This window comes from Pseudorhodoferax sp. (genome assembly GCF_047601025.1).
Taxonomy (GTDB): domain Bacteria; phylum Pseudomonadota; class Gammaproteobacteria; order Burkholderiales; family Burkholderiaceae_C; genus Pseudorhodoferax.
The window spans coordinates 1732918-1785240 of record NZ_JASGJZ010000001.1 but is presented as its reverse complement, the minus strand read 5'-3'; the positions used below and the strand labels follow the sequence as shown (position 1 = coordinate 1785240).

The window sequence follows — 52323 nt, the reverse complement described above, 5'->3', positions numbered from 1 at the left end:
GCGGGCTTGCCCTCCATCCAGTAGGCCCACTCGTCGGCCTCCATCTTGGCCTTGGCCGTCTCCAGCACGGCGCTGTAGTAGCCCTGGCGGTTCAGGTAGGCGCCGGCCCAGCCGTCCAGGAACCAGTTGATGAACTCGTAGGCGCCGTCGAGCTTGCGGCCGGAGAGCGTGGCCGGCACGCCGAAGCCGGCGGCCCAGGCGCGGTAGCCTTCCTTGAGCGGCTGGAACACGCAGTCGATGCCTTTGGTGCGCACGGCCGTCACGGCCGGGCTCCACATGGACTGGATCACGACCTCGCCCGAGGCCATCAGGTTCACGGACTCGTTGAAGTCCTTCCACAGCGCGCGGAACTGGCCCGCCTTCTTGGCCTCGATCAGCGTCTTGATCGTCAGGTCGATCTCGGCGCGGGTCATGTTGCCCTTGTCGGCGTACTGGTGCAGGCCCTTGGCCTCCACGACCATGGCCGCGTCCATGATGCCGATGGAGGGGATGTTCAGGATCGCCGCCTTGCCCTTGAACTCCGGGTTCAGCAGCTCGGCCCAGGAGTTGACCGGGCGCTGGATCAGGTCGGGCCGGATGCCCAGCGTGTCGGCGTTGTAGACCGTGGGGATCAGCGTCATGTACTGCGTGGGCTCGGACGCGAACTTCTTGCTCTTCTCGCTTTCGAGGTACATGACCTTCTTGGGCGCCGTGCCTTGCTCGCCCACCTTCTTGCCGGCGATCTCGCCCTTGGTGAACAGCGGCGTGATCTTGTCGGCGTTCCTGATGCGCCGGGTGTCGATGCCCTTGAGGTTGCCGGTGGGCACGATCTTCTTCAGCGAGAAGTACTCGGTGTCGATCAGGTCGAAGCTGTTGGGCGCGGTGACGGCGCGCTTGGTGACGTCGTCGGTGGTCACCGCCACGTACTGGATCTCGATGCCGGTGTCGGCCTTGAACTTCTCGGCGATGGCCTTGTCCTGGTTCACGGCCGTGCCCAGGTAGCGCAGCACGACCTTGTCCTGCGCGTGCACGAAGGGCGCGAGGCCGCTGGCCAGGATGCCGGCCGTGCCCTTGAGCAGGGTGCGGCGTGGCAGCGCGTGGAAGGCGTGGGTGTCGGACATGGTCGATGGCTCCTGGAAGTGGGTGGGGAAGGAAAGGGGTTCAGGCCGCGCGCGCCGCCAGCGGATGCGCATGCGGCGGTGCCCAGGACAGGCGCACGTCCTCGCCGAGCCGGTAGGGGCGTTCGCCGAACACGGCTTCGGGCAGCATCACCGACACGCCGCTGGCGCCGGCCGCGTCCAGCCCCAGCAGCACGTAGGTGCCCTGGTACTCCACGTCGGTGATGCGGGCCGGCAGGCCGTCGGCCGCGGCGGCCGGCGCGATGCGCATGTGGTCGTTGCGCACGGCGATCTTGCCGGCGGGCGTGTCCAGCACGTTGTGGCCGCCCATGAAGCGGGCGATGAATTCGGTGGCCGGCCGGTTGTAGATCTCATGCGGCGAGCCGACCTGCTCGATCAGGCCGGCGTTCATCACGACCATGGTGTCGGCCAGCGCCATGGCCTCTTCCTGCGAGTGGGTGACGTGGACGAAGGTCAGGCCCAGCTCCTTCTGCCAGCGGCGCAGCTCGGCGCGCATCTGGATGCGCAGGAACGGGTCGAGCGCGGACAGCGGCTCGTCCAGCAGCAGCACGCGCGGCTGCGTGATCAGCGCGCGCGCCAGCGCCACGCGCTGCTGCTGGCCGCCGGAGAGCTCGCCGGGCTTGCGCTGCGCCAGGTGCCCCATGGCCACGCGCTCCAGCAGATCCTGCGCCCGGGCCTGGCGCTCGGCCTTGGCCACGCCCTTCATCTTCAGGCTGAAGGCCACGTTGTCCAGCGCCGTGAGGTGTGGGAACAGCGCGAAGCTCTGGAACATCATGGCCGTGCCGCGCGCGGCGGCGGGCAGGTCGGTGATGTTGCGGCCTTCCAGCAGCACGTCGCCGCTGGTCACGGTCTCGTGGCCGGCGATCATGCGCAGCGTGGTGCTCTTGCCGCAGCCGGACGGGCCGAGCAGGCAGCAATAGCTGCCGCTGGCAATGCGCAGGTCGATGCTGTCCACGGCCGGCTGCCCCTGGGCATAGCGCTTGGTCAGCGCGACGAGTTCGACGGCGATGGACCGGGCGGGGGCGTCGGCTGGACTCATGCCCCTGTACCGCAAGCGGCGTGCCAGACCTTGTACGCAAGGTCCGGCCGGCACTGCGTACAGCCAGGCACCAAGGTCGTGCGCAGGGCGGGTGTCCGCGCCGATCTGGTGCCCGGCGGGCGGCCGTGCGCGATGGCACCGGCCTTGGTTACAGATATTTCACGGCGGATTGCTGGTATGCAAGGCGGCTTCCTCTACCATTCGCTTTTCACCGGAGTACGCCCCGTGGCCCTGCAATCCCCCTTTTTCGGCAAGCGCGAGAATGAAATGCTCAACACCCGTTCCGGCACGCTGAACACCACCTCCTCCCTGACGCCTTCCTCCGCGGTTTCCAGCCCGTCCGGGGCCTCTGCCGCAAGCGTCGCCACTCCGTCTTCCTCCACCGTGCAGCCTTCTTCTTCCGCTTCCACCGCTACTGCCAGCGCCGCCGCCAAGGCGCAGGAACCCGCCGCCAAGCTGATCGTCGGGCCGAACATCAAGCTCAAGGGCGTGGAGATCACCGACTGTGACACGCTGGTCGTGGAAGGCACGGTCGAGGCCACGATGGACTCGCGCATGATGCAGATCGCCGAGCAGGGCGCGTTCAAGGGCTCGGCCGAGGTGGACCTGGCCGAGATCCGCGGCGCCTTCGACGGCGAGCTGGTGGTGCGCCAGAAGCTGGTGATCTACACGACCGGCCGGGTCAGCGGCAAGATCCGCTACGGCAAGCTGGTGGTGGAAGAAGGCGGCCAGCTCTCCGGCGAGATCGGCTTCGGCGCCGCGGCCAAGCCGGCGCAGGCCGCCGCCTGAAGCCATCCGCCTGAAGCCATCCGCCTGAAGCCATCCGCCTGAAGCCATCCGCCTAAAGCCATCCGCCTAAAGCCATCCGCCTGAAGCCATCCACCCGAGAAGCCCGAACCTTCTCTCCCGGTCCTCCCGGTTGCATCCATGGCGACGACGCCGGCCCGCGGGCCGGCGTTTTCCGTTGGGGCTTCCTGTCGGTCGGCCTCAGGCCGGCAGCGCCGGATAGTCCGTGTAGCCCTCGGCGCCGCCGCCGTAGAAGGTCGCGCGGTCCGGCGTGTTCAGCGGCGCGCGTTCGCGCAGCCGGCGCACCAGGTCGGGGTTGGCGATGAACAGGCGGCCGAAGGCGACCAGGTCCGCGCCTTCTTCCACGGCCCGATCGGCCAGCGCGCGGTCGTAGCCGTTGTTGACCATCCAGGCGCCCTTGGCGCCGGCGTTGCGCCAGGCGGCCTTCAGGCGCGTGTAGTCGAACGGCCGGTCGCCGACCTCGCGCGGGCCGCCGGTCGCGCCTTCGATCACGTGGAGGTAGGCCAGGCCCAGCGGCGCGAGTTCGGCCAGCAGCGCCTCGAACAGCGGCTGCGGGTCGGGGTCGGAGATGCCGTTGGCCGGCGCGGCCGGCGAGATGCGCAGGCCCACGCGGCCGGCGCCGATCTCGGCCGCGACCGCGCGCACGACCTCCAGCGGGAAGCGCAGCCGGTTGGCGATGCTGCCGCCGTAGTGGTCGGTGCGGTGGTTGGCGCCGAGCTTCATGAACTGGTCGAGCAGGTAGCCGTTGGCGCCGTGGATCTCCACGCCGTCGAAGCCGGCCTCCAGCGCGGCGCGCGCGGCGCGGCGGAAGTCGTCCACGATGCCGGGCAGTTCCTCGGCCGCCAGCGCGCGCGGCACCGAGGTCTCGACGAAGGCGCCCTGGCCGTTCCGGACCAGGTAGGTCTTGGTGGCGGCGGCGATCGCCGAGGGGCCCACGGGCGCCTGGTGGCCGGGCTGCAGGTCGGTGTGCGAGACGCGGCCCACGTGCCAGAGCTGGGCCACGATCCTGCCGCCGGCGGCGTGCACGGCGTCGGTCACCCGGCGCCAGCCGGCCAGCTGCTCGGGCCGGTACAGGCCGGGCACGTCGGCATAGCCCTGGCCCTGCGGGCTGATGGCGGTGCCTTCGCTGACGATCAGCCCGGCGCTGGCGCGCTGGCGGTAGTACTCCACCGCCAGCGGGCCGGGCACGCCGCCGGGCGAGCGGTTGCGCGTGAGCGGCGCCATGACGATGCGGTTGGCCAGGTGCAGGCTGCCGGCCTGCGTCGCGTCGAACAGGGAAGACATGGACTCTCCGTGGATGCTGGGAAGCGGCGCCGCCGCGCCGGGTGGACGGGCGGCGCAGGGAACGAAGGATCCAGATGGGGCCGGCGCCGCGCGTTGCAAGGACGCGCGGCGCGGGAGGGCGCGTGCCTTACTTGGCCAGGCCTTCGGCCTTGAGCGCTTCCTGCACGGCCGGGCGGGCGGCCACGCGGGCCATGAAGGCGGCCACGTTGGGATAGGCCGAGAGGTCCAGCGCCACGTGCTTGGCCCAGCTGGTCACGGTGAACAGGTAGGCGTCGGCCACGCTGAAGTGCTCGCCGGTCAGGTAGTCCTTGCCGGCCAGCTGTTCGTCCACCCACTTGTAGCGCGCCAGCAGCTGCTCGCGCACCGCCGGCTTGTAGTCTTCGGGCGTGGTCGGCTTGAACAGCGGGCTGTAGCCCTTGTGCAGCTCGGTGCCGATGAAGTTCAGCAGCGACTGCAGCCGGTAGCGCGCCAGCGTGCCGTTGGCCGGCGCCAGGTTCTTCAGCGGGGCCTGGTCGGCGATGTACTGCACGATGGCCGGGCCTTCGGTCAGGCGGGTGCCGTCGTCCAGCTCCAGCAGCGGCACGTAGCCGAGCGGGTTGATGGTGTAGTAGTCGGTGCCGTCGTCGAGCTTGTGCGTCTTGGTCGGGGCCTTGACGGGTTCGAAGGCCAGGCCCGCTTCGCGCAGCACGATGTGCGGCGACAGCGAGCAGGCGCCAGGAGAGTAGTAGAGCTTCATGGCTTGATCTGGTTGGAGGTGCAGGAAGTTGCCCGGAGCTGCGTCGCCCAGGGCCGGGCCATTGTCCTACGCGGGCCGGCGAGCGGCGCCGATGACGCGCCAAAGTCCGCATTCCTACAGTTGCTCCATCGCGGCGTGCCGCACACCACAGGAGCCGAGCATGTTGAAGTGGGCCATCATTTTTGCGCTGATCGCCCTGGTGGCCGGCGCATTGGGTTTCGGCGGCATCGCCGCCGGTGCGGCGGGCATCGCCAAGGTGCTGTTCGGCCTGTTCCTGATCCTGGCCGTGGTCTTCATCGTGCTGGCCGCGCTGGGCGTGGGCGCGGCCAAGCGGGCGCTCGACTAGGGGCGCCGCGGAGTCGGTTCCATCCGTACCGCCCAGGGGCGCGCTGGCCGCCACCGGGGCGGGAGCGGCGGCGGGTGGCAGTGGCGCATGCCATGATGGGCGTGCCCGCAACCCCCGAGGAGGAGAGAACCGACATGTCCGACCTCATGCTGATCGGCGGCCAGCCCGCCAGCGCCGAGGGCGGCGCGTACTTCGAGCGCCGCAACCCGCTGGATGGCAGCCTGGCCACGCGTGCGCCGGCGGCCACGCCCGCCGACGCCCTCCGCGCGGTGGAGGCGGCGGCCGCGGCGTTCCCGGCCTGGAGCGGCACCGGTCCGAACACGCGCCGCGCGCTGCTGCTCAAGGCCGCCGATGCGCTGGAGGCCCGCACGCCCGACTTCGTGGCGGCGCTGCCGCGCGAGACCGGCGCCACCGGCATGTGGGCCGGCTTCAACGTACACCTGGCCGCCGGCATGCTGCGCGAGGCGGCGGCGCTGACCACGCAGGTGGCCGGCGAGGTGATCCCGTCCGACGTGCCCGGCAGCTTGGCCATGGGCCTGCGCCAGCCGGCCGGCGTGGTGCTGGGCATCGCGCCGTGGAACGCGCCGGTGATCTTGGGCGTGCGCGCGATCGCGACGCCGCTGGCCTGCGGCAACACGGTGGTGTTCAAGGGCTCGGAGCTGTGCCCGCAGACGCACTGGCTGATCGCGCAGGCCTTCGTCGACGCGGGCTTTCCGCCCGGCGTGGTGAACTACGTCACCAACGCGCCGGCCCACGCATCGGCCGTGGTCGACGCCATGGTCGCCCACCCGGCCGTGCGCCGCGTGAACTTCACCGGCTCCACGCGCGTGGGTCGGCTGATCGCGCTGCAGTGCGCGCAGCACCTGAAGCCCGCGGTCCTGGAACTGGGCGGCAAGGCGCCGCTGCTGGTGCTGGACGACGCCGACCTGGACGCGGCGGTGGACGGTGCGGCCTTCGGCTGCTTCGCCAACTCGGGCCAGATCTGCATGAGCACCGAACGGCTGGTGGTCGACGCCTCGGTCGCCGACGACTTCGTCGAGAAGTTCGCGGCCAGGGCCCGCGCGCTGCCGCTGGGCGACCCGCGCGGGCCGGACCCGGTGGTGCTGGGCAGCGTGGTCGGCCTTTCCACCGTCGAGCACTGCAACGCGCTGATCGACGACGCGCTGGCCAAGGGCGCCCGGCTGCTGTGCGGCGGCAAGGCGGAGAACACGCTGATGCCGGCGACGCTGCTGGACCACGTGACGCCGGCCATGCGCATCTATGGCGAGGAGACGTTCGGCCCGGTCAAGGCCATCGTGCGCGTGCAGGGCGTGGAAGAGGCCATCGCCTGCGCCAACGACAACGCCTACGGCCTGTCGGCCGCGGTGTTCGGCCGCGACGTGGCACGTGCGTTCCAGGTCGCGCAGCGCATCGCCTCGGGCATCTGCCACGTCAACGGCCCGACCGTGCACGACGAGGCGCAGATGCCGTTCGGCGGCGTCAAGGGCAGCGGCTGGGGCCGCTTCGGCGGCAAGGCCGGCATCGCGGAGTTCACCGACCTGCGCTGGGTCACCCTGCAGATGGGGGAACGGCACTACCCGTTCTGACGCCGCCTCCGGTGGTGTGGACCAAATCCGGCAGCACCCCGAAGCTGGCGGCGCGGCAAGGGCCGGCGGGGGCCTGGGGGCTGGCGCGATGCGCTCGCTGACGTAGCGCCACGAGGTGGCCGAGGGATCGGTGATGCGCCCGCCCAGCGGGGGTCCACCAGTTGCCGCTGCTCGGCCCGGCCAGCCGCGCCGCGCCGTGCCAACGCCCTGCGTCCCGCTTTGCCCATCGGGTGAGTCTGTCCGATCCCCCTCAGCTTCGCGCCAGTCGTCCCTGCCCAGCCAATCCGGCTGCGGGTACCGCGGTTTTGAGTGAATGCTCCGATCGCGGCCACGACGGGGCGTTTTGCAGGCCGCAGCTGCGGTCCTGGCCGGGCCAGCACATGGGTTGCAGCGCCTGTGTGCCGTCCGGCGTGCCTCGGCCCACAGGGCGAGGCCCGAGGCGCATCGGCGGTGCGAGAAGCCGGTGTGGTCATCGAGCCGCGCGCGGCGTGAGCGGCTCGTTCACACCTTCTTACAGGTGGATGCCGCCCGCCGCCTCGATCCGCTGGCCGTTGACCCAGCCCATGCCGGGTGACAGCAGCGCCGCGACCACGGGGCCGATGTCGTCCGGCAGGCCGACGCGGCCCAGCGCCGTCTGCGCGGCGATGGCGGCGTTGACTCCGGCATCGTCGCGCACGGTACCGCCGCCGAAGTCGGTCTCGATCGCGCCGGGCGCGACCACGTTCACCCGGATGCCGCGCGGCCCCAGTTCCTGGGCCATGTAGCGCGACAGCACCTCGATGCCGCCTTTCATCGCGGCATAGGCGGCATAGCCCGGCATCGTGAAGCGCGCCAGGCCGGAGGACAGGTTCACGATGCGCCCGCCGTCGGCGATCAGAGGCAGCAGGGCCTGCGTCAGGAAGAACGTGCCCTTCAGGTGGATGTCGACCAGCTGGTCGAACTGCGCCTCGGTGGTCTGCGCGAACGGTGCGTGGATGCCGATGCCGGCGTTGTTGACCAGGAAGTCGATGCGCTCGCGCTGCCAGGTGGCGGCCAGCGCCTCGCGCAAGCGCTGCACGAAGGCCGGGAAGCCGCGGCTGTCGCCGACGTCCAGCGGCAGCGCCGCGGCGCGGCGGCCGAGGGCCTGGATCGCGGCGACGGCCGCGGTGGCCTGCTCGGCGTTGTGCTGGTAGGTCAGCACGACGTCCGTGCCCTGGGCGGCCAGGGCGAGCGCGGTGCTGCGGCCCAGGCCGCGGCTGCCGCCGGTGACGAGTGCGATGGGGGTGGTGGCCATGGAGGATCTCCTGAAGGGTGTGCGATGGGCGCACTTTGTTGATGCGGTCGCTGCCAATAAAGAAGTCCCGAGTGATAGATGCGTTCGCCGAAAACGAACGATCGCCCCGTGCTGCGCCCCGAGCTGCTGCTGATCTTCACGCGCGTTGCCGAGCCTGGCGAGCTTCACGCAGGCCGCCGACAGCCTGGGGTTGCCCAAGGCCAGCGTGTCCAAGTCGGTCAAGCAGCTGGAGGAGGCGCTGGGCACGCAGCTGCTGCGCCGCAATGCCCGGCGCGTGCTGCCGACGCCGGACGGCCAGGCCTGCTACGAGCGCTGCAAGGAGATGCTGGCCGCATTCGACGACCTGCAGGCCATGTTCCGCGAAGGGCAGGCCTAGCGCGGCCAGCTGCGGGTGGACATGTCGCTGGGCATGGCGCGGTGCGTGGTGCTGCCGCGGCTGCCCGAGTTCCTGGACCGGCATCCGGGGCTGGAGATCGAGCTGTCCAGCACCGACCGGCGCGTGGACCTGGTGGCCGAGGGTTTCGACTGCGTGGTGCGCACCGGCGTGCTGGAGGCGTCCGAACTGGTCGCGCGGCCCCTCGGGGCCCTGTCCCAGCACAACCTGGCCAGCCCGGCCTACCTGGCCCGGCATGGCGTGCCGCGGACGCTGGACGACCTGGCCCGGCACCGGCTGGTGCGCTACGCCACGTGGCTCGGCACGCGCAGCCCGGGCCTCGAGGTGCAGCAGGCCGCCGTCGCGGTGCGCCATGTCCCGATGGCGGGCGGTGTCACCGTCAACAACGCCGAGGCCTATGGCGCGGCCTGCCTGGCGGGGCTCGGCATCATCCAGGCGCCGGTGATCGCGCTGCGCCCGCAGCTCGAGGCCGGCGCGCTGGTCGAGGTGCTGCCGCAGTGGCGCGCGCCGGACCTGCCGGTCGCGCTGCTGTACGCGCACCGGCGCCAGGTGCCGGTGCGGCTGCGCGTGTTCATGGACTGGCTGGCCCAGGTGCTGGCGCCGTATCTGCAGTCCTGAACAGACGCCGGCGGAGCTTGCCGGGGTCGTGCCACGGCTGAGTCGGCATGGCGCGCCATCTGCAGATCCTGGACGGATGCCGGCGGGGCGGTCCCGCTGGAGGGCCAGTCGCGGTGCCCTCCCGGGCGTCAGCCGTTGGCGGCGCTGGGCGCCGTGGCCGCCTCCAGCCGCTGCAGCCAGGCCATCGCGTGTGCGCGGCTGGCGCCGCACATCTCGGCCGAGGGCCGCAGGCCGGCGCAGACGGCCGGGCGCTCCGGCCGGCCGAAGATCCGGCAGCGCAGCGCCTCGTCGAGCTGCACGCAGCGTACGCCGGCCGGCTTGCCGCGCGGCATGCCGGGAATCGGCGAGCTGATCGACGGCGCGATGCAGCAGGCGCCGCAGCCGCTGCGGCAGGCGGGAGCAGGGGGATCCAGGGCTGGCATCCGGAGGATTGGACCACGGTCCCTAGAATGTACAAATCCTTCAGAGTTGTACAAATGCAGATCCTCCCCCTGAGTGAATTCCGCGCCAACGTCTCGGCCATGCTGGACCTGGTCGCGCAAGGCGAGACCGTGCGCATCCTGCGCCATGGCAAGCCGGTGGCCGACCTGGTGCCGGCGCGGCCCGAGGCCGCGCCATTGCCGCACTGGAAACAGCGCATCACCCCGCGCAGGGTGGTGCGGCCGGACGGCAAGACGATCGCGCAGCGCATCATCGACGAGCGCGAGCAGGCGAGGTGCGGATGATGCGCGTGCTGTTCGACACCTCGGCCATCGCCAAGCGCTACCGCGACGAGCAGGGCCACGACCAGGTGCAGCAATGGCTGGAACGCGCCGACGGCGTGGTGATGGCGGCGCACGCCCGCATGGAAGTCGCCGCCAGCCTGTGCCGCGACCTGCACGACGGCGCGACCACGCAAGCCGACCTGCAGGCCGACCTGCAGGCGCTGGCCCAGGATTTCGACGGCTTCGACGTGATGCCGCTGGACAGCCGCATCGAGGCCCTGTCCACCCAGGCCATGGCGGGCGCGCGCCTGCGGGCCATGGATGCGCTGCACATCGCCACGGCGCAGGCGGCGGGCGTGGACATGTTCATCACTGCCGACAAACACCAGGCCCAGGCCGCCGAGGCCCTGGCCATTCCCACTTTTCTCGTACAGGCAGCCTGAATGAGCCCCTACACCCATCCCCAGGAATTCGACGTCATCGTCGTCGGCGGCGGCCACGCCGGTACCGAGGCGGCGCTGGCCGCCGCCCGCATGGGCTGCAGCACGCTGCTGCTGACCCACAACATCGAGACGCTAGGCCAGATGAGCTGCAACCCGTCGATCGGCGGCATCGGCAAGGGCCACCTCGTCAAGGAGGTGGACGCGCTGGGCGGTGCCATGGCGCTGGCGACCGACGAGGCCGGCATCCAGTTCCGCATCCTCAATTCCAGCAAGGGCCCGGCCGTGCGCGCCACCCGGGCCCAGGCCGACCGCATCCTGTACAAGGCCGCGATCCGCCGCATGCTGGAGAACCAGCCGAACCTGTGGCTGTTCCAGCAGGCCGTGGACGACCTGCTGGTGCAGGGCGAGCGGGTGGTGGGCGCCGTCACGCAGGTCGGCATCGCCTTCCGCGGCCGCACCGTGGTGCTGACGGCCGGCACCTTCCTGGACGGCAAGATCCACGTCGGGCTGAACAACTATGCGGCCGGCCGCGCCGGCGATCCACCGGCGCAATCGCTGAGCGCGCGGCTCAAGGAGCTGCAGCTGCCGCAGGGCCGGCTGAAGACCGGCACGCCGCCGCGGCTGGACGGGCGCAGCATCGACTTCTCCCGCTGCACCGCGCAGCCCGGCGACGGCATGCCCGGCGGCGAGCGCGCGGCCATGCCGGTGTTCAGCTTCATGGGCAGCGCCACCATGCATCCGCGCCAGGTGCCATGCTGGATCACGCACACCAATGCGCGCACGCACGAGATCATCCGCTCCGGCTTCGACCGCAGCCCGATGTTCACCGGCAAGATCGAAGGCGTGGGGCCGCGCTACTGCCCCAGCGTGGAAGACAAGATCAACCGCTTCGCCGACAAGGAGAGCCACCAGATCTTCCTGGAGCCGGAGGGGCTGACGACGCACGAGGTCTACCCGAACGGCATCTCGACCAGCCTGCCGTTCGACATCCAGCTCGCGCTGGTGCGCTCGATGCCGGGGCTGGAGAACGCCCATATCCTGCGGCCGGGCTATGCGATCGAGTACGACTACTTCGATCCCCGCGCCCTCAAGAGCAGCTTCGAGACGCGCGCGATCGGCGGCCTGTTCTTCGCCGGCCAGATCAACGGCACGACCGGCTACGAGGAAGCGGCGGCCCAGGGCCTGTTCGCGGGCGTGAACGCCGCGCTGCAGTGCCAGGATCGCGCACCCTGGGTGCCGGCGCGCGACGAGGCCTACCTGGGCGTGCTGGTGGACGACCTGATCACCAAGGGCGTCAGCGAGCCGTACCGCATGTTCACGAGCCGGGCGGAGTTCCGGCTGCAGCTGCGCGAGGACAACGCCGACATGCGGTTGACCGAAGCCGGCCGCCGGATGGGCCTGGTGGACGACGCGCGCTGGGAGGTTTTCTGCCGCAAGCGCGATGCTGTTTCACGTGAAACAGAGCGGCTGCGCTCGCTGTGGATCAACCCCCGCAACCTGCCGGCATCGGAGGCCGAGCGCGTGCTGGGCAAGGCCATCGAGCACGAATACAGCCTGGCGGAACTGCTGCGCCGGCCCGGCGTGGACCATGCCGGGCTGATGTCGCTGGACGGCGGGCGCTTCGCGCCCGAGCAGGCGCTGGGCGAGGACGTGGTCGAGCAGATCGAGATCGCCGCCAAATATGCGGGCTACATCGGCAAGCAGAAGGAGGAGGTCGAGCGCGCGGCGCACCTGGAGACGCTGAAGCTGCCGCCGGACTTCGACTACATGGCGGTGCCGGCGCTGTCGATCGAGGTGCGGCAAAAGCTGCAGAAGCACCGGCCCGAGACGCTGGGCCAGGCCTCGCGCATCTCCGGCGTGACGCCGGCCGCCGTGTCGCTGCTGCTGGTGCACCTGAAGAAGCGCGGCGGCCGGGCGGTGGCGGCGTGAAGGCGCGGCTGCTGCAGGCGGCCGGGGCGCTGGGCCTGCCGCTGTCGGACGGCGAGGCCGACGCGCTGCTGGCCTACCTGGCGCTGATCGCCAAGTGGAACCGGGTCTACAACCTCACGGCCGTGCGCGATCCCGATCAGATGCTGACGCAGCATCTGCTCGACTGCCTGGCGGCCGTGCCGCCGCTGCGGCGCGTACTGGCGGAGCGGCAGGGCGCCGCCAGTCCGCGGCTGCTGGACGTGGGCGCCGGGGCCGGGCTGCCGGGTGTCGTGTTCGCCATCCTGCATCCGCAGCTGCAGGTGGACTGCGTGGACACGGTCGCCAAGAAGGCCGCCTTCGTGCAGCAGGTGGCGGTGGAGCTGAAGCTCGCCAACCTGCGCGGGCTGCACGCCCGCGTCGAGAACCTGGCCGGCGGCTACGACGTGGTGTCCAGCCGCGCCTTCGCTGCGCTGGCCGACTTCACCGCATGGTCGCGCGCGGCGCTCGCGCCGGGCGGCGTCTGGCTCGCCATGAAGGGCAAGGAGCCGCGCGACGAGATCGCCAAACTGCCGCCCGGCGTGCAGGTGTTTCACGTGGAACATCTGCAGGTGCCGGACCTTGCGGCCGAGCGCTGTATCGTCTGGCTGCGTCCCGCCGCAGCGTAACCGCAGCCGCGTAACCGCAGCCGCGTAAACTCGCGGACTGTTTTCCGCTGCCGCCGCATACGACACACACCATGGCCCGAGTTTTTTGCATCGCCAACCAGAAGGGCGGGGTCGGCAAGACCACCACCAGCGTCAACCTCGCGGCCGGGCTGGCGCGGGCCGGGCAGCGCGTGCTGCTGGTCGACCTGGACCCGCAGGGCAACGCCACCATGGGCTCGGGCGTGGACAAGCGCGAGCTGGCGCTGTCGGTCTACGACGTGCTGCTGGAGTCCGCCACCATCGCCGAGGCGCGCGTGGCGTCCGAGAAATGCGGCTACCACGTGCTCGGCGCCAGCCGCGACCTGGCCGGCGCGGAGATCGAGATGGTCGGCGTCGAGCGCCGCGAGCGCCGGCTGCGCCAGGCGCTGGAAGCCGTGCAGGGCGAGTACGACTTCGTGCTGATCGACTGCCCGCCCTCGCTGTCACTGCTGACGCTGAACGGCCTGTGCGCCGCGCATGGCGTGGTCGTGCCGATGCAGTGCGAGTACTTCGCGCTGGAAGGGCTGAGCGACCTGGTCAACACCATCAAGCAGGTGCACGCCAACCTGAACAAGGAGCTGAAGGTCATCGGCCTGCTGCGCGTGATGTTCGACCCGCGCATCACGCTGCAGCAGCAGGTGGCCGACCAGCTGAAGTCCCATTTCGGCGACAAGGTGTTCGAGACCGTGATCCCGCGCAACGTGCGCTTGGCCGAGGCGCCCAGCTATGGCTTGCCCGGCGTGGTGTTCGATCCCTCGGCGCGCGGCAGCCAGGCCTATCTGGCGTTCGCGCGCGAGATGGTCGCCCGCAACCGATGAACGCCGTCCCGCCTGCCGAAGGCGCCCTGGTCCTGACGCTGCCGGGCTGGCAGGGCTCCGGCCCGGGCCACTGGCAGACGCTGTGGGAGGCGCGCCATGGCGACCTGCGTGTCGAACAGCACGACTGGATGCAGCCTCGGCGCGGCGACTGGCTGGCGCGGCTGGACGAGGTGCTGCTGTCCCTTCCGCCGGCGCGGCCCGTGCTGCTGGCCGCGCACAGCCTGGGCTGCATCCAGGCGGCGGCCTGGGCCGCCCACAGCCGGCTGACCGGCCGCGTGCGCGGCGCGCTGCTGGTCGCGCCCGGCGACGTCGAGCGCGAGGACCTGCGCCATGCCTTGCCGGGCTGGGCGCCCGTCGTGCGCCAGCGCCTGCCGTTCCGCGCGATCCTGGCGGCCAGCCGGGACGATCCCTATTGCAGCTTCGACAAGGCGCGCACCCTGGCCGATGCCTGGGGCGCCGACCTGCGCGACATGGGCGCGCACGGCCACCTGAACGCCGACTCTGGCCTGGGCGAATGGCCCGCCGGCCGCGCATTGCTGCACGAACTCCAAGGAAGCGACTAGACAACTATGGTCACCAAGCGCCCCAAGGGCCTGGGCCGCGGGCTGGAAGCCCTGCTGGGCCCGTCCTTCGCCGACACGCCCGCCGAGGCCCCCGCTCCCGCGGCGGCCGCCGATACCCTGCCCAGCACGCTGGCGCTGGACCAGATGGTCCCCGGCCAGTACCAGCCGCGCACCCGCATGGACGAGGGCGCGCTGTACGAGCTGGCCGAGAGCATCAAGGCCCAGGGCATCATGCAGCCCATCCTGGTCCGCAAGCTGGCCGGCGGCGAGCACGCCGGCCGCTACGAGATCATCGCCGGCGAGCGCCGCTTCCGTGCGGCGCGGCTGGCCGGCCTGGCCGAGGTGCCGGTGCTGGTGCGCGACGTGCCGGACGAATCCGCGGCGGCGATGTCGCTGATCGAGAACATCCAGCGCGAGGACCTGAACCCGCTCGAGGAAGCCCAGGGCCTGCAGCGCCTGGTGCGCGAATTCGGCCTCACGCACGAGCAGGCGGCCCAGGCCGTCGGCCGCTCGCGCAGCGCCGCCAGCAACTTGCTGCGCCTGCTGCAGCTGGCCGAGCCGGTGCAGACCATGCTGATGGCCGGCGACCTGGACATGGGCCACGCGCGTGCGCTGCTACCGCTGGACCGGGCCATGCAGATCACGGCGGCCAACCAGATCTCGGCGAAGAAGCTGTCGGTGCGCGAGGCCGAAGGCCTGGCCAAGAAGCTGTCGACCGAGTCCGCGCTGAGCGCACCCAAGCCCCGCAAGGAAAAGTCGCGCGACCTCGCGCGGGTGGAGGAGGAACTCTCCGACCTGCTGGCCGCCGACGTCGAGATCCGGGTCAAGAAGCGCGTCAAGCGCGGCGGCCGCGTGCTGGAGGCCGGCGAACTGGCCATCCAGTTCGGCTCGCTGGAAGAGCTGAACGGCCTGATCGAGAAGCTGGCGCCGGAACGGGTCCGCTGATCCGTGCGGCGCGCGGCCGCCGCGCGCAGGTCGCTGTGCGCAGCGCCGATGCTGTCGGCCATCGTCGCGCCCGTGAGCCTGGAAACGGCGCTTGGGCGATGTCGAAAACAAAGAAAAGCAAGTGCTGGCACGGGGTCGCGGCCGTTTTTCAGCAACTGCGGAGCCGTTCCAACTGGGTGGGTCGCCACAGTCGATCAGTCCAGGGTGCGGAAAGCACTTGCCGGCGTTCCGACCAGTGAACTGCCGTTTTGAGGGTGGGTTTTCCTGATCAGGGTGGCGCGGCCGCTCGGCTTCGCGGGGCGTTGCGTCGGCCTGGTGGTGGCCGGCATCGGATCGAGCATCGCGGTACCCGCGGCGCGATGCGCGTCACCGACAGCGATGGCGTCGAGGCGTCTGTTCGGCTTCTACAGCTTCTCTGGTGGTCTCGGCAAGGCCGCGTTGCCGGCGCTGGTCGCCGTGCTGCTGCTGGCCGGTCCTCGCCTGGTGGCGGTGCGGAGCCTGTGGTCGTCCTGCTGGTGCTGGCGGCCGTATCGGCGCAGTTCGGCCGCGCAGTGGTGAAAGATCAAAGCCCTCCGGCAAGAGCCTCTTGCGAGGCTCTTCGCCGGACGCTGGAGCCGCTTACTGGCCGACCTTCAGCACGCCGCCGCGGCCCAGGCCGCCCTTGACTTCCTGCGCCTTGTAGTTGCGCAGCGAGACCACCATGGAGTTGTAGGCGTCGATGAAGGCCGCGACCGTGGCCTTGCCTTCCGGTGTGCGCGAGAAGCCGCCCAGGCCGGCCGCCGCGCCACCGCCGAAGGCGCCCAGCGCGGCGCCGAAGTTCGTGGCCGTGGCATTGCCCTCGGAGATCGCGATCTGCACCGAGGAGCGGATGTCGTACATGGTCAGCGTGACCACGGACACCTTGCTTTCCATGCCCGCGGCCAGCGCGCCGACGCCGCGGCCCAGGAAGCCGCCCAGCGCGCCCGCCAGCTTGCCGGTGGAATCGTTGTCGATGATGATGGACGGCTCCATGAAGTAGTCCGCCGCCACGCGCTGGCCCTTCTGCTGGTTCGAGCCGGCGCGGAACTCGCCCGAGTTGCGCTGCTTGTCGGTGATGGAGCTCAGGCGGCTCTCGGTGCGGTTGTTGCCGATCGAGGTGATCACGAAGCAGTTGGACTGCTGCACGGCCAGGCGCAGCAGCGGCTCGATCGAGGTGACCTTGGTGGCGGCGCCGAAGCTGGCGTACCACTCCTTGCCGCGGCCGTCGTCCACGGCCAGCGTGCCCAGCGGCGCGTCGCAGCGCTCCAGCGAGGATTGCGCGCCGGCGCTGGTGCCGCCGGCGGCGGCGCCGGTCACGGCCGTCGGGCTGCCGCCCGTGGTGATCTTGCCGCCGCCGGGCGTTTCGCAGCCCGCGAGGGCCAGGACGGATGCCGCCAGGACGACCGGGCGCAGGAAGAAGGCAGAGGAATGGTTCATGGATGGGCTTTCTTCGGCAAAGGGAGGGGAAAGGGAATCGGGGAAGGAAGGTGACTCAGTAGCGGTAATGCCAGCCTTGCGGGCCCCAGTCCCAGTAGTACGGGTAGCCGCTGTACCAGAAGCCGTAGCCGGCTTCGCGCTGGCGGGTCACCCAGAGCTGGTAGTCGTCCTGGTTCTTCTTCTTGGCCGCGCTGGCTTCGGCCAGCAGCCTGGCGGCCTCCTTGTCGCCGCGGCCGGCGGCCATGGACAGCCATTTCTCGGCTTCCTGCGGGTCCGGCCCCATTTCTTCCAGCCCCGTCAGGTAGAAGCGCCCCAGCGCCATCTGGGCCTGCGGATGGCCGCGCTCGCCGGCGCTGCGCATCCACTGCAGCGCCTGGTAGCTGTTCTGCGGCACGCTGTCGCCGCGGAAGTAGCGCAGGCCCAGGTCGTAGGCTGCGCGCGGGTCCTTGCCCGCCAGGTCGGCCAGCGCGGCCATGCGGCGCGTCTGCGCGGGGTTGTCGTCGCGCGTGGCGTCGAAGGTGGCGCTGTTGCGCGGGCGGTCGGAGCAGCCGGTGTCGTCGCAGATGCGGATCATGGCCGGCCGGTCCGGCGCGGGGGGCGGGGTCTGGGCGCAGGCGGCAAGCACCAGGGCGGCCAGGGGAAGGAGCGGGCGGATCATTGGGCGGGCCTGCGTGAAAGAAGGAACGTAACTGTATGTCTTGAACTGCAAGAAATCCATGCAAGTCCAGCCAGTACGTCGCCAATTTTGACGAAGTTCCGAGTCGACCCCCCTGCGGGGAGCTACAGCGCGAAGATCTTCCCCGGGTTCATGATGTTCAGCGGGTCCAGCGCGCGCTTGATCGTGCGCATCATCTCGACGGCCCCGGCACCGGTCTCGTCGACCAGGAAGCCCATCTTGTGCAGCCCCACGCCGTGCTCGCCGGTGCAGGTGCCACCCAGGCGCAGCGCCCGCGCCACCAGCGCGTGGTTCAGTGCCTCGGCCTGGACGCGCTCCTCGGGCCGGTCCGGATCGAGCAGGTAGCCGAAGTGGAAGTTGCCGTCGCCCACGTGGCCGACCAGGAAATACGGCAGGCCGCTGGCGTCGGCCTCGGCCACCGAGTCGAGCAGGCAGTCGGCCAGCCGCGAGATCGGCACGCAGGTGTCGGTGGAGATCGCCCTGCAGCCCGGGCGCGACTGCACGGCCGCGAAATAGGCGTTGTGCCGTGCCGTCCACAGCCGCGTGCGCTCCTCCGGCGTGCTGGCCCACTCGAACGCCTGGCCGCCGTGTTCGGAGGCGATCTGCTGCACCGTCTCGGCCTGCTCCTGCACGCTGGCCGGCGAGCCGTGGAACTCCATCAGCAGCATCGGTTCCTCGCGCAGGCTCAGCTTGGCGTAGGTGTTGACCATGCGCACGGTGTTGGCGTCGATCAGCTCCACGCGCGCGATCGGCACGCCCAGCTGCACGGTCTGGATCACGCTGTGCACGGCCGCCGCGATGCTCGGGAACGAGCAGATCGCCGCCGACACCGCCTCGGGCAGCGGGTAGATGCGCAGCGTGACCTCGGTGATCACGCCCAGCGTACCCTCGCTGCCGACGAACAGGCGCGTCAGGTCGTAGCCCGCCGCCGATTTGCGCGCGCGCGTGCCGGTGCGGATGGTCTCGCCGCTGGCCGTCACCACCTCCAGCGCCAGCACGTTCTCGCGCATGGTGCCGTAGCGCACCGCGTTCGTGCCGCTGGCGCGGGTGGCCGTCATGCCGCCCAGCGAGGCGTCGGCGCCGGGATCGATCGGGAAGAACAGGCCCGAGCTCTTGAGTTCCTCGTTGAGCTGCTTGCGCGTGACGCCGGGCTGCACGGTCACCGTCAGGTCCTCGGCGTTGACGGACAGCACCTGGTTCATGCGCGAGACGTCGATGCTGATGCCGCCCTGCACGGCCAGCAGGTGGCCTTCGAGCGAGGAGCCGACGCCGAACGGGATCACCGGCACCGCGTGCGCGGCGGCCAGGCGCACGACCTCGGCCACGTCGGCGGTGCTTTCGGCGAACACCACGGCCGCCGGCGGCGGCACGGTGAAGGAGGACTCGTCGCGCCCGTGCTGCTCGCGCACCACCAGCGCCGTGGAACAGCGCTCGCCGAAGCGGGCCTTCAAGGCCTCCACCAGTGCCGCGGGCACTTCGCGCGGATGGAACTCGGGCACCAGGTGCCGGGATGCGGCGGGAGCGTTCATGGCCTTGTCTCCGGGAGGGGGTGGGTGATTCTAGGAGTGCGGGTCGGCGCGCTCCGCGTTGTCCGGGGCTTTACCGGCGCGACGAATCGCCTTGACGCCGCGCGGCGACAAACGCTGCTGCGGCAGCGCTGCCGCGACGACGACAAGGAGTCCGCAATGCAACTGATCCTCGAATTCCTGGTGGGCCAGCTGGTGGTGCTGGCCGTGCTGCTGGCTGGCTGCCGGCTCGCGCTGGGGCGCGGCGGGGCCTGACGGCGGTCCTCGCCGCGCTGGCGCGGCACGGGCTAGGATGCGCAGCTCCGCAGGAGTGAACATCCATGGCCGCCACGACCACCGACGCCTCCCGTGGCGCGATCCGCGCGATCGCGCTGGTCGAGGCCTGCAAGGGCCTCGTCGTGCTGCTGGCCGCCACCGGCGTGCTGGCGCTGGTGCACCACGACCTGAACGCGCTGGCTGCGCGGCTGGTCGCCCACTCGCACCTGAACCCGGCGTCGAAGTACCCGCACATCTTCCTGGACGCCGTGGCGCACCTGCAGCAGCCGCGGCTGCTCTGGCTGGCGCTGGGTGCGGCGGCGTACTCGGCGCTGCGCCTGCTGGAAGCCTACGGCCTGTACCGCCAGCGCGCCTGGGCCGAATGGCTGGCGGCGCTGAGCGGCGGCATCTACCTGCCGTTCGAGGTGGCCGAGCTGGCGCACCGGCCGACCGCGCTGGGCGCGCTGGTGCTGGTGGTCAACCTGGCCGTGGTGGGCGTGATGGCCTGGGCGCTGGTGCGGCGGCGTGCCGGCGCTTCCTGAACGGCTACGGTCCGGCGTTGCGATCCGCCGCGCATGCGGCTCAGAGGCTCACGCCGCGGTGGAATTCCTCGCGCGACAGCACCCGGTCGTGGTTCGCGTCGATCTCGTCGAAACGCTCGGCCACGGCCGGCAGGCGCTGGGCCTCCTCGCGGCTGAGCCGGCCGTCGCCGTCGGTGTCGGCGCGGCCGAAGGCCTCGTCGACGCGCTGCAGCGCGCCGTCGCGCACATGGTGGGCGACCGGGGCGCCGACCGGGGCCTGGGCCAGGACGTCCTGCGCCCGCGCCTGCGCCACGGCGCAGGCACTGCCCAGCGCGGCGCACAGGCACAGGGCCAGGCGGTGTTCTTCGAAGCGAGCGAGGGGGCGGGGCAGGCGCATGCCGGGGGATCCTTGGTTCTGGCGCGAATCAGCGACGCGGGATTCGACCAGACGCATGGGCGCGCCGCCAGCACTCTTGCCTCCTGTTGCCGGCCTCACAAATGGCGGCCGGTTTGTAAACGGCACAATGCCGGGCTTTGGATCGGCACGGAGGACAGGCATGGGCAAGCGACTGACGCAGATCGCCACGCGCACCGGCGACGACGGCACGACCGGCCTCGCGAACAACGCGCGCGTCGGCAAGGACAGCCTGCGCATCACCGCCATCGGCGAGGTCGACGAGCTGAACTCGCACCTGGGCCTGCTGCTGTGCGAGCCCATGCCCGACGGCGTGCGCGAGCTGCTGGTGGACGTGCAGCACCAGCTGTTCAACCTGGGCGGCGAGCTGTCCATGCCCGGCTTCGAGCTGCTCAAGACGCAGGCGGTGCTGCAGCTCGACCAGGCGCTGGCCGACCACAACGCCACGCTGCCGCGGCTGGCGGAGTTCATCCTGCCGGCCGGCACCCGCGGCGCGGCGCAGGCCCATGTCTGCCGCACCGTGGCGCGCCGGGCCGAGCGCGCGGTCGTCGCGCTCGGCCGTGCCGAGACCGTGCGCGAGGCGCCGCGCCACTACCTGAACCGGCTGTCGGACCTGCTGTTCGTGCTGGCGCGCGTGCTCAACCGCCTGGACGGCGGCGACGACGTGTACTGGAAGAGCGAGCGGATGGCGCGCGAGGGAGATGCCGGCGCGCCATGACGCGGCCGGCCGGGGCTCAGAAACTGCGGATGAACCGGTCGCGGCCATCGGCAGGGCGCGGCGGGCCGCACGCGTAGGCACCAGCCGCCCCCTGGCTGGTGCCAGGGCAAGGGCAGCAATGCCCGCGTGCCGTCCGGCGTGTCCCGGGCCGAAGGGCGAGGCGTTGGCAAGGCGCGCGGGCGCTTACCGGGGCCCGCGCGTGGGCGTGAAGGATGTGTTCACAGCCTCTCAGCGCGGTGCCAGGATCGCCATCGTGATGCGCGACACGCAGGTCGGCATGCCGGCCTCGTCGGCCATGTCGATCTGCCAGACGTGGGTGCTGCGGCCCATGTGCACCGGCCGCGCGGTGCCGGTGACCCAGCCGCCGGTCACGCCGCGCAGGTGGTTGGCGTTGATGTCCAGGCCGACGGCGCGCCAGTCCTCGGGCACGGCGTAGGCGGCGCCGCAGGAGCCCAGCGTCTCGGCCAGCACCACGCTGACGCCGCCGTGCAGCAGGCCGTATGGCTGGCGGGTGCGCCGGTCCACCGGCACCCGGCCGCGCAGGAAATCGTCGCCGACCTCCAGGAATTCGATGCCCAGGTGCTCGATGGCCGTGCCGGCGCTCAGGGTGGTCAGGATCTCGACGGAGACGGGTTTCTTCCAGATGGGCATGGCGGGCGGCGGTTCGTTGCTCGGGAGGTGGGCACTATACGGGCCAGCCCGAGGCCGATGCCGAGCCGGGGCCGGACCTATCATGCGGCTCCGCTCGACACGGAGACAGCGCGCATGGTCCCGAACTTCCTCCTGCCATCGTCCACGCCGCCGGGGCAGGCCTGAGGTGCAGGACCCGCTGTTCCCGGACGAGCCGGCGCGGTCCGCGCCGGCGCCCGTGCCCGCCGCACGGCCGCGCACCCGCAGCGTCGCGCCGGCGGCCTGGCCCGCGGAATTCGCCGCACTGGCCGCGCGGCTGCCGCCGCTGCTGCACCTGGGCACCTCGTCCTGGTCCTTCCCCGGCTGGGACGGGCTGGTCTGGGACGGCACCTACAGCGAGTCCATGCTGGCCCGGCGCGGCCTGGCGACCTATGCGCGGCACCCGCTGATGCGGGCCGTCTCGCTGGACCGGGCGTTCTACCGGCCGCTCACCGTCGCGCAGTACGCGGCCTATGCCGAGCAGGTGCCGGCGCATTTCCGCTTCGTGGTCAAGGCGCCGAGCGCCGTGGCCGACGCGCTGGTGCGGCGCGAGGACGGCCAGGGCATGCGCGCCAACGAGGGCTTTCTCGACCCGGGCCTGGCCTGGTCCGCCTTCGTCGAGCCGGCGCTGCAGGGCCTCGGGGCCACGGCTGGCGCGCTGGTGTTCCAGCTCAGTCCGCTGCCGGCCGCGATGCTGGCGCGCATGCCGCACTGGATCGCCCGCCTGGGCGCTATGCTGGCCGCGCTGCCGCCGCTGCAGGAACTGCGCGCCCGCGCGCCCGACCTGGTGCTGGCGGTGGAGGTCCGCAACGCCGAGTGGCTGGTGCCCGCCTTCGCCGACGCCCTGCGCGCCGCCGGCGCCACCTACTGCCTGGGCGGCCACGCCAAGCTGCCGCCGATCGCCGAGCAGCTGCCCGTGCTGCGCGCGCTGTGGCCGGGGCCCATGGTCTGCCGCTGGAACCTCAACCGCCTGCACGGCGCCTACGGCTACGAGGATGCCAAGGCGCTGTACCAGCCCTTCCACGAACTGGTCGATCCCGACCCCGACACCCGCGCCGTGCTGGCCCGCGTGGCCCGCGCCACCCTGGCCGCCGGCCACCACGCCTACCTCACGATCGGCAACAAGGCCGAGGGCTCCGCGCCGCGCACGGTGGAGGCGATGGCGCGGCTGCTGGCGGCGTAGTCAGCGCTGCCCGTCGTGCACCGACACCTGCTCCTTCAGCAGGCCGCCCAGCCGCGAATGCACCCGCCCGCCCGTGCCCATGACCAGCGCGAACAGGATCTCCCGGGGCCGCGGCGCGTCCTGGATGCCGATCTCGATGCTGTTGAAGTGGCTGCGCACGTAGCAGGCGTGGATGTAGTGCACCGGCACCATCAGCCGGTAGCCGGTGCCGGCCACGGCCTTGGCCGCCGGCACGATGGCCTTGGGGTTGCCCAGCACCTCGCGCATGGCCCAGCCGCCGGCCTCGTGCCAGACGGCGCCGTGCTCCATCTCGCCGTCCACGCCGACGATCGCGGCCTTGCTGTAGACCTCGACGCGGTCGCGGCCCAGCGTGTCGACCAGCTCCTTCGCCAGCAGCGTGCCCAGGCTGCGCAGCTCGGCCATGAAGGGCGTCAGGTCCGGCTCGTAGCGGCCGGCGTAGGGGTTGCGGATCACCGCGCAGGCCGCGGCCATCTTCAGCGGCACCTCCACCGGCGGGCCGCCCTCGTGGTAGGTGGTCTCGATGGTCAGGCTGCGCTTGCGGATTTCGATCAGGGACATGGCGGACTCCTGGGAGGGACGACGTGGGACGATCATCGCCGATGCGGTGCGCGGTTGACCAGCCAGATGCCGGCGGCCACCAGCGCCATCGCGCCGAGCAGGCTGGGCGTCAGCGGCTCGTGCAGCAGCCAGGCGCCGAAGGCCAGCGCGAACAGCGGCGTCAGGAACACGAAGGACGACAGCTGCGTGGCCGGGTAGCGGCCCAGCATCCACATCCAGGCCAGGTAGCTGGCGAACGCGCCGACCACCGCCTGCAGCGCCAGCGAGGTGGCCACGAACGGCGTGAAATGCCAGTCCCAGCGCTCGCCCAGCGCCAGCGACAGCAGCGGGAACACCAGCGCCGAGACGGCCAGCTGGTAGAACAGCAGCTTCTCGGGCCCGATGCGCACCAGCGCCGTGGCGCGGATCAGCACCGTCGTCAGCCCCCACATCAGCGCCGCCAGCAGCGCCAGCAGGTCGCCGCGCCAGGTGGCCAGGCCGGCGCCGAAGCCCTCGCGCAGCGCGAAGGCCACGGCCGCGAACGCGCAGGCCAGCCCGACCCACTGCGCCGGCCGCAGCCGCTCGCTCGGCACCCGCCAGGGCAGCAGCAGCGCGACCCAGAACGGCGAGGTGTACAGGAACACCGTGGCGCGCGAGGCCGTGGTGCCGGCCAGCCCCAGGTACAGCGCCACGAACTCGCCGGCGAACAGCAGCCCGGCCACCAGCCCCGCGGCCAGCGAGCCGTCGCGGCTGAACAGCGCGATGCCGCGCCAGCGGCACCAGCCCATCAGCAGCAGCGTGGCGGCGACGAAGCGCAGCGCGCCCTGCAGCACCGGCGGCATGTGCGCGATCGTGGCCTTGACCAGGACCTGCTGCGCGCCCCACAGCAGGCAGCAGATGATCAGCAGGCCCATGGCCAGCCTGTCGAGGCGGTCCTTGCGCTGGGTCGATGGCATGGTTCAGGGGTGTGTGGCGCCGCGCGGCCGGGCGGCAAAGCATGGGCCGGCGCGGCGCAGCGGGGCCGGCCGAACCCGGGAAAAGCTCACAACGGATGCTCGGTGTAGAAGCGCCCGCCGTGGAACAGCAGCGGCGAGGCGCCGGCGCGGTGCGTGCAGTGCTCGACCTCGCCGACGAAGATCACGTGGTCGCCTTCCTCGTAGCGGCTGCGGTTGAAGCACTCGAACACCGCGGCGCAGCCCTCCAGCAGCGGCGCGCCGGCCACGCCCTCGCGCCAGGCCACGCCGGCCCAGCGGTCGGGCGCCCGCGTGGCGAAGCGCTCGGCCAGCGCCTTCTGGTCGGAGGCGAGGATGCTGATCGCGTAGTGCGAGCCGGTGCTGAACGCCGCCATCGCCGAAGCCGTGCGCGCCAGGCTCCACAGCACCAGCGGCGGGCTCAGCGACACCGAGTTGAACGAATTGGCCGTCAGCCCGACCAGGCGTCCGTCGCCCTGGCGTGCCGTCACGATGGTCACCCCGGTGGCGAACATCGACAGGCTGCGGCGGAACTCGACGGTGGAAAAGGTCGGGGCGCGCGCCTGGCGCGTCGCGGCGGGGAGAGGCATGGCGGCGAATCTAACCGAATCGCATGGGCGCGGCGCGCAGCGGCGCGAGCACCCATGCGCCCGGCGTTCCTACAAGCGGTGCGCCCGCCGTCCGACACGCTGCCCGCGGGCGCTGCGCTACGGTGGAGCCGTCTTCCCGTCGCCCGGTCGTCGCCACGGCCTTCCATTCCGAGAAAGAGGCAGCCATGCCCGACAAGTCCCCCGGTTCCCGCTCCCGCGTCAACTACCTGCGCCGCCGCCCGCGCCCGGGCGCACTGGTGCGTGCGCCCGACGACCTGCCGCTGCCGCACGAGCGCGACCAGATGGAACACGGCATGACCGACGACGGCAAGGTGCCCCAGGAAGGCCGCCAGGCCCACGAGGATCTCGACCGCGGCGTGCAGGACACCAGCAAGTCCGTCGAAATGGACAGCACCTACCGGCGCCAGAAGTGAGCCGCCGCCAGCGGCGTGCGCGCCACCGCTGGCGCGCCCGGGAACGCGCCCCGGCACGGGCCGCCGGCCCGCGTCACCCCTTCTGCCGGTGGTGCCAGCCGATGAATTGCGGCGCCACGCGGGCGATCACGGGACCGTCGAAGTCCCAGGACATGCACTGGCCCATGTAGAACGGCGGCGTGAGGCGCACCGTCTCGGGCTCGCCGCGCTGCTGGCGCAGGTGCTCGCGGTAGCTGCCCATGGTCTGGAAGGCGGCCGTGGCCGCGCCGAACAGCAGCTCGCGCAGGTGCGTGCAGCCGCGCGTGCCGCCGATGGCCTCGTCCAGCGCGCGCCGCCAGCCGCGCCCCAGCGTGGCGCCGATCAGCCGGCGCACCGGCGCCTCCGCCCGCGGGCATTCCTCGAACGGCGTGCCGGGCATCGCGGCATGGATGTCGACGATCTTCATCGCGTCGTCGATGGTCACGCGCACGTGCATGTCGTGCACCGGCTCGCCCTTGGGCAGCACGCCGCGGCCGGGCATGGTCTGCTCGTAGTTCTTGGTGTCGCGCAGATGGCCTTCGATGTCCCACAGGCCGTCGTCGCGGTGGTAGCCGCGGTATTCGACGCGGCGCAGGTGCGCGTGGGTGCGTGGGGCAGGCGGTGGCAGCGGCATGGAAGGAAATTCTAGGGATCTGGCCTTGATCGCGCTCAAGCGGGCCGGGGTGTCCCCGCCGCTTCACACTTCCACCAGCAGCCCGGGGCGGAAGCCCTGCTGCTCGCCCTTGTCCGCATAGCCCAGCGGGTTGGCGACCACGTGGCAGCCGCGGTGCCGGTAGTCGCTGGGGGCGTGCAGGTGGCCGTGCAGCCAGGTATGGGCCAGCGGCAGCAGGTCGTCCAGCGCATTGCAGAAGCCGGCCGTGCCGGGCGTGAGGCCGTAGCGCGGGTCGGCGCTGTGCAGGCTGGGCGCGAAATGCGTCACCACCACCGTGTGGCCGTCGAACGGCGTCTGCAGCACCGCGCGCAGCCAGTGCTGGCAGGCCAGGCCTTCCTCGCGCATCTGCGCGGCCAGCCAGGGCTGGCCGTGGCGCGTGGTGCCGGTGCGGCGCAGGTAGTGGTCGGCCGCGCGGAAGGCCTTGTGCCGGGCCTTCAGCAGCTCGGCCGGTGCCGCCGGCCGGCTGCCCGCGGCCAGGCCGATGGCGTCGAAATCCGTCCACAGCGTGGTGCCGGCCAGCCGCAGCGCACGCCCGTCGGCGCCGGCGCCGGGCAGCGTGACGACCTCGCGGTCCAGCCAGACCAGGCCCAGCCGCTCGCAGCACGCGCGCAGCCTCGCCCGGGCGTCATCCACGTCCAGCATGTCGTACTCGTGGTTGCCGGGCACGTAGTACACCGGCACCGGCCAGTCGCGGAACAGCGGCAGGCCGAAGGCGTCGTCGGCCATGCGCGAGCCGGCCTGGTAGGAGCCCACGTCGCCGGCCAGGATGAGTGCCTCCGCGCCCGGCAGCGGCTCGGGCACGAAGTCGGTGTGCACCTCGAGGTGCAGGTCGGACAGCAGCTGGAATTTCACGGAATGCGGCGCGGATGCGGATCCATGCGATGGTTATGCGGGAACGGCATGGTCATCGGCTTGCGAAACTAGGGATAACCCTTATTCTTGGAGCACTGTCATTTCTGGAACCGCTGCCACGCGGTGTGTGTATGTCGATCGTTTCCTGGTTTGCCCATCTGTTCCAAGGGTGGGCCGCTTCCGCCGCTGCTTCTGCCGGCCAGGCCCCCCGCGAAGCCGCGTCCTCCGACGTGGCCTTCGGCCTGCTGGAGAGCGCGCACCGCTGCGCGGGCCACGACCCGTTCGAGGCCCGGCGCCTGCGCAGCGCCGCCCTGGCCTGGCTCAGCGTGGTTCGCTGAGCGGCGGCCCCAGCGGGCCGAACGCCTTCTCCGCCGCCCGCACGACCGCCTGGCGCAGCCACTGGTGGTCGCTGTGCAGATCCATGCGGCGATGCCACAGCGCCTCCACGTGCACGGCGGCGACCTGGAACGGCAGCTCGCGGTGCACCACCTGGCCGGCGATGCCGGCAGCCTCGATGAAGTGCCGCGGCAGCACCGTCAGCAGGTTGGACGTCGCCACCACGCGGCCGGCCGTGAAGAACTGGTTGACCGTCATGACCACGCGGCGCTCGCGCTTGAGCAGTGTCAGCGCCTCGTCGATGAAGCCGTAGGGCCGCCCCGAGAAGCTGACCAGCAGGTGGCGCGCCGCGCAGAACCCGTCCAGCGTCAGCGGGCCGTCCGCCAGCGGGTGGTCGCGCCGCATCGCGCAGACGTACTCGCTGTCGTACAGCCGCTGGTGCTCGAACGGCACCGCCTTGCCGACCTGGGCGCGCGCCGTCAGGTCGGCCAGCACGGCCGGGAAGAAGCCGATCGCCAGGTCCGCCGCCTCGTCGTCCAGCAGCCGGCGCGGATCGCGCGTGCTCAGCGGGATCACGCGCAGCGACACCCCTGGCGCCTCGTGCTCGAGGATGTCGAGCAGCTCCGGCATCAGCAGCGCGGCCGTCGCATCGGCCATCGCCAGCACGAAAGTGTTGTCTGCTTCCAACGGATTGAAGCTGCTCGGCGCCAGCGAGGCCTGCAGCTGGCGCAGCGCATCGCGCACGGGCGGCCACAGCGCCATCGCACGCGGCGTGGGCTCGATGCCCTGGCCGCTGCGCGTGACCAGCTCGTCGCCCAGCGCATCGCGCAGCCGCTGCATGGCGTTGCTGACGGCCGGCTGCGTCAGCGACAGGTTGCGTGCCGCCCGGGTGAGGCTGCGCTCGGCCAGCACTTCGTCGAAAACACGCAACAGGTTCAGGTCCAGCGTGCGGAAGTTCGGAGGAGCCAAGGGCGGCCTTCGCGTGAAAAAGTGGGCGAAATACTGTATTCATCACGATGCTGAATGTCCAGCATCATGAATATAAATTTGAACATACCTAGGGCAAACCCTAGTATTCACCCCAAGCGCTGCTACCGACGCAGCGAAGGAAAGGAATCCACATGACCAGCTTCGTTCACATCGACTATCCGCAACAACACCCCGGCGTGGCCCGGGCCGAGGCCGTCATCGAGGCGGCCGGCCGCATGCGCCGCGACTTCGACGGCACCCGCGGCATCGCCGCCCTGCTGCTCGGCGCCGTGGTCGCCGCCCTGCTGGTGCTGGCCGACCGCCTGGTCGAAAGCTGGGCCGGCGGGCGCCTGATGGCCGCCTGGATCGTGCTGTGGCTGGTGGCGTTCGCCGCCATCGCGCTGTTCGCCGCGCCGGCCCGCCGCCTGGCGGGCGCCGTCGTCGGCGGCCTGAACGCCTGGTCGGCCCGCGTCGCCCAGCGCCGCGCCGACGAGCGTCTGTGGGCCACCGCCCAGGTGGATGCCCGCGTGATGGCCGACCTGCGCGCCGCGATGGCCCGCAGCGAAGGCGCCATGCTGCCGAGCGCCGCCGCGGCCGCCCTGCGTGCCGCCGAGGCGCCCAACCGCCGCAGCCTGCGCCAGATCATCCTGCAATGGCACCGTGACGTGCGGAACACCCGCACCCAGGTGGCCATGCTGATGGCGGCCGAGAAGGCCTCGCGCAGCATGGCCGGCCTGAGCGCCGGTGGCGCCCTGCCGCAGCAGACGCAGACCCTGCTGCGTGCCGACCAGGCCAGCGCCGCCCTGCGCGATGCCGCCCATGCCCTGGGTGCCCGCCACGCCGGCTACTACCAGTAACCCTGGTCCATCTCCGCGGGGCGAGGCCGGCTGGCCAATCCCCGGTCGCCTGCCGGGCGCTGCGAAGGGAACGTGTTTGACACGTTCCCTTTTTGTTTGGCGGTGCTGCATGGGGCGTTGACGCGGGTTTCCCCATGGCGTGAGACGGGTTTGTGGCCGCATGCCCTTTGCGGCTGGCGTCCTCGAGCTGGCGAGGACGAGTGGCAAACCACTCTGGATGGGTGCGATCGCTGCCTTGTCGGTGCCGCGCTGCGGCGGTCGCCGAAACGAAAACGCCCAACCGAGAACGATGGTTGGGCGCTGAATGTAGTGGTGGAGAGGAGGAGGATCGAACTCCCGACCTCCGCATTGCGAACGCGGCGCTCTCCCAGCTGAGCTACCCCCCCACGCGAAGACGCGCATTCTAATACCGATGCGCACGGTGCTGCCGTGTCGGTGTCCAATCGCCACATGGATGCGAACGACACTGTGCTGCGGCGCCTGGACGCGCTGGAACTGAAGGCTTGCGAGGCCGAGGACCTGCTGGAAACGCTGAACCTCACGGTCTATCGCCAGCAGCAGCTGATCGAGGTGCTGCAGCGCCAGCTGGAGACACTGCGCCGGCAACTGCCGGATCCGGCCGCGGCTGCGCCGGCCCGCAGCCTGCGCGACGAGCTGCCGCCGCACTACTGAACGGTTCCTGGGCCCGGCCCCCGTGGCGGGCTCGGCAGCCGGGGGCGGCCCGGCGCATCCCTGGGCGGCTGGTGCGCCGCCGCCAGGCAGTCCTGGAACAGCAGCGCGGCGCGCGAGGGCTGCGGCGAGCGGCGCAGCAGGCTCACGAACTGGCAGGCGTACGAGAAGCGCTGCGGCGCCACGGCCTGCAGCAGCCCCTGGGCGACGAAGCCGGCCGCGTAGTGGTCCGGCAGGAAGCCGAGGAAGCAGCCGGACAGCACCAGCGTGGCGATGGCTTCCTGGTCGTGTCCGCTGGCGCGGCGCACCAGCTGCTGCCGGTGGCTCAGTTCCATGTTCGGCGAGTGGTAGGCCAGGCCGGCGAACGGGTACTGCCGCAGCCGCGCCCAGCTCAGGCCCGCATGGTCGGCGCCGAACAGCGGGTGGTTCCTGCCGCAGTACAGCAGCATGGTCTCGCCGAACAGGTCCGCGTAGCGCAGGCTGCGCGAGGCGCGGTGCGCCGGGATGATGCCCAGCGCGAAACGGCCGTCGATCACGCCGCGCTCGATCTCCTGGATCGAGGCCACGTGCAGGCTGGGCCGTACCTCGGGCGCCTGCGCGCAGAAGCGCGCGATGGCCTCGGCGATGCGCGCCTGCGGGTTGGTCGCGGTCTTGTCGAACACGGCCAGCTCCAGCGTGCCGCCCATGCGGCCGTGGATGTCGTCGATGCCGCTGCGGAAGGCGTCGACCGCGGCCAGCAGGCGCTGGGTTTCGTCGTAGACGCGCTGGCCCTCCTCGGTCAGCGCGAAGCCGGCGCGGCCGCGCCGGCACAGCAGCAGGCCGAGCCGCGTCTCCAGGTCCTTGACGTGGCGGCTGATCGTGGACGTGCCGATGTTCAGCTCCAGCTCGGCCGCGGTCATGCCGCCGCACTGCACCACGCTGCGGAAGACCTTCAGCAGCCGCAGGTCCATGTCGTCGAGCTGGCCGAGCACGGCGCGGCGCGCCGGACGGGGCGTTGCTTGCATTGATCGTCAAGTGAAGATGGATAGGTGAACATTGTCCAACTGAGCCGGGCACCCAACAATCGCGTTTTCCGTCCAACTTGGGAGCCCCCATGACCGTGTCGACCGCCCCCGCCGCGAACCCCGCCCTGCGCACCGACGCCGCCTGGCTGGAGGCGCACTGGATGCCCTTCACCGGCAACCGCCAGTTCAAGGCCGACCCGCGCCTGGTCGTCGAGGCCCGGGGCGCCTACTTCACCGACGCGCAGGGCCGCCAGGTGTTCGACGGCCTGTCGGGCCTGTGGTGCACCGGCCTGGGCCACGGCCGCACCGAGATCAGCGAGGCCGTGGCGCGCCAGGTGGCCAGGCTGGACTACGCGCCCGCCTTCCAGTTCGGCCATCCGCTGTCGTTCGAGCTGGCGAACAAGGTCAAGGCGTTGATGCCCCAGGGCCTGGAATACGTGTTCTTCACCGGTTCGGGCTCCGAGGCGGCCGACACCTCGCTGAAGCTGGCGCGTGCCTACTGGCGCGCCAAGGGCCGCGGCACCAAGACGCGGCTGATCGGCCGCGAGAAGGGCTACCACGGCGTCAACTTCGGCGGCATCTTGGTCGGCGGCATCGGCGGCAACCGCAAGACCTTCGGCCAGGGCGTGGAGGCCGACCACATGCCGCACACCCAGCCGGCCGCGGGCTCCTTCGTCAAGGGCATGCCGGCCGAGGGCGGCGCGGCGCTGGCCGACCGGCTGCTGGACCTGATCGCGCTGCACGACGCGTCCAACATCGCGGCGGTGATCGTCGAGCCGTTCTCGGGCTCGGCCGGCGTGGTGATCCCGCCGGTGGGCTACCTGCAGCGCCTGCGCGAGATCTGCACGCAGCACGACATCCTGCTGATCTTCGACGAGGTCATCACCGGCTTCGGACGCTGCGGCGCGATGACCGGCGCCGAGGCCTTCGGCGTCACGCCGGACATCCTGAACTTCGCCAAGCAGGTCACCAACGGCGCGCAGCCGCTCGGCGGCGTGGTCGCCACCCGGGAGATCTACGACACCTTCATGGCGGCCGGCGGGCCGGACTACCTGGTGGAGTTTCCGCACGGCTACACCTATTCGGCGCATCCGGTCGCCTGCGCGGCCGGCATCGCCGCGCTGGAGCTGCTGGTGGCCGAGGACGGCCCGGGCCGCGTGCGCGCGCTGGCGCCGCACTTCGAGGCCGCCGTGCACAGCCTCAAGGGTGCGAAGCACGTGCTGGACATCCGCAACTACGGCCTGGCCGCCGGCATCACGATCGCCCCCGTGCCCGGCGAGCCGGCGAAGCGCCCGTTCGAGATCGCCATGGCGTGCTGGAAGAAGGGCTTCTACGTGCGCTACGGCGCCGACACGATCCAGCTGGCCCCGCCCTTCATCAGCGAGAAGGCCGAGATCGACCGGCTGGTCAACGCGCTGGGCGACGCCTTGGCCGCGACGGCCTGACGGCGCGCGCGGGCGTCAGCCGCGTTCGAAGTGGAACAGCGCCGTCGCGGCGCGCACGTTCGGCAGCACGCGGACCGGTTGCCCGTCCTGCAGGCCGAAGGCGTCCAGGATCTTCAGGCCGTTCTTGCGCGCCAGGACCGCGAAGTCCCTGAACGTGCCGACGCGGATGTTCGGCGTGTCGTACCACTGGTACGGCAGCCGGCGCGTGACCGGCATGCGCCCGCGCAGCACCGACAGCCGGTTCGGCCAGTGCGCGAAGTTGGGGAACACGACGATGCCGTGGCGGCCCACGCGCGCCGTCTCGCGCAGCATGGTCTCGGCATTGCGCAGGTGCTGCAGCGTGTCGATCTGCAGCACCACGTCGAAGCTGGCGTCGTCGAACATCGCCAGGCCCTGCTCCAGGTTCAGCTGGATTACGTCAACGCCGCGCTGCACGCAGGCCAGCACATTGGCGTCGACGATCTCGATGCCGTAGCCGCTGCAGCCGCGCGTGGCCTGCAGGTGCGCCAGCAGCGCACCGTCGCCGCAGCCCAGGTCGAGCACGCGCGCGCCCTGCGGCACGAGGCGGGCGACGGCTTCCATCGTGGCCTGGTCCGGCATCAGCGGCCTCCTTCGGTGGCGATGCGCTCGAAGTAGGCACGCACCACGTTCAGGTAGCGCGGGTCGTCGAGCAGGAAGGCGTCGTGGCCGTGCGGCGCCGCGATCTCGGCGTAGCTGACCGGGCGCTTGTTCTCCAGCAGCGCCTGCACGATCTCGCGCGAACGCGCCGGCGCGAAGCGCCAGTCGGTCGTGAAGCTGACCAGCAGGAACTTCGCCTGCGCCCGGGCCAGCGCGCGCGCCAGGCTGCCGCCGTGGGCGCGGGCCGGGTCGAAGTAGTCCAGCGCGCGCGTGATCAGCAGGTAGGTGTTGGCGTCGAAGTACTCGCTGAACTTGTCGCCCTGGTGGCGCAGGTAGCTCTCGATCTGGAACTCGATGTCCTGCGTGCTGTACTTCAGGTCCATCCCTTCGCGCAGCTGGCGGCCGAACTTCTCGTTCATCACGTCGTCGCTGAGGTAGGTGATGTGGCCGATCATGCGGGCGATGCGCAGCCCGCGCCGGGGTACCACGCCGTGCGCGTAGAAGTGGCCGCCGTGGAAGTCCGGGTCGGTCACGATGGCGCGGCGCGCGACCTCGTTGAACGCGATGTTCTCGGCCGTCAGGTTCGGTGCGCTGGCGATCACCACGGCATGGCGCACGCGCTCCGGATGGCGCAGGCTCCAGCACAGCGCCTGCATGCCGCCCAGGCTGCCGCCCATCACGGCCGCGAGCTGCCGCACGCCCAGCGCATCGAGCAGCCGGGCCTGCGCGTCGACCCAGTCCTCCACCGTCACGACCGGGAAGTCCGCGCCGTAGACGCGGCCCGTGTCCGGATCGCGGTGCATCGGGCCGGTCGAGCCGAAGCACGAGCCCAGGTTGTTCACGCCGATCACGAAGAAGCGGTCCGTGTCCACCGGCTTGCCGGGACCGATCATGTTGTCCCACCAGCCTTCGGATTTCGGCTGGTCCGCGTAGATGCCGGCGACGTGGTGCGAGGCGTTCAGCGCATGGCAGATCAGGACGGCGTTGCTGCGGTCGGCATCGAGCCGGCCGTAGGTCTCGTAGGCCAGCGTGTAGCCGCGGATGGACGCGCCGCTCTGCAGCGGCAGCGGCGCGTCGAAGGACATGGACTGGGGATGCGCGATGAACGACATGGACGCTGCAATGAAAGAACCCGGCTCGCCAACGACGAAGCCGGGTCAGGCGTCCGCGTTTAGCTGCATTTCGGAACTCGGCGGTTCCGGCGCCCGCAATCTGGAACAAATCGGCGCAGGAAAGGCAGTATAGCCAGCTACGCCATCCACAGCGCCGCGATGCCCAGGGCCGCGAAGATCACGGCCGACACCAGGTGCACCGCCCGCACCGGCACGCGCCGGGTGAGCTTCTCGCCCAGCCAGACCGCCGGCGTGTTGGCCAGCATCATGCCCAGCGTGGTGCCCGCCACGACCCAGGCCAGCGCCCCCTCGAAGCGCGCGGCCAGCATCACCGTGGCGATTTGCGTCTTGTCGCCGATCTCGGCCAGGAAGAACAGCACCAGCGTCGTGCCGAACACCCCCAGCCGCGGCGCCTTCTGGGCTTCGTCGGCGTCGAGCCGGTCCGGCACCAGCATCCAGGCCGCCATCGCCAGGAACGAGATGCCGAGCAGCACGCGCAGCGTGCCCGGCCCGACCATGGACTGGATCCAGGCGCCGACCGCGCCGGCGGCCGCATGGTTGGCCAGCGTGGCGGCGAGGATGCCGGCGACGATGGGCCAGGGCTTGCGGAAGCGGGCGGCCAGCACCAGGGCCAGCAACTGGGTCTTGTCGCCCATTTCGGCGAGCGCGACGATTCCGGTGGAGAGGAGGAAAGCTTCCACGACAACGAACTCCGGCCGGGATGCACGCACCAATGACTGCGGGCAGCCTTCCCGGCACGAGAGGCTGTGCAGTCAAAGGTCTCGCTGAAATCCCTGGGCCCGCTGCCGCGGGCCGCCGGTGATCCGTCTGCGCCATGTCGGCGGTGCCAGGCGGCACCGCGCGAGCAAGTCTGTTGACGCAAACCCCTTTCGAGAAGGGTGGCTACTCCCCCAAGACGGCGGCAATTGTAGTGCCATTGGTCCGCGTCGATCGGTGTTTGTACCTAGATCGATCCGCGCATACTAGGAAGCCACAGGGATTTCCCGGACCTGCGTCAAGGGGTACGCCTTCGATTGGTGCATTTATCGAGGAATTTTTTTTGGGAATTTGCGTTTTATCCGAACCCGACCGCATATGATGGGAGGGCATGGGTCGCCCCATGTGGTTTGCGGTGTCGGCAAGTTTCGCGTCCTTGAGTTCTGCAGTTTGCGTGTTCGGGACTCCATCGCTTTTCTTTGTGTTTTTGAGGAGTCCCTTCAATGGGCAACAAACTGTATGTCGGCAATCTGCCGTACTCGCTGCGTGACGGGGATCTGGAGCAGTCGTTCAGCCAATTCGGTACCGTGACCAGCGCCAAGGTCATGATGGAGCGCGATACCGGCCGCTCCAAGGGTTTCGGTTTCGTCGAGATGAGCACCGACGCCGAGGCGCAGGCCGCCATCAACGGCATGAACGGCCAGCCGCTGGGTGGCCGTAGCTGCGTGGTCAACGAAGCCCGCCCGATGGAAGCCCGCCCGCCGCGCAGCGGTGGTGGCGGCGGCTACGGCGGCGGCGGTGGTGGTTATGGCGGCGGTGGCGGTGGCGGCTACGGTGGTGGCGGCGGCGGTTACGGCGGCCGTGGCGGTGGTGGCGGCGGCGGTGGCTACGGCGGCCGTGGTGGTGGCGGCGGCGACGGTGGCTTCCGCAGCCCCTACGGCTCCGGCCCGCGCGGTGGCGGCGGCCGCGGCAACAACAACTACTGAGAAACGGCGCCTGCCTGCCGGCAGGCCCGGATCGTGCGAAAAAGGCTCCTGCGGGAGCCTTTTTGCTGGGCTTCGCCAGCCGGCCTAGTCCTGGCCCTGGCGCGGTTTGCGGGCGCGGCCGACCAGCAGGCGGTCGAACCAGGCGTTCGGCAGCAGCCGCATCAGCTTGGCGGCCACGCCCATCTGCCAGGGGATCACCCGGTAGCTCGCACCGGCCTCGATCGCGGCCAGGGCCTTGTCGGCGAAGCGCTCGGCCGGCATCAGGAACGGCATGCCGTAGCGGTTTTTGCGCGTCAACGGCGTGTCGATGTAGCCGGGCGTGAGGGTGACGACCTTCACGCCGTCGGGCCGCAGCTCGCCGCGCAGGCTTTCGCAGTAGGCGATCACGCCGGCCTTGCTGGCGCAGTAGCCGCCGTGGCCGGGCAGCCCGCGGATGCCAGCCACGCTGGCGATGCCGACCAGCGTGCCACGGCGGCGCGCGCGCATGGGCTGCACGAAGGGATGGAAGGTGGCGGCCATGCCGACGTTGTTGGTCGCGAAGATGCGGGCGATCACGTCGATGTCCTCGCGCTCGGCCGTGTCCACGCCAATGCTGATGCCGGCGTTCGCGATCACGACGTCGGGCAGGCCCTGCCGCGCCAGGCAGGCCCGGCCGGCGGCGACGATGCTGTCGGGCTCGGCCACGTCGGCGCCGTAGACGGCCACGCGCGCGGCGTCCAGGCCGTGGGCGGCGCGCCAGGCCTCGATCTCGGCCGTGCGCCGGGCCACCAGGGCCAGGGCGTAGCCGGCCTGGTGGCAGCGCAGCGCCAGCGCCTGGCCGATGCCGCTGGACGCCCCGGTGATGAAAGCCAGCCGCGGCGGCACGGCGTCGTCGCGCTCAGCGGGCCGGCGTGCCGCCCAGGGTCCCGCGCACGCGGCCGCCGAGCTGCATCACCCGGTCCAGGTTGTCGTAGTCCATGCCGTCGGCCGTGAAGCGGTCGCCGTCGCGGATCAGGACCACCGGCTTGTCCGAGCGCACCCGCTCGACGTTGGAGTAGGCGTGCAGGAACTCGCTGCGCAGCTCCAGCCGCGGCAGCAGGCGGCCGCTGCGGTCCTTCTGGGCTTCGCGCACGACCACGGCGTTGCCGAGCAGCTGGACTTCCGAGCCGTCGGCGTTCGACAGCGCGCGGTTGGCCGTGGACACCGTCTCCAGGCCCTGTTCGCTGATCGAGCGGATGCGCGCCTTGTCGATTTCCAGCGTGTCGGTGTCGGGGTAGTGCCACATCTGCACGCCCTGGATCTCGCTGCGCAACTGGCCGGCCGCGTCGAAGTTCTTGACGGAGAAATCGCGCATGAAGTAGTCGGGCTCGCTACTGAGCTGGCGCTGCGGCGCCGGCGCCGCCAGCGTGGGCGCGTTGCGGACCAGCCAGTAGCTGCCCAGCGCCAGCAGCGCCATCAGCAGCACCGGCAGGTAGAGGGACAGTCGCTCCCAGGCATCGCGCAGGAAGTTCATGCCTGGTAGCGCGCCAGCAGGTCGGCGTAGCGGCCGCTGGCGGCGAGCAGCAGGTCGCAGAACTCGCGCGCCGCGCCGTGGCCGCCCGGCCGCTCGGTCACGTGGTGCACGGCGGCGCGCACCTCGGGGTGGGCGTTGGCCGGGGCGCAGGCCAGGGCGCAACGGTTCAGCACCGGCAGGTCGGGCCAGTCGTCGCCGATGCCGGCGGCCTGCGGCCAGTCCAGGCCCAGCTCGGCGAGCACCGCCTGGGCGGCGGGCAGCTTGTCCTCGGTGCCGAAGCGCGCATGCGTGACGCCCAGCGCCTGCAGCCGGGCGCGCAGGGCCGGCGCGTCGCGCCCGGTGACCACGGCCGGCGTGATGCCGGCGGCCTGCAGCAGCTTGATGCCGAAGCCGTCCAGCGTGTGGAAGCGCTTGACGGTCTCGGCCGCGCCGCGCGGGTCCCCGCCGGGCAGCTCGGCGATGTACAGGCCCCCGTCGGTCAGCACGCCGTCGATGTCGAAGAAGGCCACCCGCACGTCCTGGCCGCGCAGCAGCAGCTCGGGCGGGTGGCGCAGCACCGGGGCGCGGCCCATCAGATCACCTTGGCGCGCATCAGGTCGCCGATGTGGACCACGCCGGCCAGCGTGCCGTCCGCGTCGACCACCAGCACGGCCGTGATGCGGTGCTGCTCCATCAGCTCCACGGCCTCGGCGGCCAGCGCGTCGGCGCGGATGGTGCGCGGGTGCCGGTGCATGACCTCGCCGGCGCGCAGTGCGCGCAGGTCGCCGCCCTTCTCGACCAGCCGGCGCAGGTCGCCGTCGGTGAACACGCCCTGCACGTGCAGCGCCTCGTCCACGATGGCGGCGATGCCGCCCTTGGCGCTCATCTCGCGCATCATGTCGGCCAGCGGCGTGTCCACGGCCACGGTGGGCATCTCGGCGCCGGTGCGCATCACGTCGCCGACGTGCGTGAGCAGCTTGCGGCCCAGCGCACCGCCGGGATGCGAGCGCGCGAAGTCCTCGGCTTTGAAGCCGCGCAGCTCCAGCAGCGCCACGGCCAGCGCGTCGCCCAGCACCAGCTGGGCCGTGCTGCTGGCGGTGGGCGCCAGGTTCAGCGGGCAGGCTTCCTTCTCGACGCCGCTGTCCAGCACCTCGTCGGCATGGCGCGCCAGCGTGGACGCGCGCCCGCCGGTGATGGCCACCAGCGGCACGCCCTGGCGCTTGAGCAGCGGCAGGATCAGGCTCAACTCGGCGGTCTCGCCGCTGTTGGAGATCGCGATGACCAGGTCGCCACCGGCCACCATGCCCAGGTCGCCGTGGCTGGCCTCGCCCGGGTGCACGAACAGCGCCGGCGTGCCGGTGGAGGCCAGCGTGGCCGCGATCTTGCGGCCCACGTGGCCGCTCTTGCCCATGCCCATGACGACCACGCGGCCCTTGAGCGCCAGGATGCGCTCGACCGTGCGCACGAAGCTCTCGCCGATGCGGGCCTTGAGCCCTTGCACGGCGGCGGCTTCGATGTCCAGGGTGGCATGGGCCAGGCCGATGACCTGCGCGGTATCGAGCGGCCGTGCGCGGCCGGGCGGTTGCGTCATGGCGGCGATTCTATCGAGCGACCCCCAGCGGGCGGCCCGCGCGCACGCTAGCATCGGCCACCATGTCCTCGCTCGAACTGACGCTCGTCTACCTGCTGGCGGCCGTCCTGGGCGTGGTGCTGTTCCGCTCGCTGAAGCTGCCGCCGATGCTGGGCTACCTGTCGGTGGGTGTGCTGATCGGCCCGAACGCGCTGGCGCTGGCGCAGAACTCCGAGTCGGTGGGGCACCTGGCGGAGTTCGGCGTGGTGTTCCTGATGTTCGTGATCGGGCTGGAGTTCAACCTGCCCAAATTGCGTGCCATGCGCCGCCACGTGTTCGGCCTGGGCCTGAGCCAGGTGGTGCTGACGATGCTGGTGGCCACCGCCTGTTCGCTGGCGCTGACGGCGCTGGCGCCGCGCTGGTGGCACATGTCCTGGCAGACGGCGCTGGCGCTGTCGGGCGCGCTGGCCATGAGCAGCACCGCCATCGTGGTCAAGCTGATGGCCGACCGGCTGGAGCTGGAGTCCGAGCACGGCAAGCGCGTGATGGGCGTGCTGCTGTTCCAGGACCTGGCCGTGGTGCCGCTGCTGGTGCTGATCCCCGCGCTCGGCGCCTCGGCCGAGCGGCTGTTGCTGGCGCTCGGCCTGGCCGTCCTGAAGGCGACCGTGCTGATCGCCGTGCTGCTGTCCGGCGGCCAGCGCGTGATGCGCTGGTGGCTGACGCTGGTGGCGCGGCGCAAGAGCGAAGACCTGTTCGTGCTGAACCTGCTGCTGATCACGCTGGGCCTGGCCTGGCTAACCGAGCAGGCCGGCCTGTCGCTGGCGCTGGGGGCCTTCATCGCCGGCATGCTGATCTCCGAGACCGAGTACAAGCACCAGGTCGAGACCGACATCCGGCCGTTCCACGACGTGCTGCTGGGCCTGTTCTTCATCACCATCGGCATGCTGCTGGACTGGCGCATCGTGCTGGCGCGCTGGCCGCTGCTGGTGCTGCTGGTCACGCTGCCGGTGCTGTTCAAGCTGGCGCTGATCACCGTGCTGGCGCGGCTGTTCGGCGCCACGCCCGGCGTGGCGCTGCGCACCGGGCTGTACCTGGCGCAGGCCGGTGAATTCGGCTTCGTGCTGCTGGCGCTGGCCGGCAACCGCGGGCTGGTGCCGGCCGAGCTGCTGAACCCCATCCTCGCCAGCATGGTGCTGTCGATGCTGGCCACGCCCTTCCTCGTCATGTACAGCAACGCCATCGTCACGCGCTTCGTCAGCAGCGACTGGCTGCAGCAGTCGCTGCAGATGACCAGCATCGCGCGCCGCTCGATCAACGCGCACAAGCACGTGATCATCTGCGGCTACGGCCGCTGCGGCCAGAACCTAGCGCGCCTGCTGGAGCACGAGGCCATCCCCTACATGGCGCTGGACTTGGACCCCGACCGCGTGCGCCAGGCCGCCGCCGCCGGCGACTCGGTGGTGTTCGGCGACGCGGCCCGGCTGCAGGCGCTGATGGCGGCGGGCCTGGCGCGCGCCAGCGCCGTGGTGCTGACCTACCAGGAAGTGCCGAGCGTGCTGAAGGTGCTGGCGCACGTACGCGCCCACGCGCCGCAGGTCCCGGTGATCGTGCGCACCCAGGACGACCGCGACCTCGACCGCCTGCAGCGCGCCGGCGCGGCCGAGGTCGTGCCCGAGGCCATCGAGGGCTCGCTGATGCTGGCCAGCCACGCGCTGGCGCTGGTCGGCGTGCCGATGCGCCGCGTGCTGCGGCTGGCGCAGGACCAGCGCGAGGCCCGCTACCACCTGCTGCGCGGCTACTTCCACGGCGCCGACGACGACGGCCTGGACGAGTTGTCGCACGAGCGCCTGGGCACGGTGGCGCTGACGCCGACCGCCCGCGCCATCGGCCAGCCGCTGGGCCACCTGGCGCTGCACGCGCTGGGCGCGCGCGTGGTGCAGCTGCGCCGCCAGGGCGGCGCGGCCGTGGCGCTGGACGACGAGACGCTGCTGCAGGACGGCGACACCGTCGTGCTGTCGGGCCAGGCCGAGGCGCTGGCGCTGGCCGAGGCGCGGCTGCTGCGCGGCTAGGCGGGCGCCGTGGCCCGGTCCGCCAGGGCCCAGCCGCTGTTCAGGTCACCGCGTCGAACCGGCGGCGGTTGACCATGCGGTACGTCACCACGGCGCCGGCCGCCATCGCCACGGCCAGGGCCAGCGCGGGCTGCTGCTCCGACAGCGCGGCGAAGCGCCGCGGCGACAGGCCCCACAGCCGCGCCGGCTCGCTGGCCTGCACCGTGGCGCTGCGCGGCGCGCGCGCGAAGAAGCTGCCCTCGCCCACGGCCGATCCGGCGCCCAGGACGGCGAGCCGCAGCTCGCCCTGGGTGTCGCGCAGGTGCACGCCGAGGCTGCCGCGCTCGATCAGGTACAGCGTGCGGTCCGCCGCGCCCTGCTTGAACAGCACCTGGCCGTCCGCCAGCGCCAGCGGCCGCAGGTACGGCGCCAGCGACTGCCATTGCGCGGGCGACAGCTGCAGCGGCAGGCGGTCCTCGGCCGTGGCCTGCGCGATGGCGTCGATCAGGTCCTGGAGGTCGAACCCGGCGGACGGTGGCGTGTCGGTCATGGCGGTGCGTGGAGGAGCGCGGTGCGGCTACTTGCCGATGCAGAAACGGGAAAAGATGACACCCAGCAGATCGTCCGAGCCGAAGGCGCCGGTGATCTCGTTGAGCGCATTTTGGGCCAGCCGCAGCTCCTCGGCCACGAGCTCCAACGCCTGTCCGTCGGCCAGATGCTGCCTCACAGCGGCCAGATGCTCGCCGACACGCGCCAGCGCCTGCACGTGGCGCGCGCGGGCCAGGTACACGCCCTCGGGCAGCGGCTGCCAGCCCGCCAGGCGCAGCAGCGCGGCGCGCAGGGCGTCCAGCCCGGCGCCGGTCCTGGCCGACAGGTGCAGGCCCTCGGGCCGCGCGGCGTCGCCAGCCAGGTCCACCTTGTTCCAGAGGTGCAGCACCGGCACGCCGGCCGGCAGCCGCTGCGCCAGCCCGGCGGCGATTTCGGCATCGGCCTGGCGCGCGGCCGGGTCGTCCAGCCGCAGCAGGTCGTGCAGCAGCAGCACGGCGTCGGCGCGCTCGATCGCCTCCCAGGCGCGCGCGATGCCGATGCGCTCGACCGGGTCGTCGCTGTCGCGCAGGCCGGCCGTGTCCACCACGTGCAGCGGCACGCCCTCGATCTGGATGGACTGCTCCACCCGGTCGCGCGTGGTGCCGGCGATCGGCGTGACGATGGCCAGCTCGGCGCCCGCCAGCGCGTTCAGCAGCGAGGACTTGCCGGCATTCGGCTGGCCGGCGATGACCACGGTGATGCCGTCGCGCAGCAGCGCGCCCTGGCGCGTGCGCGCCAGCACGGCGGCCAGCTGGCGCTGCAGGCCGTCGAGCTGGCCCTGCGCGTCGGCCTTGCGCAGGAAGTCGATCTCCTCCTCGGGGAAGTCCAGCGTGGCTTCCACCAGCATGCGCAGGTGGACCAGGCGCTCGCGCAGCGTCTCGATTTCGTGCGAGAACTCGCCCGACAGCGAGCGGCTGGCGCTGCGCGCGGCGGCCTCGGTGCTGGCGTCGATCAGGTCGGCCACGGCCTCGGCCTGGGCCAGGTCGAGCTTGTCGTTCAGGAACGCGCGCCGGGTGAACTCCCCTGGCTCGGCCAGGCGCAGGCGCGGCAGCACGCCCGTGCCGGCGGCTTCCAGGCCGCGGGCGAGCAGCAGCTGCAGCACCACCGGGCCGCCATGGGCCTGCAGCTCCAGCACGTCCTCGCCCGTGTAGCTGTGCGGTGCCGGGAAGTACAGCGCCAGGCCGCGGTCGATGGCGCCGCCGTGCGCGTCGGGAAACGGCAGGTAGGTGGCCTCGCGCGGCCGCAGCGTGCGGCCCAGCAGGGCCTGCACGAAGGGTGCGAGGTCGCGCCCCGAGAAGCGCACGATGCCCACCGCGCCCCGGCCCGGGGCGGTGGCGATGGCGGCGATGGGGTCGTCGTGGTGGTGGCGGGTAGGCATGAAGTCGCCGAGCAGCGTGGCAGCCGGCGATTGTCAGGCCTCGCCGTAGGCCCGGCGCGCCAGCGCGGCGGCGAGGATGGCGCTGGGGTCGACCAGCGTCCAGTCCCGCGCCTGCGGCGCCTGCGGCAGCGCCAGCGGGATCTCGGTGCAGGCCATGACCAGCGGCAGGTCGCCGTGCGCGGCGCGCAGCTGCGCGCCCACGGCGGCGAAGCGCGCCTGCGCCAGCGGCAGGTCGCCGGCCTTCACGCCGTCGTAGATGCCCTGCATCAGCCACTCGCGCGCGTCGTCGCCGGGCAGCACGCAGTCGATGCCCTGCGTGGCCAGGGCCTGCGCGTACAGGCCCATGCGGTAGGTGCCCTGCGTGGCCAGCAGCCCCACGCGCATGCGGCCCTGGCGGCGCAGCGCGGCGGCGGTCTCGCGCGGCATGTGCAGCAGCTCGATCTGCGGCACGCGCTCCTGCAGCGCGGCATGCCAGGCGTGCGCGGTGTTGCAGGGGATCGCCGCCGCGCGCGCGCCCAGGTCCGCCAGCTGCTTCAGGCCACGCACCAGGGGCTCCAGCGGCTGGGGCGCGGCGGGGTCGGCCAATGCCCGGGTGCGGTCGGGCACCGGCAGCTGGGCCATCCAGTGCTCGGGATAGGCCTGGTCCGCGACCTGCCGGCCGTGGGTGCGCAGCCAGTCCTCGCAGGCGGCGACGAACAGGCGTACGAAATCGACGCCGGCGGCGGGCCCCATGCCGGCGAGGATGCCGACGGGCCGCGGGGCGGGCTGCGCGCTCATCGCAGCATGCTCGACATGGCGGACAGGCAGTTGACCATGCGCACGGCCGCCTCGACGCCGGGCGCGGTGAAGCGCAGCGCGGTGCCGCCGGTGCGCTCCAGCGTGGGCCATTGGCAGAACAGCTCGGCCAGGGCCGTGGTCTGCGCGACCAGGTCGACGCTGACCGGCCCCTCGATGCGCAGCGGGGCCACGCCCCCGGCCTGCGGCACGGCCTGGGCCACGCCTTCGCGGATGGCGGCGCAGGCACGCTCGGGCGACAGGCTGATGCCGCTGTTGGCGCCGGTGGCGCGCTTGACCTGCACGAAGCGGGTGTGCGGGAACAGCGGCTGGTGCTCGGCGATGAACATGTCGTCGCCCGAGGCGGCGACCACCGGCGCGCCGTAGGCGCCGGCCAGCGCGCCGTACAGGCCCATCTCGCCCAGCTCCTGGCCGTTCAGGCTGACGCGGGCGAACGCGAAGCTGTTGATGGTGTGCGCCAGGATGCCGCGGCCCTGGGCGCGCGAGTGGTAGCCGATCATGCAGATGCCGTCGATGCCCAGCTCCACGCCGGCCACCATGCTCAGGTAGCGCGGCTTGCCCTGGATGGCCTGGGCGCGCGCGTCGAGCAGGTCGGGCGGCATGTTGCGAAAGCCCCCGTGCGAGTCGTTCACGTAGACCTCGGTGGCGCCGCCGTCGAAGGCGCCGGCGATGGCGGCGTTGGCCTCGTCGGCCATCAGGCGGCGGGCGCGCTCGTACTCGGGGTTGCCCGGGCGCACCTGCTCGGGGTGGTAGACGCCGGCGACGCCTTCGATGTCAACGGAAACCAGGATCTTCATGTCGTCTCTGTCTGTGTCAGCCGGCTGGCCGGGCGGGTGCGGTCAGCCGTGGTGGTGGTGGATGAGCCACTCGCGCAGCGACGCGCGGCGGTGGCCGTTGCGGCCGGTCACGGGGTCGGCGTGCCACAGCGCGTGCACGATGGCCTGCTCCACGCTGTCGGCCGCGGCCTGGAACAGGCCGTCGAGCCGGGCCTCGTGCACCATCGCCACGGCGGGCATGGGTGCCTCGGGCAGGTGCGGGAGCGTGTAGGCGCTGGAGAAGGCCAGCGCGATGTCGCCGCTGCCGTGCCCGAACACCGAGCCGGTGCGCGCCAGGCCCGCCGCGGCGCGCAGCGCCAGGCGGCCCAGCTGGCGCGCATCGAGCGGCGCGTCGGTGGCCAGCACCATGATGATCGAGCCTTTTTCGGCCGCCGCCTCGGGCGCCGCCGCCAGCCGCTGGCCGATCGGCTCGCCGCCCCAGACCAGGTTGGCCTGCACGCCGTAGTTGGCCAGCACCAGCGCGCCCACGGTGTACGGCGCGCCGGCCCGCGGCGCAGTGCGGCGCGAGGCCGTGCCGATGCCGCCCTTGAGCTGGAAGCTCGACATGCCGCGCCCCGCGCCGACGGCGCCCTGCGCCACGTCCGCGCCGGCCGCGGCGCACGCCGCCTCGTAGTCCCGGGCGGTGACGGCCATGCGCTGGATGTCGTTCAGGTAGCCGTCGTTGCACTCCAGCACCAGCGGGTTCACGGTGGGCAGCGCGCGGCCGGTCTCGGGGTTGGCGCGCACGCACTGCGCGATCTGGGCCTGGGCCACGGCGGCGACCGAGAAGGTGTTGGTGAGCGCGATGGGCGTCTCCAGCTGGCCCAGCTCGGCCAGCTGCATCAGCCCCACGCTCTTGCCGAAGCCGTTGACGACGGCGGCGGCGGCGGGCACCTTGTGGCGGAACGGGTCCTGCGCGTGCGGGTGGATCACCGTGACGCCGGTCTGCACGTCGCCGTCGGCCAGCGTGGCGTGGCCGACGGCGACCCCCGCCACGTCCGTGATGGCGTCGCGCGGACCGCTGGGCAGGCGGCCGATGCGCGGAGCGTGCGGGGGGCGGCCCGGCGTGGCGTCCATCAGGTCTGTCGGTCGATCTTGGGATCGAGCGCGTCGCGCAGGCCGTCGCCCAGCAGGTTGAAGGCCAGCACCGTGAAGAAGATGGCCAGGCTCGGGAACAGCGCCACGTGCGGGGCGTTGACCATGTCGGCGCGCGCCTCGTTGAGCATGGCGCCCCACTCGGGCGTGGGCGGCTGCGCGCCCATGCCGAGGAAGGACAGGCTGGCCGCCGTGATGATGGAGGTGCCCACGCGCATCGTGAAGTACACGACGATGGACGAGATCGTGCCCGGCAGGATGTGGCGCATGATGATGGTCCAGTCGCTGGCGCCGATGCTCTGGGCCGACTCGATGTAGGTCATGCGCTTGAGCACCAGCGTGTTGCCGCGCACCAGCCGCGCGAAGGCCGGCACGCTGAACACGGCCACGGCCACGACCACGTTGGTCATGCTGCTGCCCAGGATGGCGACCACGCCCAGCGCCAGCAGGATGCCGGGAAAGGCGAACAGCACGTCCGAGATGCGCATCACGATGCGGTCCCACCAGCCCTCGTAGTAGCCGGCCAGCAGCCCCAGCGCGGTGCCGATGATGCCGCCGATCAGCACCGACAGGAAGCCCGCCGCCAGCGAGATGCGCGTGCCGATCAGGATGCGGCTGAAGATGTCGCGCCCCAGCGGGTCGACGCCGAACCAGTGCACGGCCGAAGGGCCTTCGTTGAGGCGGTCGTAGTCGAAGTAGTTCTCGGCGTCGTAGGGCGCCAGGTACGGCGCCACCACCGCCACCAGCACCAGCAGCAGCACGAAGCCGAGCGCGGCCACGGCCACGTGCTGCTTCTTGAACTTGCGCCAGAACTCGCGCCAGGGCGTGCGCACCTGCCCGGCATCGGCGGGGGCTGCGGCGACGGGGGAAGTCACGGAGCTCGTCATGCGGGCCTCACTTGTAGCGGATCGTGGGATTGATGAAGCCGTACAGCATGTCCACCACGAGGTTGATCAGGATGAACTCCAGCGAGAACAGCAGCACCAGCGTCTGGATCACGGGGTAGTCGCGCATGATCACCGCGTCGACCAGCAGGCGGCCCAGGCCGGGCCAGTTGAACACCGCCTCGACCACGATCGAGCCGCCCAGCAGGAAGCCGAACTGCAGGCCCATCATCGTGACCACCGGGATCAGCGCGTTGCGCAGGCAGTGCTTGAGCACCACCACGCGCTCGTTCAGGCCCTTGGCGCGCGCGGTGCGCACGAAGTCCTCCTGCACCACCTCGACGAACGAGGCGCGGGTGAAGCGCGCCATCACCGCCGCCACGGCCGCGCCCAGCGTGATGGACGGCAGGATGTAGTGGCGCCAGGAGTCGGCCCCCACCGTGGGCAGCCAGCCCAGGTCGACCGAGAAGATCTGCATCAGCATCATGCCCAGCGCGAACGCGGGGAAGGAGATGCCCGAGACCGCCAGCGTCATGCCCAGCCGGTCGGGCCACTTGTTGCGGTACACGGCCGAGAGGATGCCGATGCCCATGCCGAAGACGACCGACCAGGCCATGCTGGTGATGGTCAGCATCAGCGTGGGCATGAAGCGTTCGGCGATCTCGGTGGCCACCGGGCGGCGCGTGCGCATCGAGGTGCCGAAGTCGCCCTGCACCATGTGCGTGAAGAAGCGCCCGAACTGCGCGGGCAGGGGCTGGTCCAGTCCCAGTTCCTGGCGCACCTGCTGCACCGTGGCCTCGTCGGCGTCCTGGCCGGCGGCCAGGCGCGCCGGGTCGCCGGGCAGCATGTGCACGAACAGGAACACCAGCACCGCCACGATCAGCAGCGTGGGCAGGAGCCCCAGCAGTCGTTTGAGGAAGTAGTTCAGCATGGGTGCGGCGCTGCGCGCGCAGCGTGGTTCGTTGTCGACACGGGAGCGGCGCCCGCGCGCCGCGCGGGGCCGCCTCGGTTCACTTCAGCGCGATCTCGTCGATGTTGATGTTCGCGTCCGGCATCACGTAGACGCCCGACAGCCGCTTGGAGTGGGCCGAGAGGTTCTCCTCCGTCACCAGCGGAATGCGCGGCAGGTCCTTGGCGAGCTGCTCCTGCACGGTCTTGTACAGCGCGGCGCGCTCGTTGCTGTCGGTGGTGACCAGCGCCTTGGCGATGCCGTCGTCCACCACCTTGTTGCTGTAGAAGGCGTAGTTCGCCAGCTTGGGCGACCAGGCCTCTGTGGCGAACAGCGGGCGCAGTGCCCAGTCGGCCTCGCCGGTGGACGACGACCAGCCGATGTAGTACAGGCGCGCCTTCGCCGTCTTCGGGTCGGGCCAGGCGTCGACCAGCTCGGTGCGCTGCCCCGGCTCCAGCGCCTGCACCGACACCTTGATGCCCACCTGCTGCAGCTGCTGCTGCAGGAACTGGATCACCTTCTGGCTCGTGGTGTTGTTGTAGCCGCTCCACAGCACCGACTCGAAGCCGTTGGGGTAGCCCGCTTCCTTCAGCAGTTCGCGTGCCTTCTGCACGTTGTAGGGGATCGGGTCCATCTTCAGCGCGTAGCCCACGCCCTGCGGCACGAAGCCCTGCGCCGGGAAGGCGAAGCCGCTGAAGGCCACCTTGGCCAGCGCCTCCTTGTTGATGGCGTAGCCGATCGCTTCGCGCACCTTCAGGTTGTCGAAGGGCTTCTGCAGCATGTTGAACACCAGGAAGCGCTGGATGATCGACGGCGAGCTCACCACCTCCACCTTGTCGCTCTTCTTCAGCGTGGCGATCTGCTCGTACGGCAGCGTGAAGGCGAAGTCGGCCTCGCCCGTCTGCAGCATGGCGGCGCGGGTGTTGTTCTCCAGCACCGGCTTCCAGGTCACCTGGTCGATCTTGGGATAGCCCTGCTTCCAGTAGCCGGCGAACTTCTTGCCGACGATGGCCTCGGTCTGCTTCCACTCGACGAACTCGAACGGGCCGGTGCCCACGGGGTGGAAGGCGATGTCCTTGTTGCCCCACTTCTTCAGCGCGGCCGGCGAGATCATCGCCGCCGAGGCATGGGCCAGCGAGTTGATGAAGGGGCCGAACGGCTCCTTCAGCGTGATGCGCAGCGTCTGCGGGTTCACCGCCTCGACCTTGGCGATGCGGTTGAACTGCGTGGCGCGCAGCAGGCGGTTGGCCGGGTCCATCACGCGGTCCAGGTTGGCCTTGGCCGCGGCGGCGTCGAAGCCGGTGCCGTCGTGGAACTTGACGCCCTGGCGCAGCTTGAAGGTGTAGACCAGCCCGTCCTTGGACACCTCGTAGCTCTCGGCCAGCACGTTCTTGATCTTCAGGTCCTTGTCGAACTGGAACAGGCCCTCGTAGAAGCTCTTGGTCACGGCCGTGGTGATGGTCGTGTTGGTGTTGTACGGGTCCAGCGTCTCGGGCTGCTGGTAGATAGCCAGCACCGCGTTGCCGGCGGCCAGCACGGAGCCGGAGGCGGCAAGGGCGGCCAGGGCCAGCAGGGCCTGGGCGGCGCGGCGGGTGGGAGCGGTTTTCTTCATCAGGGTCTCCGGGTTGGCAAAGGGTGTCGGTGGTGCATCAGGCGGCCTGCGGCGCCACGAAGTGGTCGGGGCCCACCTGCACCATCGGCGGCACCACGGGCTCGTCGCCCACGGCGCGGATGGGGCTGGGGATCTCGCCCTCCAGCAGGCTGCGCTTCAGGTGCCGGCGCGCTGGGTCGGCGATCGGCACGGCGGCCATCAGCTTGCGGGTGTAGGGGTGCTGCGGGCTCTCGAAGATGGCGCGGCGCGGGCCGATCTCGACGATGCGGCCCAGGTACATCACCGCCACGCGGTGGCTGATGCGCTCGACCACCGCCATGTCGTGCGAGATGAACAGGAAGGCCACGCCCAGCTCGCGCTGCAGGTCCAGCATCAGGTTGACGATCTGCGCCTGGATCGACACGTCCAGCGCCGACACCGATTCGTCCGCCACCACCACCTTGGGGTTGAGCGCCAGCGCGCGGGCGATGGCGATGCGCTGGCGCTGGCCGCCGGAGAACTCGTGCGGGTAGCGCTGTGCGTGCTCGCGCGGCAGGCCTACCTTCTCCAGCAGCCAGTCCACGCGGGCCTGGGCCTGCGCCCGCGTGCCGATGTGGTGCACCAGCAGCGGCTCCATGATCGAGAAGCCCACCGTCAGGCGCGGGTCCAGCGAGGCGAACGGGTCCTGGAAGATGAACTGGATGTCGCGCCGCAGCGACTGCACCTCGCTGCGCGGCAGCTCGAGGATGTTGCGGCCGCCGAACTCGATGGCGCCGCTCTGGCTCTCCACCAAGCGCAGCAGCGAGCGCCCGGTGGTGGATTTGCCGCAGCCGGACTCGCCCACCAGCGCCAGCGTCTCGCCGGGATAGAGGTCGAAGCTGACCTGCTCCACCGCATGCACGCGGCGCGTGACCTTGTTCATCAGGCCGGAGCGCAGGTCGAAGCGCGTGACCAGGTTCTTCACCCGCAGGATGGGCTGCGCGCCGGCCGGGCGGGTGTCGACGGGCGTGGACTCGCCGGGCGCGGTGGCGCCGTCGATGCGCAGCAGCTCGAAGGGGCGCGGCAGGTCCGTGCCCTGCATGGCCCCGAGCTTGGGCACGGCCGACAGCAGCGCGCGCGTGTAGGCGTGCGCCGGCGCGGCGAACACCTGGTCCGAGGGGCCTTCCTCCACCTTGTCGCCGCGGAACATCACCAGCACGCGGTCGGCCACCTCGGCCACCACGCCCATGTCGTGGGTGATGAAGATCACGCCCATGCGCATCTCGTCCTGCAGCTGGCGGATCAGCTGCAGGATCTGCGCCTGGATGGTCACGTCCAGCGCCGTGGTGGGCTCGTCGGCGATCAGCAGCTGCGGCTTGCACGACAGCGCCATCGCAATCATCACGCGCTGGCGCATGCCGCCGGAGAGCTGGTGCGGAAAGCGGTCGAGCACGTTCTTCGCCTCGGGGATGCGCACCAGCTCCAGCATGCGCAGCGCCTCGGCGCGGGCGGCGGCGCGGTCCATGCCCTGGTGCACGCGGATCGACTCGGCGATCTGGTCACCCGCGGTGAACACCGGGTTCAGCGAGGTCATCGGCTCCTGGAAGATCATGGCCACGTCGGCGCCGCGCACGTCGCGCATCTGGCTCTGCGAGGCAGTGGCGACGTCCAGCACCTGGCCGCCGCGCCGGCGCAGCAGGGCCGAGCCGCCGGCGATCCTGCCGCCGCCGTGCTCCACCAGCCGCATCAGCGCCAGCGAAGTGACGGACTTGCCCGAGCCCGATTCGCCGACGATGGCCAGGGTCTCGCCCCGGTCCACGTGGAAGGACAGGTGGCGCACCGCCTCCACCGTGCGTTCGGACGTGGTGAAGCGGATGGTCAGGTCGTCCACCGCCAGCACGCGCTGCTCGGGCAGTGCCGACGATGGTGCGGAAGGGCTGGATGGCGTGTTCATGGGTGGAAACAAGCAAAACGGGTGCCGGTGGGCCGCCGCGGTGGTCAGCGGTAGATGAAGGTCTCGGGCGCCTGGCCCGCGCGCACCAGGCCGCGGTACATGCCCTCGGTGTTGAACGGCAGGCAGACGTTGCCGTGGCGGTCCACGGCGATCAGCCCGCCGCTGCCGCCAATGGCGGGCAGCGCGTCGTGCACCACCGCATCGGCGGCGGCGGCCAGCGGCAGGCCGCCGTAGGCCATGCGCGCGCACACGTCGTGCGCGGCCGCCACGCGGATGAAGCTCTCGCCGTGGCCGGTGCAGGAGACGGCGGCGGTGCGGCCGTCGGCGTAGGTACCCGCGCCGATCAGCGGGCTGTCGCCCACGCGCCCGGGGCGCTTGTTGGTCAGGCCGCCGGTGGAGGTGGCCGCCGCCAGGCGCCCCTGCGCGTCGAGCGCCACCGCGCCCACGGTGCCCATCTTGCGGCCCTCGTGCAGCGGCGGCGTGCCGCGGCCGGCGGCCAGCGCGGCCGCGCCGTCGTGGTCCAGCACGGCGCCGGCGGCGCTGGCCTGCGCGGCCTGCAGCTGCGCGCGGCGCGCGTCGGTGGAGAAGTAGCCCGGCTCCACCATCGCCAGCCCGGCGCCGCGCGCCAGCCGTTCGGCGCCCTCGCCGACCATCAGCACGTGCTGGCCGTGCTGCAGGACGGCGCGCGCGGCCAGCACCGGGTTGCGCACCCGGGCCACGCCCGCCACCGCGCCGGCGGCCAGCGTGGCGCCGTCCATCACGGCGGCGTCGAGCTCATGCGTGCCGTCGGCGGTGAAGACGGCGCCGTGGCCGGCGTTGAACAGCGGGCAGTCCTCCAGCGCCTGCACGGCCGCGCACACGGCGTCGAGCGCGCTGCCGCCGTGCGCCAGCACCGCCTGGCCGGCCAGCAGCACGGCGTGCAGCGCCGCGTGGTAGGCGCGCTCCTGCTCGGGGCTGATGTGGGCGCGGCTCAGCGTGCCCGCGCCGCCGTGGATGGCGATCACCGGGACGGCAGCGGTGGCGGTCGGCGTCATGGGGTGGCGGCTCCTTTTCTGGCGCTGGCGGCGTGCGCGCCGGCTGGGGATGTCCTGGCCGTGCCGTCGTGCAGCCAGGGCAGCACGGCTTCGGTCACGCGCGCGGCGTTCTGCACCGAGTTGGGGGCCTTCATGGCCACCGCGCTCGCCAGTGCCTCGATCAGGGCCAGCGCCGACGACTCGGAGCTCGCGGCGTGGCAGTTCTCGGTCGGCGCATACAGGGCGCCGTGCGCGATGGGCGCCAGTGGCGACTGCGGGCCGTCGGTCAGCGCCAGCACGCGCACGCCGCGTTCGGCGGCGCCTTGCGCCAGCAGCGCGGTGTCGCAGAGGTAGCGCGGAAAGGTGATGGCGATGAGCAGGTCGGGCGCGCCCATGCGCGGCAGCAGGCGCGCGCCGTGCGAGGCGCCCGCCACGCTGGCCAGCAGGTGCACGCTGTCGCAATGCGCCTCCAGCCCGCGCTGCAGCAGGCCGGCCAGCCAGCCGCTGGAGCCGAAGCCCACCAGGTAGATGCGCCGCGCGGCCAGGATGTCGTGCACGGCCTGCTCGCACATCGCCGGGCTCAGCGCCTCGCGCGTGGCGGCGATGTTGCGCTGGCTCTCCTCCAGCGCGGCGACGAAGGCGTCGTGCACCGTGCCGGGCCGGGCCAGGCGCGCGCGCATCTTCTCGACCGGCGCCAGCAT

59 protein-coding genes, 1 tRNA gene and 1 pseudogene (2 of these 61 cut by a window edge) are annotated in these 52323 nt (G+C 71.5%); 23 read left to right on the top strand and 38 right to left on the bottom strand.

Annotated features, from left to right (window positions below; translation table 11 throughout):
* Both QM782_RS08345 and QM782_RS08340 read right to left on the bottom strand, forming a co-directional pair.
* Window positions 1–1100: the 5' portion of an ABC transporter substrate-binding protein gene (locus QM782_RS08345; protein WP_415202451.1), read on the bottom strand. 166 nt of this gene lie to the left of the window's left edge; only the first 1100 of its 1266 coding nucleotides appear in the window; it begins with the start codon at window positions 1098–1100; its stop codon lies beyond the left edge, outside the window.
* A gap of 40 nt (window positions 1101–1140) precedes the next feature.
* Complete coding sequence (locus QM782_RS08340; RefSeq protein WP_415202450.1) at window positions 1141–2157, bottom strand: ABC transporter ATP-binding protein; 1017 nt, start codon at window positions 2155–2157, stop codon at window positions 1141–1143.
* 225 nt (window positions 2158–2382) lie between these two features.
* On the opposite strand from QM782_RS08340, the gene QM782_RS08335 reads away from it, so the two are divergent.
* Complete coding sequence (locus QM782_RS08335) at window positions 2383–2946, top strand: bactofilin family protein (RefSeq protein WP_415202449.1); 564 nt, start codon at window positions 2383–2385, stop codon at window positions 2944–2946.
* Between the two features lie 198 nt (window positions 2947–3144).
* On the opposite strand, the gene QM782_RS08330 is transcribed toward QM782_RS08335, so the two are convergent.
* The gene (locus QM782_RS08330) at window positions 3145–4248 is read right to left on the bottom strand and encodes an alkene reductase (RefSeq protein WP_415202448.1); all 1104 of its coding nucleotides are present in this window, start codon (window positions 4246–4248) and stop codon (window positions 3145–3147) included.
* Between the two features lie 127 nt (window positions 4249–4375).
* The gene (gene gstA / locus QM782_RS08325; RefSeq protein WP_415202447.1) at window positions 4376–4984 is read right to left on the bottom strand and encodes a glutathione transferase GstA; all 609 of its coding nucleotides are present in this window, start codon (window positions 4982–4984) and stop codon (window positions 4376–4378) included.
* A 160-nt stretch (window positions 4985–5144) separates the two neighbouring features.
* On the opposite strand from gstA, the gene QM782_RS08320 reads away from it, so the two are divergent.
* Window positions 5145–5330 carry a DUF1328 family protein gene (locus QM782_RS08320; protein ID WP_415202446.1) on the top strand — a complete coding sequence of 62 codons (186 nt, stop codon included), beginning with the start codon at window positions 5145–5147 and terminating at the stop codon, window positions 5328–5330.
* Between the two features lie 134 nt (window positions 5331–5464).
* Window positions 5465–6916 (top strand): aldehyde dehydrogenase, encoded by a 1452-nt coding sequence (locus QM782_RS08315; protein WP_415202445.1) that lies wholly within the window; start codon window positions 5465–5467, stop codon window positions 6914–6916.
* 511 nt (window positions 6917–7427) lie between these two features.
* Here QM782_RS08315 and QM782_RS08310 read toward each other — a convergent pair.
* Window positions 7428–8189: an SDR family NAD(P)-dependent oxidoreductase gene (locus tag QM782_RS08310; RefSeq protein ID WP_415202444.1), complete on the bottom strand. Its 762-nt coding sequence runs from the start codon at window positions 8187–8189 to the stop codon at window positions 7428–7430.
* Between the two features lie 78 nt (window positions 8190–8267).
* Here QM782_RS08310 and QM782_RS08305 point away from each other — a divergent pair.
* Window positions 8268–9201, top strand: a pseudogene (locus QM782_RS08305) (LysR family transcriptional regulator).
* Window positions 9202–9329: 128 nt separating this feature from the next.
* Here QM782_RS08305 and QM782_RS08300 read toward each other — a convergent pair.
* The gene (locus QM782_RS08300) at window positions 9330–9623 is read right to left on the bottom strand and encodes a YkgJ family cysteine cluster protein (protein WP_415202443.1); all 294 of its coding nucleotides are present in this window, start codon (window positions 9621–9623) and stop codon (window positions 9330–9332) included.
* Window positions 9624–9677: 54 nt separating this feature from the next.
* Between QM782_RS08300 and QM782_RS08295 the strand changes: the two genes are divergently transcribed.
* The 7 genes from QM782_RS08295 (at window position 9678) to QM782_RS08265 (ending at window position 15265) form a co-directional block, all read left to right on the top strand.
* Window positions 9678–9926, top strand: a complete 249-nt coding sequence (locus QM782_RS08295) for a type II toxin-antitoxin system Phd/YefM family antitoxin (protein WP_415202442.1) — start codon at window positions 9678–9680, stop codon at window positions 9924–9926.
* A 5-nt stretch (window positions 9927–9931) separates the two neighbouring features.
* Entirely contained in the window at window positions 9932–10348 is a 417-nt protein-coding gene (locus tag QM782_RS08290; RefSeq protein WP_415202441.1) for a type II toxin-antitoxin system VapC family toxin, read from the top strand.
* Window positions 10349–12277: a tRNA uridine-5-carboxymethylaminomethyl(34) synthesis enzyme MnmG gene (gene mnmG, locus QM782_RS08285; RefSeq protein WP_415202440.1), complete on the top strand. Its 1929-nt coding sequence runs from the start codon at window positions 10349–10351 to the stop codon at window positions 12275–12277. It begins immediately after the preceding gene.
* Entirely contained in the window at window positions 12274–12921 is a 648-nt protein-coding gene (gene rsmG / locus QM782_RS08280; RefSeq protein ID WP_415202439.1) for a 16S rRNA (guanine(527)-N(7))-methyltransferase RsmG, read from the top strand. The genes mnmG and rsmG overlap by 4 nt, the downstream gene beginning before the upstream one ends.
* Window positions 12922–12992: 71 nt before the next feature.
* On the top strand, window positions 12993–13757 hold the full coding sequence (locus QM782_RS08275) for a ParA family protein (protein WP_415202438.1): 765 nt from the start codon (window positions 12993–12995) through the stop codon (window positions 13755–13757).
* Window positions 13754–14320, top strand: a complete 567-nt coding sequence (locus QM782_RS08270) for an RBBP9/YdeN family alpha/beta hydrolase (RefSeq protein ID WP_415202437.1) — start codon at window positions 13754–13756, stop codon at window positions 14318–14320. The genes QM782_RS08275 and QM782_RS08270 overlap by 4 nt, the downstream gene beginning before the upstream one ends.
* A 6-nt stretch (window positions 14321–14326) precedes the next feature.
* Entirely contained in the window at window positions 14327–15265 is a 939-nt protein-coding gene (locus QM782_RS08265) for a ParB/RepB/Spo0J family partition protein (RefSeq protein WP_415202436.1), read from the top strand.
* A gap of 194 nt (window positions 15266–15459) precedes the next feature.
* Here the strand turns inward: QM782_RS08265 and QM782_RS08260 are convergent, their stop codons facing one another.
* A complete protein-coding gene (locus QM782_RS08260) occupies window positions 15460–15606 on the bottom strand; it encodes a hypothetical protein (RefSeq protein ID WP_415202435.1) in 147 nt (48 codons plus the stop codon).
* A 37-nt stretch (window positions 15607–15643) separates the two neighbouring features.
* Here QM782_RS08260 and QM782_RS08255 point away from each other — a divergent pair, with 37 nt between their 5' ends.
* Complete coding sequence (locus QM782_RS08255; RefSeq protein WP_415202434.1) at window positions 15644–15823, top strand: hypothetical protein; 180 nt, start codon at window positions 15644–15646, stop codon at window positions 15821–15823.
* 60 nt (window positions 15824–15883) lie between these two features.
* On the opposite strand, the gene QM782_RS08250 is transcribed toward QM782_RS08255, so the two are convergent.
* The 3 genes from QM782_RS08250 to QM782_RS08240 form a co-directional block, all read right to left on the bottom strand.
* Window positions 15884–16720 carry a hypothetical protein gene (locus QM782_RS08250; protein ID WP_415202433.1) on the bottom strand — a complete coding sequence of 279 codons (837 nt, stop codon included), beginning with the start codon at window positions 16718–16720 and terminating at the stop codon, window positions 15884–15886.
* Window positions 16721–16775: 55 nt separating this feature from the next.
* Window positions 16776–17378, bottom strand: a complete 603-nt coding sequence (locus tag QM782_RS08245) for a tetratricopeptide repeat protein (RefSeq protein WP_415202432.1) — start codon at window positions 17376–17378, stop codon at window positions 16776–16778.
* A 122-nt stretch (window positions 17379–17500) separates the two neighbouring features.
* Complete coding sequence (locus QM782_RS08240; protein WP_415202431.1) at window positions 17501–18925, bottom strand: FAD-binding oxidoreductase; 1425 nt, start codon at window positions 18923–18925, stop codon at window positions 17501–17503.
* A 317-nt stretch (window positions 18926–19242) separates the two neighbouring features.
* On the opposite strand from QM782_RS08240, the gene QM782_RS08235 reads away from it, so the two are divergent.
* Window positions 19243–19719: a DUF2127 domain-containing protein gene (locus tag QM782_RS08235; protein WP_415202430.1), complete on the top strand. Its 477-nt coding sequence runs from the start codon at window positions 19243–19245 to the stop codon at window positions 19717–19719.
* A 40-nt stretch (window positions 19720–19759) separates the two neighbouring features.
* Here QM782_RS08235 and QM782_RS08230 read toward each other — a convergent pair whose 3' ends face one another.
* The gene (locus QM782_RS08230) at window positions 19760–20095 is read right to left on the bottom strand and encodes a hypothetical protein (protein WP_415202429.1); all 336 of its coding nucleotides are present in this window, start codon (window positions 20093–20095) and stop codon (window positions 19760–19762) included.
* 160 nt (window positions 20096–20255) lie between these two features.
* Between QM782_RS08230 and QM782_RS08225 the strand changes: the two genes are divergently transcribed.
* Window positions 20256–20831 carry a cob(I)yrinic acid a,c-diamide adenosyltransferase gene (locus QM782_RS08225; protein WP_415202428.1) on the top strand — a complete coding sequence of 192 codons (576 nt, stop codon included), beginning with the start codon at window positions 20256–20258 and terminating at the stop codon, window positions 20829–20831.
* 228 nt (window positions 20832–21059) lie between these two features.
* On the opposite strand, the gene QM782_RS08220 is transcribed toward QM782_RS08225, so the two are convergent.
* Window positions 21060–21482, bottom strand: a complete 423-nt coding sequence (locus QM782_RS08220; RefSeq protein WP_415202427.1) for a hotdog fold thioesterase — start codon at window positions 21480–21482, stop codon at window positions 21060–21062.
* Between the two features lie 166 nt (window positions 21483–21648).
* Here QM782_RS08220 and QM782_RS08215 point away from each other — a divergent pair, with 166 nt between their 5' ends.
* Window positions 21649–22683: a DUF72 domain-containing protein gene (locus QM782_RS08215; RefSeq protein WP_415202426.1), complete on the top strand. Its 1035-nt coding sequence runs from the start codon at window positions 21649–21651 to the stop codon at window positions 22681–22683.
* On the opposite strand, the gene QM782_RS08210 is transcribed toward QM782_RS08215, so the two are convergent.
* The 3 genes from QM782_RS08210 to QM782_RS08200 form a co-directional block, all read right to left on the bottom strand.
* On the bottom strand, window positions 22684–23262 hold the full coding sequence (locus QM782_RS08210) for an amino acid synthesis family protein (RefSeq protein WP_415202425.1): 579 nt from the start codon (window positions 23260–23262) through the stop codon (window positions 22684–22686). It lies immediately after the preceding gene.
* Between the two features lie 32 nt (window positions 23263–23294).
* On the bottom strand, window positions 23295–24197 hold the full coding sequence (locus QM782_RS08205; RefSeq protein WP_415202424.1) for a DMT family transporter: 903 nt from the start codon (window positions 24195–24197) through the stop codon (window positions 23295–23297).
* An 86-nt stretch (window positions 24198–24283) separates the two neighbouring features.
* Window positions 24284–24802 (bottom strand): flavin reductase family protein, encoded by a 519-nt coding sequence (locus tag QM782_RS08200; protein ID WP_415202423.1) that lies wholly within the window; start codon window positions 24800–24802, stop codon window positions 24284–24286.
* Between the two features lie 185 nt (window positions 24803–24987).
* Between QM782_RS08200 and QM782_RS08195 the strand changes: the two genes are divergently transcribed.
* A complete protein-coding gene (locus QM782_RS08195; RefSeq protein WP_415202422.1) occupies window positions 24988–25236 on the top strand; it encodes a hypothetical protein in 249 nt (82 codons plus the stop codon).
* A gap of 73 nt (window positions 25237–25309) precedes the next feature.
* On the opposite strand, the gene QM782_RS08190 is transcribed toward QM782_RS08195, so the two are convergent.
* Both QM782_RS08190 and QM782_RS08185 read right to left on the bottom strand, forming a co-directional pair.
* Window positions 25310–25888 (bottom strand): DUF2889 domain-containing protein, encoded by a 579-nt coding sequence (locus QM782_RS08190; RefSeq protein ID WP_415202421.1) that lies wholly within the window; start codon window positions 25886–25888, stop codon window positions 25310–25312.
* A gap of 63 nt (window positions 25889–25951) precedes the next feature.
* Window positions 25952–26779: a metallophosphoesterase gene (locus QM782_RS08185; protein ID WP_415202420.1), complete on the bottom strand. Its 828-nt coding sequence runs from the start codon at window positions 26777–26779 to the stop codon at window positions 25952–25954.
* A gap of 131 nt (window positions 26780–26910) precedes the next feature.
* Between QM782_RS08185 and QM782_RS08180 the strand changes: the two genes are divergently transcribed.
* The gene (locus QM782_RS08180; protein WP_415202419.1) at window positions 26911–27117 is read left to right on the top strand and encodes a hypothetical protein; all 207 of its coding nucleotides are present in this window, start codon (window positions 26911–26913) and stop codon (window positions 27115–27117) included.
* Here QM782_RS08180 and QM782_RS08175 read toward each other — a convergent pair.
* Window positions 27101–28084 carry a LysR family transcriptional regulator gene (locus tag QM782_RS08175; protein ID WP_415202418.1) on the bottom strand — a complete coding sequence of 328 codons (984 nt, stop codon included), beginning with the start codon at window positions 28082–28084 and terminating at the stop codon, window positions 27101–27103. The genes QM782_RS08180 and QM782_RS08175 overlap by 17 nt on opposite strands.
* A 152-nt stretch (window positions 28085–28236) precedes the next feature.
* On the opposite strand from QM782_RS08175, the gene QM782_RS08170 reads away from it, so the two are divergent.
* Entirely contained in the window at window positions 28237–28941 is a 705-nt protein-coding gene (locus tag QM782_RS08170; protein ID WP_415202417.1) for a hypothetical protein, read from the top strand.
* A 310-nt stretch (window positions 28942–29251) separates the two neighbouring features.
* Here QM782_RS08170 and QM782_RS08165 read toward each other — a convergent pair.
* Window positions 29252–29327 (bottom strand) — tRNA-Ala (locus QM782_RS08165).
* Window positions 29328–29391: 64 nt separating this feature from the next.
* On the opposite strand from QM782_RS08165, the gene QM782_RS08160 reads away from it, so the two are divergent.
* Entirely contained in the window at window positions 29392–29613 is a 222-nt protein-coding gene (locus tag QM782_RS08160; RefSeq protein ID WP_415202416.1) for a SlyX family protein, read from the top strand.
* On the opposite strand, the gene QM782_RS08155 is transcribed toward QM782_RS08160, so the two are convergent.
* A complete protein-coding gene (locus QM782_RS08155) occupies window positions 29607–30614 on the bottom strand; it encodes a LysR family transcriptional regulator (protein WP_415202415.1) in 1008 nt (335 codons plus the stop codon). The two genes, QM782_RS08160 and QM782_RS08155, sit on opposite strands and share 7 nt — an antisense overlap.
* An 89-nt stretch (window positions 30615–30703) precedes the next feature.
* On the opposite strand from QM782_RS08155, the gene QM782_RS08150 reads away from it, so the two are divergent.
* The gene (locus tag QM782_RS08150) at window positions 30704–32059 is read left to right on the top strand and encodes an aspartate aminotransferase family protein (RefSeq protein ID WP_415202414.1); all 1356 of its coding nucleotides are present in this window, start codon (window positions 30704–30706) and stop codon (window positions 32057–32059) included.
* A 15-nt stretch (window positions 32060–32074) separates the two neighbouring features.
* Here QM782_RS08150 and metW read toward each other — a convergent pair whose 3' ends face one another.
* A complete protein-coding gene (gene metW / locus QM782_RS08145; protein WP_415202413.1) occupies window positions 32075–32659 on the bottom strand; it encodes a methionine biosynthesis protein MetW in 585 nt (194 codons plus the stop codon).
* Complete coding sequence (metX, locus tag QM782_RS08140; protein WP_415202412.1) at window positions 32659–33789, bottom strand: homoserine O-succinyltransferase MetX; 1131 nt, start codon at window positions 33787–33789, stop codon at window positions 32659–32661. The genes metW and metX overlap by 1 nt, the downstream gene beginning before the upstream one ends.
* Between metX and QM782_RS08135 the strand changes: the two genes are divergently transcribed.
* Entirely contained in the window at window positions 33779–33922 is a 144-nt protein-coding gene (locus QM782_RS08135) for a hypothetical protein (RefSeq protein ID WP_415202411.1), read from the top strand. The two genes, metX and QM782_RS08135, sit on opposite strands and share 11 nt — an antisense overlap.
* A gap of 4 nt (window positions 33923–33926) precedes the next feature.
* Here the strand turns inward: QM782_RS08135 and QM782_RS08130 are convergent, their stop codons facing one another.
* Window positions 33927–34490, bottom strand: a complete 564-nt coding sequence (locus QM782_RS08130; protein WP_415202410.1) for a TMEM165/GDT1 family protein — start codon at window positions 34488–34490, stop codon at window positions 33927–33929.
* Between the two features lie 519 nt (window positions 34491–35009).
* On the opposite strand from QM782_RS08130, the gene QM782_RS08125 reads away from it, so the two are divergent.
* On the top strand, window positions 35010–35492 hold the full coding sequence (locus QM782_RS08125) for an RNA recognition motif domain-containing protein (RefSeq protein WP_415202409.1): 483 nt from the start codon (window positions 35010–35012) through the stop codon (window positions 35490–35492).
* Window positions 35493–35576: 84 nt separating this feature from the next.
* Here the strand turns inward: QM782_RS08125 and QM782_RS08120 are convergent, their stop codons facing one another.
* The 4 genes from QM782_RS08120 to QM782_RS08105 are packed head-to-tail and all read right to left on the bottom strand — an operon-like array spanning window position 35577 to window position 38554.
* Entirely contained in the window at window positions 35577–36356 is a 780-nt protein-coding gene (locus QM782_RS08120; RefSeq protein ID WP_415202408.1) for an SDR family oxidoreductase, read from the bottom strand.
* A 13-nt stretch (window positions 36357–36369) separates the two neighbouring features.
* Window positions 36370–36984 (bottom strand): LPS export ABC transporter periplasmic protein LptC, encoded by a 615-nt coding sequence (lptC, locus tag QM782_RS08115; RefSeq protein ID WP_415202407.1) that lies wholly within the window; start codon window positions 36982–36984, stop codon window positions 36370–36372.
* On the bottom strand, window positions 36981–37556 hold the full coding sequence (locus tag QM782_RS08110) for a KdsC family phosphatase (RefSeq protein WP_415202406.1): 576 nt from the start codon (window positions 37554–37556) through the stop codon (window positions 36981–36983). The genes lptC and QM782_RS08110 overlap by 4 nt, the downstream gene beginning before the upstream one ends.
* Window positions 37556–38554: a KpsF/GutQ family sugar-phosphate isomerase gene (locus QM782_RS08105; protein WP_415202405.1), complete on the bottom strand. Its 999-nt coding sequence runs from the start codon at window positions 38552–38554 to the stop codon at window positions 37556–37558. The genes QM782_RS08110 and QM782_RS08105 overlap by 1 nt, the downstream gene beginning before the upstream one ends.
* Before the next feature lie 62 nt (window positions 38555–38616).
* Between QM782_RS08105 and QM782_RS08100 the strand changes: the two genes are divergently transcribed.
* Window positions 38617–40602: a monovalent cation:proton antiporter-2 (CPA2) family protein gene (locus QM782_RS08100; RefSeq protein WP_415202404.1), complete on the top strand. Its 1986-nt coding sequence runs from the start codon at window positions 38617–38619 to the stop codon at window positions 40600–40602.
* 40 nt (window positions 40603–40642) lie between these two features.
* On the opposite strand, the gene QM782_RS08095 is transcribed toward QM782_RS08100, so the two are convergent.
* From QM782_RS08095 to QM782_RS08045, 11 genes are all read right to left on the bottom strand, one after another.
* Window positions 40643–41131: a cyclic nucleotide-binding domain-containing protein gene (locus tag QM782_RS08095; RefSeq protein WP_415202403.1), complete on the bottom strand. Its 489-nt coding sequence runs from the start codon at window positions 41129–41131 to the stop codon at window positions 40643–40645.
* 27 nt (window positions 41132–41158) lie between these two features.
* Window positions 41159–42547, bottom strand: coding sequence for a tRNA uridine-5-carboxymethylaminomethyl(34) synthesis GTPase MnmE (gene mnmE / locus QM782_RS08090; RefSeq protein ID WP_415202402.1), 1389 nt, complete (start codon window positions 42545–42547; stop codon window positions 41159–41161).
* 33 nt (window positions 42548–42580) lie between these two features.
* Window positions 42581–43324 carry an aspartate/glutamate racemase family protein gene (locus QM782_RS08085; protein ID WP_415202401.1) on the bottom strand — a complete coding sequence of 248 codons (744 nt, stop codon included), beginning with the start codon at window positions 43322–43324 and terminating at the stop codon, window positions 42581–42583.
* Window positions 43321–44139: a M55 family metallopeptidase gene (locus QM782_RS08080; protein ID WP_415202400.1), complete on the bottom strand. Its 819-nt coding sequence runs from the start codon at window positions 44137–44139 to the stop codon at window positions 43321–43323. The genes QM782_RS08085 and QM782_RS08080 overlap by 4 nt, the downstream gene beginning before the upstream one ends.
* Before the next feature lie 42 nt (window positions 44140–44181).
* Window positions 44182–45234 carry a P1 family peptidase gene (locus QM782_RS08075; RefSeq protein ID WP_415202399.1) on the bottom strand — a complete coding sequence of 351 codons (1053 nt, stop codon included), beginning with the start codon at window positions 45232–45234 and terminating at the stop codon, window positions 44182–44184.
* Window positions 45234–46139 carry a glutathione ABC transporter permease GsiD gene (gene gsiD, locus QM782_RS08070; RefSeq protein WP_415202398.1) on the bottom strand — a complete coding sequence of 302 codons (906 nt, stop codon included), beginning with the start codon at window positions 46137–46139 and terminating at the stop codon, window positions 45234–45236. The genes QM782_RS08075 and gsiD overlap by 1 nt, the downstream gene beginning before the upstream one ends.
* Window positions 46140–46146: 7 nt before the next feature.
* Window positions 46147–47067: a glutathione ABC transporter permease GsiC gene (gene gsiC / locus QM782_RS08065; protein ID WP_415202397.1), complete on the bottom strand. Its 921-nt coding sequence runs from the start codon at window positions 47065–47067 to the stop codon at window positions 46147–46149.
* A 79-nt stretch (window positions 47068–47146) separates the two neighbouring features.
* Window positions 47147–48697, bottom strand: a complete 1551-nt coding sequence (gsiB, locus tag QM782_RS08060) for a glutathione ABC transporter substrate-binding protein GsiB (RefSeq protein WP_415202396.1) — start codon at window positions 48695–48697, stop codon at window positions 47147–47149.
* A 37-nt stretch (window positions 48698–48734) separates the two neighbouring features.
* On the bottom strand, window positions 48735–50609 hold the full coding sequence (locus QM782_RS08055; RefSeq protein ID WP_415202395.1) for a dipeptide ABC transporter ATP-binding protein: 1875 nt from the start codon (window positions 50607–50609) through the stop codon (window positions 48735–48737).
* Between the two features lie 44 nt (window positions 50610–50653).
* On the bottom strand, window positions 50654–51643 hold the full coding sequence (locus QM782_RS08050; RefSeq protein ID WP_415202394.1) for an isoaspartyl peptidase/L-asparaginase family protein: 990 nt from the start codon (window positions 51641–51643) through the stop codon (window positions 50654–50656).
* Window positions 51640–52323, bottom strand: the 3' portion of a protein-coding gene (locus QM782_RS08045; protein WP_415202393.1) for a MurR/RpiR family transcriptional regulator. It continues 276 nt past the right edge of the window; the window shows 684 of its 960 coding nt (coding positions 277–960); the start codon falls outside the window, past its right edge — the gene reads right to left on this strand; it ends in the stop codon at window positions 51640–51642. The genes QM782_RS08050 and QM782_RS08045 overlap by 4 nt, the downstream gene beginning before the upstream one ends.

What these genes read in the sequence shown, in the direction of transcription:
- QM782_RS08340 (WP_415202450.1), bottom strand. Translation starts at nt 2,157, where the DNA reads ATGAGTCCAGCCGACGCCCCCGCCCGGTCCATCGCCGTCGAACTCGTC.
- QM782_RS08330 (WP_415202448.1), bottom strand. Translation starts at nt 4,248, where the DNA reads ATGTCTTCCCTGTTCGACGCGACGCAGGCCGGCAGCCTGCACCTGGCC.
- gstA (WP_415202447.1), bottom strand. Translation starts at nt 4,984, where the DNA reads ATGAAGCTCTACTACTCTCCTGGCGCCTGCTCGCTGTCGCCGCACATC.
- QM782_RS08320 (WP_415202446.1), top strand. Translation starts at nt 5,145, where the DNA reads ATGTTGAAGTGGGCCATCATTTTTGCGCTGATCGCCCTGGTGGCCGGC.
- QM782_RS08315 (WP_415202445.1), top strand. Translation starts at nt 5,465, where the DNA reads ATGTCCGACCTCATGCTGATCGGCGGCCAGCCCGCCAGCGCCGAGGGC.
- QM782_RS08310 (WP_415202444.1), bottom strand. Translation starts at nt 8,189, where the DNA reads ATGGCCACCACCCCCATCGCACTCGTCACCGGCGGCAGCCGCGGCCTG.
- QM782_RS08300 (WP_415202443.1), bottom strand. Translation starts at nt 9,623, where the DNA reads ATGCCAGCCCTGGATCCCCCTGCTCCCGCCTGCCGCAGCGGCTGCGGC.
- QM782_RS08295 (WP_415202442.1), top strand. Translation starts at nt 9,678, where the DNA reads ATGCAGATCCTCCCCCTGAGTGAATTCCGCGCCAACGTCTCGGCCATG.
- mnmG (WP_415202440.1), top strand. Translation starts at nt 10,349, where the DNA reads ATGAGCCCCTACACCCATCCCCAGGAATTCGACGTCATCGTCGTCGGC.
- QM782_RS08275 (WP_415202438.1), top strand. Translation starts at nt 12,993, where the DNA reads ATGGCCCGAGTTTTTTGCATCGCCAACCAGAAGGGCGGGGTCGGCAAG.
- QM782_RS08270 (WP_415202437.1), top strand. Translation starts at nt 13,754, where the DNA reads ATGAACGCCGTCCCGCCTGCCGAAGGCGCCCTGGTCCTGACGCTGCCG.
- QM782_RS08265 (WP_415202436.1), top strand. Translation starts at nt 14,327, where the DNA reads ATGGTCACCAAGCGCCCCAAGGGCCTGGGCCGCGGGCTGGAAGCCCTG.
- QM782_RS08260 (WP_415202435.1), bottom strand. Translation starts at nt 15,606, where the DNA reads ATGCTCGATCCGATGCCGGCCACCACCAGGCCGACGCAACGCCCCGCG.
- QM782_RS08255 (WP_415202434.1), top strand. Translation starts at nt 15,644, where the DNA reads ATGGCGTCGAGGCGTCTGTTCGGCTTCTACAGCTTCTCTGGTGGTCTC.
- QM782_RS08250 (WP_415202433.1), bottom strand. Translation starts at nt 16,720, where the DNA reads ATGAACCATTCCTCTGCCTTCTTCCTGCGCCCGGTCGTCCTGGCGGCA.
- QM782_RS08245 (WP_415202432.1), bottom strand. Translation starts at nt 17,378, where the DNA reads ATGATCCGCCCGCTCCTTCCCCTGGCCGCCCTGGTGCTTGCCGCCTGC.
- QM782_RS08240 (WP_415202431.1), bottom strand. Translation starts at nt 18,925, where the DNA reads ATGAACGCTCCCGCCGCATCCCGGCACCTGGTGCCCGAGTTCCATCCG.
- QM782_RS08235 (WP_415202430.1), top strand. Translation starts at nt 19,243, where the DNA reads ATGGCCGCCACGACCACCGACGCCTCCCGTGGCGCGATCCGCGCGATC.
- QM782_RS08230 (WP_415202429.1), bottom strand. Translation starts at nt 20,095, where the DNA reads ATGCGCCTGCCCCGCCCCCTCGCTCGCTTCGAAGAACACCGCCTGGCC.
- QM782_RS08225 (WP_415202428.1), top strand. Translation starts at nt 20,256, where the DNA reads ATGGGCAAGCGACTGACGCAGATCGCCACGCGCACCGGCGACGACGGC.
- QM782_RS08220 (WP_415202427.1), bottom strand. Translation starts at nt 21,482, where the DNA reads ATGCCCATCTGGAAGAAACCCGTCTCCGTCGAGATCCTGACCACCCTG.
- QM782_RS08210 (WP_415202425.1), bottom strand. Translation starts at nt 23,262, where the DNA reads ATGTCCCTGATCGAAATCCGCAAGCGCAGCCTGACCATCGAGACCACC.
- QM782_RS08205 (WP_415202424.1), bottom strand. Translation starts at nt 24,197, where the DNA reads ATGCCATCGACCCAGCGCAAGGACCGCCTCGACAGGCTGGCCATGGGC.
- QM782_RS08200 (WP_415202423.1), bottom strand. Translation starts at nt 24,802, where the DNA reads ATGCCTCTCCCCGCCGCGACGCGCCAGGCGCGCGCCCCGACCTTTTCC.
- QM782_RS08195 (WP_415202422.1), top strand. Translation starts at nt 24,988, where the DNA reads ATGCCCGACAAGTCCCCCGGTTCCCGCTCCCGCGTCAACTACCTGCGC.
- QM782_RS08190 (WP_415202421.1), bottom strand. Translation starts at nt 25,888, where the DNA reads ATGCCGCTGCCACCGCCTGCCCCACGCACCCACGCGCACCTGCGCCGC.
- QM782_RS08180 (WP_415202419.1), top strand. Translation starts at nt 26,911, where the DNA reads ATGTCGATCGTTTCCTGGTTTGCCCATCTGTTCCAAGGGTGGGCCGCT.
- QM782_RS08170 (WP_415202417.1), top strand. Translation starts at nt 28,237, where the DNA reads ATGACCAGCTTCGTTCACATCGACTATCCGCAACAACACCCCGGCGTG.
- QM782_RS08160 (WP_415202416.1), top strand. Translation starts at nt 29,392, where the DNA reads ATGGATGCGAACGACACTGTGCTGCGGCGCCTGGACGCGCTGGAACTG.
- QM782_RS08155 (WP_415202415.1), bottom strand. Translation starts at nt 30,614, where the DNA reads ATGCAAGCAACGCCCCGTCCGGCGCGCCGCGCCGTGCTCGGCCAGCTC.
- QM782_RS08150 (WP_415202414.1), top strand. Translation starts at nt 30,704, where the DNA reads ATGACCGTGTCGACCGCCCCCGCCGCGAACCCCGCCCTGCGCACCGAC.
- metW (WP_415202413.1), bottom strand. Translation starts at nt 32,659, where the DNA reads ATGCCGGACCAGGCCACGATGGAAGCCGTCGCCCGCCTCGTGCCGCAG.
- QM782_RS08135 (WP_415202411.1), top strand. Translation starts at nt 33,779, where the DNA reads ATGAACGACATGGACGCTGCAATGAAAGAACCCGGCTCGCCAACGACG.
- metX (WP_415202412.1), bottom strand. Translation starts at nt 33,789, where the DNA reads ATGTCGTTCATCGCGCATCCCCAGTCCATGTCCTTCGACGCGCCGCTG.
- QM782_RS08125 (WP_415202409.1), top strand. Translation starts at nt 35,010, where the DNA reads ATGGGCAACAAACTGTATGTCGGCAATCTGCCGTACTCGCTGCGTGAC.
- lptC (WP_415202407.1), bottom strand. Translation starts at nt 36,984, where the DNA reads ATGAACTTCCTGCGCGATGCCTGGGAGCGACTGTCCCTCTACCTGCCG.
- QM782_RS08110 (WP_415202406.1), bottom strand. Translation starts at nt 37,556, where the DNA reads ATGGGCCGCGCCCCGGTGCTGCGCCACCCGCCCGAGCTGCTGCTGCGC.
- QM782_RS08105 (WP_415202405.1), bottom strand. Translation starts at nt 38,554, where the DNA reads ATGACGCAACCGCCCGGCCGCGCACGGCCGCTCGATACCGCGCAGGTC.
- QM782_RS08100 (WP_415202404.1), top strand. Translation starts at nt 38,617, where the DNA reads ATGTCCTCGCTCGAACTGACGCTCGTCTACCTGCTGGCGGCCGTCCTG.
- QM782_RS08095 (WP_415202403.1), bottom strand. Translation starts at nt 41,131, where the DNA reads ATGACCGACACGCCACCGTCCGCCGGGTTCGACCTCCAGGACCTGATC.
- mnmE (WP_415202402.1), bottom strand. Translation starts at nt 42,547, where the DNA reads ATGCCTACCCGCCACCACCACGACGACCCCATCGCCGCCATCGCCACC.
- QM782_RS08085 (WP_415202401.1), bottom strand. Translation starts at nt 43,324, where the DNA reads ATGAGCGCGCAGCCCGCCCCGCGGCCCGTCGGCATCCTCGCCGGCATG.
- QM782_RS08080 (WP_415202400.1), bottom strand. Translation starts at nt 44,139, where the DNA reads ATGAAGATCCTGGTTTCCGTTGACATCGAAGGCGTCGCCGGCGTCTAC.
- QM782_RS08075 (WP_415202399.1), bottom strand. Translation starts at nt 45,234, where the DNA reads ATGGACGCCACGCCGGGCCGCCCCCCGCACGCTCCGCGCATCGGCCGC.
- gsiD (WP_415202398.1), bottom strand. Translation starts at nt 46,139, where the DNA reads ATGACGAGCTCCGTGACTTCCCCCGTCGCCGCAGCCCCCGCCGATGCC.
- gsiC (WP_415202397.1), bottom strand. Translation starts at nt 47,067, where the DNA reads ATGCTGAACTACTTCCTCAAACGACTGCTGGGGCTCCTGCCCACGCTG.
- gsiB (WP_415202396.1), bottom strand. Translation starts at nt 48,697, where the DNA reads ATGAAGAAAACCGCTCCCACCCGCCGCGCCGCCCAGGCCCTGCTGGCC.
- QM782_RS08055 (WP_415202395.1), bottom strand. Translation starts at nt 50,609, where the DNA reads ATGAACACGCCATCCAGCCCTTCCGCACCATCGTCGGCACTGCCCGAG.
- QM782_RS08050 (WP_415202394.1), bottom strand. Translation starts at nt 51,643, where the DNA reads ATGACGCCGACCGCCACCGCTGCCGTCCCGGTGATCGCCATCCACGGC.